Origin of the sequence: Flagellimonas baculiformis (genome assembly GCF_033441575.1) — a bacterium.
Classification (GTDB): Bacteria; Bacteroidota; Bacteroidia; order Flavobacteriales; family Flavobacteriaceae; genus Flagellimonas; species Flagellimonas baculiformis.
Map to the genome: position 1 here is coordinate 173,015 of NZ_JAUZVW010000001.1, position 57,671 is coordinate 230,685.

General features: G+C 46.5%; 50 protein-coding genes and 2 tRNA genes (2 of these 52 running past the window's edge). 25 read left to right on the forward strand and 27 right to left on the reverse strand.

The features are described from left to right. From SD450_RS00835 to SD450_RS00850, 4 genes are all read left to right on the forward strand, one after another. On the forward strand, window positions 1-878 hold the 3' portion of the coding sequence (locus SD450_RS00835) for a S10 family peptidase (protein WP_318342764.1). 622 nt of this gene lie to the left of the window's left edge; only the last 878 of its 1,500 coding nucleotides appear in the window; the start codon falls outside the window, past its left edge; its stop codon occupies window positions 876-878. Between the two features lie 8 nt (window positions 879-886). Continuing rightward, window positions 887-2,386, forward strand: a complete 1,500-nt coding sequence (locus SD450_RS00840) for a S10 family peptidase (RefSeq protein WP_318342765.1) — start codon at window positions 887-889, stop codon at window positions 2,384-2,386. A gap of 96 nt (window positions 2,387-2,482) precedes the next feature. Further along, the gene (locus SD450_RS00845; RefSeq protein ID WP_404828209.1) at window positions 2,483-4,090 is read left to right on the forward strand and encodes an amidohydrolase family protein; all 1,608 of its coding nucleotides are present in this window, start codon (window positions 2,483-2,485) and stop codon (window positions 4,088-4,090) included. Window positions 4,091-4,306: 216 nt separating this feature from the next. Next, on the forward strand, window positions 4,307-5,512 hold the full coding sequence (locus tag SD450_RS00850) for a proline dehydrogenase family protein (RefSeq protein WP_318342766.1): 1,206 nt from the start codon (window positions 4,307-4,309) through the stop codon (window positions 5,510-5,512). Window positions 5,513-5,688: 176 nt separating this feature from the next. Here SD450_RS00850 and SD450_RS00855 read toward each other — a convergent pair whose 3' ends face one another. The 6 genes from SD450_RS00855 to SD450_RS00880 all read right to left on the reverse strand — a co-directional run bounded on the left by SD450_RS00855 (window position 5,689) and on the right by SD450_RS00880 (window position 15,738). Then, window positions 5,689-7,014 (reverse strand): fibronectin type III domain-containing protein, encoded by a 1,326-nt coding sequence (locus SD450_RS00855; protein ID WP_318342767.1) that lies wholly within the window; start codon window positions 7,012-7,014, stop codon window positions 5,689-5,691. Between the two features lies 1 nt (window position 7,015). After that, on the reverse strand, window positions 7,016-8,566 hold the full coding sequence (locus tag SD450_RS00860; protein ID WP_318342768.1) for an N-acyl-D-amino-acid deacylase family protein: 1,551 nt from the start codon (window positions 8,564-8,566) through the stop codon (window positions 7,016-7,018). Window positions 8,567-8,628: 62 nt separating this feature from the next. Further along, window positions 8,629-9,789 (reverse strand): hypothetical protein, encoded by a 1,161-nt coding sequence (locus SD450_RS00865; protein WP_318342769.1) that lies wholly within the window; start codon window positions 9,787-9,789, stop codon window positions 8,629-8,631. Window positions 9,790-9,804: 15 nt separating this feature from the next. After that, on the reverse strand, window positions 9,805-11,406 hold the full coding sequence (locus SD450_RS00870) for a SusD/RagB family nutrient-binding outer membrane lipoprotein (protein WP_318342770.1): 1,602 nt from the start codon (window positions 11,404-11,406) through the stop codon (window positions 9,805-9,807). A gap of 20 nt (window positions 11,407-11,426) precedes the next feature. Continuing rightward, window positions 11,427-14,492: a SusC/RagA family TonB-linked outer membrane protein gene (locus tag SD450_RS00875; protein WP_318342771.1), complete on the reverse strand. Its 3,066-nt coding sequence runs from the start codon at window positions 14,490-14,492 to the stop codon at window positions 11,427-11,429. A 22-nt stretch (window positions 14,493-14,514) separates the two neighbouring features. Continuing rightward, the gene (locus SD450_RS00880) at window positions 14,515-15,738 is read right to left on the reverse strand and encodes a M14 family metallopeptidase (protein WP_318342772.1); all 1,224 of its coding nucleotides are present in this window, start codon (window positions 15,736-15,738) and stop codon (window positions 14,515-14,517) included. 162 nt (window positions 15,739-15,900) lie between these two features. Here SD450_RS00880 and pdxR point away from each other — a divergent pair, with 162 nt between their 5' ends. Beyond that, on the forward strand, window positions 15,901-17,343 hold the full coding sequence (gene pdxR / locus SD450_RS00885; RefSeq protein WP_318342773.1) for a MocR-like pyridoxine biosynthesis transcription factor PdxR: 1,443 nt from the start codon (window positions 15,901-15,903) through the stop codon (window positions 17,341-17,343). Window positions 17,344-17,350: 7 nt separating this feature from the next. Here pdxR and SD450_RS00890 read toward each other — a convergent pair whose 3' ends face one another. The 7 genes from SD450_RS00890 to SD450_RS00920 form a co-directional block, all read right to left on the reverse strand. Further along, on the reverse strand, window positions 17,351-17,947 hold the full coding sequence (locus SD450_RS00890) for a hypothetical protein (RefSeq protein ID WP_318342774.1): 597 nt from the start codon (window positions 17,945-17,947) through the stop codon (window positions 17,351-17,353). Window positions 17,948-18,148: 201 nt separating this feature from the next. After that, window positions 18,149-18,424 (reverse strand): ATP-dependent Clp protease adaptor ClpS, encoded by a 276-nt coding sequence (locus SD450_RS00895; RefSeq protein ID WP_072877158.1) that lies wholly within the window; start codon window positions 18,422-18,424, stop codon window positions 18,149-18,151. A gap of 22 nt (window positions 18,425-18,446) precedes the next feature. Next, window positions 18,447-19,280, reverse strand: coding sequence for a 50S ribosomal protein L11 methyltransferase (gene prmA, locus SD450_RS00900; RefSeq protein ID WP_318342775.1), 834 nt, complete (start codon window positions 19,278-19,280; stop codon window positions 18,447-18,449). Window positions 19,281-19,289: 9 nt separating this feature from the next. Continuing rightward, entirely contained in the window at window positions 19,290-20,039 is a 750-nt protein-coding gene (gene tpiA, locus SD450_RS00905) for a triose-phosphate isomerase (RefSeq protein WP_318342776.1), read from the reverse strand. A gap of 121 nt (window positions 20,040-20,160) precedes the next feature. Beyond that, window positions 20,161-21,255, reverse strand: coding sequence for a BT_3928 family protein (locus SD450_RS00910; RefSeq protein WP_318342777.1), 1,095 nt, complete (start codon window positions 21,253-21,255; stop codon window positions 20,161-20,163). A gap of 54 nt (window positions 21,256-21,309) precedes the next feature. After that, on the reverse strand, window positions 21,310-21,663 hold the full coding sequence (locus tag SD450_RS00915; protein ID WP_318342778.1) for a four helix bundle protein: 354 nt from the start codon (window positions 21,661-21,663) through the stop codon (window positions 21,310-21,312). A gap of 10 nt (window positions 21,664-21,673) precedes the next feature. Then, complete coding sequence (locus SD450_RS00920) at window positions 21,674-22,240, reverse strand: DUF1599 domain-containing protein (protein WP_318342779.1); 567 nt, start codon at window positions 22,238-22,240, stop codon at window positions 21,674-21,676. A gap of 212 nt (window positions 22,241-22,452) precedes the next feature. On the opposite strand from SD450_RS00920, the gene folP reads away from it, so the two are divergent. From folP to SD450_RS00935, 3 genes are read left to right on the forward strand one after another with little or no spacing between them, the layout of a single operon-like run. Beyond that, window positions 22,453-23,286, forward strand: coding sequence for a dihydropteroate synthase (folP, locus tag SD450_RS00925; protein ID WP_318342780.1), 834 nt, complete (start codon window positions 22,453-22,455; stop codon window positions 23,284-23,286). A gap of 44 nt (window positions 23,287-23,330) precedes the next feature. Further along, the gene (cdaA, locus tag SD450_RS00930; RefSeq protein ID WP_318342781.1) at window positions 23,331-24,116 is read left to right on the forward strand and encodes a diadenylate cyclase CdaA; all 786 of its coding nucleotides are present in this window, start codon (window positions 23,331-23,333) and stop codon (window positions 24,114-24,116) included. 2 nt (window positions 24,117-24,118) lie between these two features. Beyond that, window positions 24,119-24,898, forward strand: a complete 780-nt coding sequence (locus SD450_RS00935; protein WP_318342782.1) for a DUF3667 domain-containing protein — start codon at window positions 24,119-24,121, stop codon at window positions 24,896-24,898. Here SD450_RS00935 and SD450_RS00940 read toward each other — a convergent pair. Continuing rightward, on the reverse strand, window positions 24,895-26,667 hold the full coding sequence (locus tag SD450_RS00940) for an ABC transporter ATP-binding protein (RefSeq protein ID WP_318342783.1): 1,773 nt from the start codon (window positions 26,665-26,667) through the stop codon (window positions 24,895-24,897). The two genes, SD450_RS00935 and SD450_RS00940, sit on opposite strands and share 4 nt — an antisense overlap. After that, window positions 26,654-27,406, reverse strand: a complete 753-nt coding sequence (gene truA / locus SD450_RS00945) for a tRNA pseudouridine(38-40) synthase TruA (RefSeq protein ID WP_318342784.1) — start codon at window positions 27,404-27,406, stop codon at window positions 26,654-26,656. Before truA ends, SD450_RS00940 begins: the two co-directional genes overlap by 14 nt. An 88-nt stretch (window positions 27,407-27,494) precedes the next feature. Here truA and SD450_RS00950 point away from each other — a divergent pair, with 88 nt between their 5' ends. After that, window positions 27,495-27,989 carry a metallophosphoesterase family protein gene (locus tag SD450_RS00950; RefSeq protein WP_318342785.1) on the forward strand — a complete coding sequence of 165 codons (495 nt, stop codon included), beginning with the start codon at window positions 27,495-27,497 and terminating at the stop codon, window positions 27,987-27,989. A 66-nt stretch (window positions 27,990-28,055) separates the two neighbouring features. On the opposite strand, the gene SD450_RS00955 is transcribed toward SD450_RS00950, so the two are convergent. Next, window positions 28,056-28,466 (reverse strand): DUF4293 domain-containing protein, encoded by a 411-nt coding sequence (locus SD450_RS00955; protein WP_318342786.1) that lies wholly within the window; start codon window positions 28,464-28,466, stop codon window positions 28,056-28,058. 193 nt (window positions 28,467-28,659) lie between these two features. Here SD450_RS00955 and rho point away from each other — a divergent pair, with 193 nt between their 5' ends. The 4 genes from rho to SD450_RS00975 all read left to right on the forward strand — a co-directional run bounded on the left by rho (window position 28,660) and on the right by SD450_RS00975 (window position 32,589). After that, window positions 28,660-30,261 carry a transcription termination factor Rho gene (gene rho, locus SD450_RS00960; protein WP_318342787.1) on the forward strand — a complete coding sequence of 534 codons (1,602 nt, stop codon included), beginning with the start codon at window positions 28,660-28,662 and terminating at the stop codon, window positions 30,259-30,261. A 137-nt stretch (window positions 30,262-30,398) separates the two neighbouring features. After that, window positions 30,399-31,079 carry a hypothetical protein gene (locus tag SD450_RS00965; protein ID WP_318342788.1) on the forward strand — a complete coding sequence of 227 codons (681 nt, stop codon included), beginning with the start codon at window positions 30,399-30,401 and terminating at the stop codon, window positions 31,077-31,079. 128 nt (window positions 31,080-31,207) lie between these two features. Further along, window positions 31,208-31,774 carry a hypothetical protein gene (locus SD450_RS00970; RefSeq protein WP_318342789.1) on the forward strand — a complete coding sequence of 189 codons (567 nt, stop codon included), beginning with the start codon at window positions 31,208-31,210 and terminating at the stop codon, window positions 31,772-31,774. Window positions 31,775-31,899: 125 nt separating this feature from the next. After that, window positions 31,900-32,589 carry a hypothetical protein gene (locus SD450_RS00975; RefSeq protein WP_318342790.1) on the forward strand — a complete coding sequence of 230 codons (690 nt, stop codon included), beginning with the start codon at window positions 31,900-31,902 and terminating at the stop codon, window positions 32,587-32,589. Between the two features lie 60 nt (window positions 32,590-32,649). On the opposite strand, the gene rpsT is transcribed toward SD450_RS00975, so the two are convergent. From rpsT to proS, 4 genes are all read right to left on the reverse strand, one after another. Continuing rightward, window positions 32,650-32,901 carry a 30S ribosomal protein S20 gene (gene rpsT / locus SD450_RS00980; RefSeq protein WP_108423333.1) on the reverse strand — a complete coding sequence of 84 codons (252 nt, stop codon included), beginning with the start codon at window positions 32,899-32,901 and terminating at the stop codon, window positions 32,650-32,652. 33 nt (window positions 32,902-32,934) lie between these two features. Further along, a tRNA-Glu gene (locus SD450_RS00985) sits at window positions 32,935-33,006 on the reverse strand. A 58-nt stretch (window positions 33,007-33,064) separates the two neighbouring features. Next, a tRNA-Glu gene (locus SD450_RS00990) sits at window positions 33,065-33,136 on the reverse strand. An 81-nt stretch (window positions 33,137-33,217) separates the two neighbouring features. Then, window positions 33,218-34,693, reverse strand: a complete 1,476-nt coding sequence (gene proS, locus SD450_RS00995; protein ID WP_318342791.1) for a proline--tRNA ligase — start codon at window positions 34,691-34,693, stop codon at window positions 33,218-33,220. Window positions 34,694-34,787: 94 nt separating this feature from the next. On the opposite strand from proS, the gene SD450_RS01000 reads away from it, so the two are divergent. Together SD450_RS01000 and SD450_RS01005 are read left to right on the forward strand one after the other, a co-directional pair. Next, the gene (locus SD450_RS01000) at window positions 34,788-36,026 is read left to right on the forward strand and encodes a hypothetical protein (RefSeq protein ID WP_318342792.1); all 1,239 of its coding nucleotides are present in this window, start codon (window positions 34,788-34,790) and stop codon (window positions 36,024-36,026) included. Between the two features lie 39 nt (window positions 36,027-36,065). Beyond that, complete coding sequence (locus SD450_RS01005) at window positions 36,066-37,565, forward strand: OmpP1/FadL family transporter (RefSeq protein ID WP_318342793.1); 1,500 nt, start codon at window positions 36,066-36,068, stop codon at window positions 37,563-37,565. Between the two features lie 51 nt (window positions 37,566-37,616). Here the strand turns inward: SD450_RS01005 and SD450_RS01010 are convergent, their stop codons facing one another. After that, window positions 37,617-39,062: a T9SS type B sorting domain-containing protein gene (locus tag SD450_RS01010; RefSeq protein WP_318342794.1), complete on the reverse strand. Its 1,446-nt coding sequence runs from the start codon at window positions 39,060-39,062 to the stop codon at window positions 37,617-37,619. Window positions 39,063-39,176: 114 nt separating this feature from the next. Further along, window positions 39,177-40,979, reverse strand: a complete 1,803-nt coding sequence (locus tag SD450_RS01015; RefSeq protein ID WP_318342795.1) for a T9SS type B sorting domain-containing protein — start codon at window positions 40,977-40,979, stop codon at window positions 39,177-39,179. Window positions 40,980-41,180: 201 nt separating this feature from the next. Between SD450_RS01015 and folE the strand changes: the two genes are divergently transcribed. Together folE and cysS are read left to right on the forward strand one after the other, a co-directional pair. Then, entirely contained in the window at window positions 41,181-41,861 is a 681-nt protein-coding gene (gene folE, locus SD450_RS01020) for a GTP cyclohydrolase I FolE (protein ID WP_318342796.1), read from the forward strand. A 13-nt stretch (window positions 41,862-41,874) separates the two neighbouring features. Beyond that, window positions 41,875-43,356, forward strand: coding sequence for a cysteine--tRNA ligase (cysS, locus tag SD450_RS01025; protein WP_318342797.1), 1,482 nt, complete (start codon window positions 41,875-41,877; stop codon window positions 43,354-43,356). Window positions 43,357-43,358: 2 nt separating this feature from the next. On the opposite strand, the gene SD450_RS01030 is transcribed toward cysS, so the two are convergent. Continuing rightward, the gene (locus SD450_RS01030; protein WP_318342798.1) at window positions 43,359-44,228 is read right to left on the reverse strand and encodes an AraC family transcriptional regulator; all 870 of its coding nucleotides are present in this window, start codon (window positions 44,226-44,228) and stop codon (window positions 43,359-43,361) included. Window positions 44,229-44,484: 256 nt separating this feature from the next. On the opposite strand from SD450_RS01030, the gene exaC reads away from it, so the two are divergent. The 7 genes from exaC to SD450_RS01065 all read left to right on the forward strand — a co-directional run bounded on the left by exaC (window position 44,485) and on the right by SD450_RS01065 (window position 50,055). Beyond that, window positions 44,485-46,008 carry an acetaldehyde dehydrogenase ExaC gene (gene exaC / locus SD450_RS01035; protein WP_318342799.1) on the forward strand — a complete coding sequence of 508 codons (1,524 nt, stop codon included), beginning with the start codon at window positions 44,485-44,487 and terminating at the stop codon, window positions 46,006-46,008. A 1-nt stretch (window position 46,009) separates the two neighbouring features. Further along, a complete protein-coding gene (locus tag SD450_RS01040) occupies window positions 46,010-46,399 on the forward strand; it encodes a DUF779 domain-containing protein (protein WP_108423324.1) in 390 nt (129 codons plus the stop codon). Between the two features lie 57 nt (window positions 46,400-46,456). After that, entirely contained in the window at window positions 46,457-46,678 is a 222-nt protein-coding gene (gene yidD, locus SD450_RS01045) for a membrane protein insertion efficiency factor YidD (protein ID WP_318342800.1), read from the forward strand. Between the two features lie 116 nt (window positions 46,679-46,794). Continuing rightward, window positions 46,795-47,763 (forward strand): prolipoprotein diacylglyceryl transferase, encoded by a 969-nt coding sequence (gene lgt, locus SD450_RS01050; RefSeq protein ID WP_318342801.1) that lies wholly within the window; start codon window positions 46,795-46,797, stop codon window positions 47,761-47,763. Between the two features lie 4 nt (window positions 47,764-47,767). Next, window positions 47,768-48,250: a DUF192 domain-containing protein gene (locus SD450_RS01055; protein ID WP_318342802.1), complete on the forward strand. Its 483-nt coding sequence runs from the start codon at window positions 47,768-47,770 to the stop codon at window positions 48,248-48,250. Beyond that, window positions 48,250-48,774 (forward strand): GNAT family N-acetyltransferase, encoded by a 525-nt coding sequence (locus SD450_RS01060; RefSeq protein WP_318342803.1) that lies wholly within the window; start codon window positions 48,250-48,252, stop codon window positions 48,772-48,774. The genes SD450_RS01055 and SD450_RS01060 overlap by 1 nt, the downstream gene beginning before the upstream one ends. A gap of 30 nt (window positions 48,775-48,804) precedes the next feature. Further along, window positions 48,805-50,055: an ATP-binding cassette domain-containing protein gene (locus SD450_RS01065; RefSeq protein ID WP_318342804.1), complete on the forward strand. Its 1,251-nt coding sequence runs from the start codon at window positions 48,805-48,807 to the stop codon at window positions 50,053-50,055. A 67-nt stretch (window positions 50,056-50,122) separates the two neighbouring features. On the opposite strand, the gene secDF is transcribed toward SD450_RS01065, so the two are convergent. Continuing rightward, window positions 50,123-53,089, reverse strand: coding sequence for a protein translocase subunit SecDF (gene secDF, locus SD450_RS01070; RefSeq protein ID WP_318342805.1), 2,967 nt, complete (start codon window positions 53,087-53,089; stop codon window positions 50,123-50,125). Window positions 53,090-53,309: 220 nt separating this feature from the next. Then, window positions 53,310-54,236: a malate dehydrogenase gene (mdh, locus tag SD450_RS01075; protein WP_318342806.1), complete on the reverse strand. Its 927-nt coding sequence runs from the start codon at window positions 54,234-54,236 to the stop codon at window positions 53,310-53,312. A gap of 242 nt (window positions 54,237-54,478) precedes the next feature. Between mdh and SD450_RS01080 the strand changes: the two genes are divergently transcribed. Next, a complete protein-coding gene (locus tag SD450_RS01080) occupies window positions 54,479-54,850 on the forward strand; it encodes a hypothetical protein (RefSeq protein ID WP_318342807.1) in 372 nt (123 codons plus the stop codon). An 82-nt stretch (window positions 54,851-54,932) separates the two neighbouring features. Here SD450_RS01080 and SD450_RS01085 read toward each other — a convergent pair whose 3' ends face one another. Both SD450_RS01085 and gyrB read right to left on the reverse strand, forming a co-directional pair. After that, entirely contained in the window at window positions 54,933-55,943 is a 1,011-nt protein-coding gene (locus SD450_RS01085; RefSeq protein WP_318342808.1) for a DUF6588 family protein, read from the reverse strand. Window positions 55,944-56,016: 73 nt separating this feature from the next. Then, window positions 56,017-57,671: the 3' portion of a DNA topoisomerase (ATP-hydrolyzing) subunit B gene (gene gyrB, locus SD450_RS01090; protein ID WP_318342809.1), read on the reverse strand. 286 nt of this gene lie beyond the right edge of the window; only the last 1,655 of its 1,941 coding nucleotides appear in the window; the start codon falls outside the window, past its right edge — the gene reads right to left on this strand; the stop codon is at window positions 56,017-56,019.

Here is a 57,671-nt window from a genome sequence, read left to right on the forward strand (position 1 = left end):
TGCAAAACTCCCATTGGATGTATCTGAACGGGGTCATCCTGGTATCGCCGACAGGTCTCGGGATTGAAAGAGGCACTGCCGTGGAAGCCGCCAATCTTTTGCCCTATTATGCCGCAGCTGCCTGGTTCCACAAAAAATTGCCATCGGATCTACAATCCAAAGACCTCGACAACGTATTGCCCGAAGTGGAACGATATACCTTGAACCAACTGATCCCCATCATGGCCAAGGGAGGTTCCATCACAGATGCGGAACGAAAAGAAGCGGCCAAAAATATTTCCCGATATTCAGGATTGTCCGAAAAGGTCATCTTGGAACACAACCTGAGGATTCCCGAACAATTTTTCTGGAAAGAACTGCTTCGCGATGAAGGATTCACCATTGGCCGGCTCGATTCCAGATATTTGGGCATCGACAAAAATGATTCTGGCGAGCGACCCGATTATGCGGCGGAAATTCGTTCTTGGCAACACTCGTTCACCCCGGCCATTAATTATTATTTCAAAAATTTCCTGAACTATAACACCGATCTGGATTATTACATCGGGGGGCACACCCGCCCGTGGGACAGGAGCGGCAACACCACGGGGGACGACCTTCGTCAGGCCATGTCGCAGAATCCTTATCTTCACGTAATGGTACAGTCAGGCTATTATGATGGGGCAACGGACTATTTCAATTCCAAATATAACCTCTGGCAAATGGACCTGAGCGGAAAGTTGAAGGACAGGATGAGCTGGAAGGGCTACCGTAGCGGACATATGATGTACCTACGCACCGAGGACCTGGAGTCTTCCAACGAGCATATCCGTGAATTCATCAAGTTGTCCACTCCAAAAGATGGACAACCGGCACAATATCTACGAAAAACCAAATGATCAACCTTATGAAATTGTACAGATTTTTTGCAATTGCCATCGTATGGATTGCTTTTAGCCATCCGATACAGGCACAACAATTGAACACCGACATGGATTCCACGGTCACCACCTCAGGGCAGGTGACCATCAAGGGGGTCCCCGTAAAATATACTGCTACCACTGGGAAATTGCCCGTCTGGGATGAAAAAGGAAAAATAATCGCAGGGCTCTTTTTTACGTACTATGAAAGAACCGGAATTGCCGATAGATCCAAAAGGCCACTGGTCATTTCCTTCAATGGAGGACCTGGTTCCGCATCGGTCTGGATGCACATTGCCTACACCGGCCCCAAGATCTTGGCGATTGACGATGAAGGTTATCCCGTTCAGCCCTATGGCATCAAGGACAACCCTAACTCGATTCTGGACGTGGCCGATATTGTCTATGTAAACCCGGTGAACACTGGCTATTCCAGGGCCATCGATGAAATGGACGACAAGACGAAGGCGAAAAACTTTTTTGGGGTCAAACAGGACATTGAGTACTTAGCCACATGGATCAATACCTTTGTGACACGCTACGACCGTTGGACCTCACCCAAGTTCCTCATAGGAGAGAGTTATGGTACGCCAAGGGTATCCGGCCTCTCGCTCGAGCTTCAAAACTCCCACTGGATGTACTTGAACGGGGTAATACTGGTATCGCCTACCGACTTGGGAATAGAAAGGGGGACCGTGCCAGAAGCAGCAAACTTTTTGCCCTACTATACCGCCGCGGCCTGGTTCCACAAAAAATTGCCTTCCGATCTGCAATCCAAAGATTTGGTCGATGTGCTTCCCGAAGTGGAGAAATATACCATAGACGAACTTACCCCGGCCATATCCAAGGGAGGATTTCTTCCCGAAGCAGAAAGGAAAGAAGTTGCTGCGAGAATAGCAAGGTACACCGGGCTATCCGAAAAAGTGATCTTGGAACACAACCTGCGCATTCCCAAAACCTTTTTCTGGAAAGAGTTGCTAAGGGATGAGGGCTTCAATATCGGTAGATTGGATTCCAGATACTTGGGAATTGATAAGGAAACTACTGGGAGCCGACCAGATTATGCCGCGGAGCTTACCAGTTGGTTGCACTCCTTCACCCCTGCCATGAATTTCTATGCCAAAAACCATCTGAAATACGAAACCGACCTCAAATACAATATGTTCGGCCCGGTGCGTCCATGGGACAGGAGCAACAACACCACGGGCTACGACCTGAGGCAGGCCATGGCACAGAATCCCTATCTGAATGTTCTGGTGCAGGCCGGGTATTACGATGGAGGGACGGATTACTTCAATTCCAAGTACAATCTCTGGCAAATGGACCCCAGTGGAAAATTACGTGATCGAATGGACTGGAAAGGATACAGAAGCGGACACATGATGTACCTCAGGAAGGAAGACCTGAAAACTGCCAATGACGACCTTCGGGAGTTTATCAGCAAATCGCTTCCTGCCGAAGGGGTGCCAGCACAGTATAAGAGATAGAAAATAGATCAAACCAACCTTGACCAGTGGGCCTGTCCCCAAAGTAAAATGGCCCACTGGTCTAAAAAATAACTCAAATACTCAAGAATGATGACAATGAAAACTTTAAAACTCGGTCTCCTGCTGGGCTTTTGCTTCCTGATGTTCCAGAACGGATTTGCTCAAATAGAAAAAGCCCCTGCAAGAAGCGAAGGTGAAGGTCCTTGGAGCCAATTGATCATTAGAGGTGCCACCATGATCAACGGTACTTTGGCCCCACCACAAGGTCCTGTGGACATCGTGGTCGAGAACAACATCATAACCCAGGTAAGCGTGGTAGGATATCCGGGGGTGCCCATCAACCCCAATAGACGTCCGGCCCTAAAACCCGGAGGCAAGGAACTGAATGCCGAGGGAATGTACATCATGCCCGGATTTGTGGACACCCACGCCCATATCGGTGGCACAGCGCAGGGAACTCCTGCCGAATATGTGTTCAAACTCTGGATGGGCCATGGAGTGACCACCATTGCAGATCCAGCTTCGGGCAATGGGATAGATTGGACCTTGGAACATAAACGAAAAAGCACAAAAAATGAAATAACGGCCCCAAGGATAATGGCCTATACCGCTTTTGGCAGCAAACTGAACGGCGGTATGGGAAGGGAAGACCTATCCACACCGGAGCAGGCAGTGGAATGGGTGCGCCAAAATGCCAAAAAGGGGGCGGATGGCATCAAATTTTTTGGTGCTGAACCAGAAGTCATGGCAGCGGCCATCAAAGAAAACAAAAATTTAGGCCTACGGTCCAAAATGCACCATGCCCAGGTCTATGTGGGCAGATGGAACGTGCTCCACAGTGCCAGGGCCGGCCTTACTGCCATGGAACATTGGTATGGGTTGCCGGAAGCCTTGTTCGATGACAGGACCGTCCAAGATTATTCCTTGGACTACAATTACCAAAACGAGCAAGACCGGTTTGGTGAAGCGGGACAATTATGGGCACAGGCCGCAAAACCCTATTCCGATAAATGGAACGAGGTGATGAACGAACTGCTCGAACTGGATTTCACCCTTTCGCCCACCATGGTCATCTATGAAGCAAACAGGGACCTTGCCCGTGCTCGTCGCGCCGAATGGCATGAGGAATATACCCTCCCCTCCCTTTGGGAGTTCTACTCCCCAAGCAGGCAATCGCATGGGTCCTATTGGCATTATTGGGGCACCGAACACGAGATTGATTGGAAAAAGAACTATAAGCTATGGATGACCTTCATCAACGAATACAAAAACCGTGGTGGCAGGGTTACCGTGGGCACAGATGCCGGGTTCATCTATGAACTCTATGGTTTTTCATACCCCCGTGAAATGGAACTTTTGAGAGAGGCCGGGTTCCACCCACTGGAAATCATCAAGGCTGCTACGTTGAACGGTGCCGAATCTTTGGGTATGGACGATAAAATTGGAACAATCGCCGTTGGCAAACTGGCCGATTTTGTGATCACGGAAGAAAATCCGTTGGTCAACCTAAAGACACTTTATGGAACAGGAGCCATCAAACTGATGGAGGACAATACCATCCAAAGGGTGGGTGGCGTCAAATACACCATCAAAGATGGGATCATCTATGATGCCAAACAGCTCTTGGAAGATGTCAAGGAAATGGTGAGAAAAGAAAAGGAAAAGACCAATTACAAAATTTTACAACCAGGAATAAAGGGCTAAAATAGATTGTGAAAACATGAGTTGTTTTTATAGTAAAATAGGTTAGTGTAAGCCCTTTTATGTATCGTGGCGACGTACCCATCGCCACGATACTTTCTTCTTTCAGAATTGCCTGGACCAAGGCAAGTCAACTAAACATTTTTAGGAATCCGTGCACCCATGTTGGGTTTTTCCTCTATGCGCATGCCATAGGGCCAAATCCAAAATCAATGGGGTGTGGAGAAACGTGCAATCATTATGTCGGACACTATAAATTTCAATAACACGGAAATCGCCTTTGGCACCAAGACCAAAAAAGAGCTGTTGCGGGCAAAATTCCTTTTTGGGATGCTGGAATATGGTTGGCTCACGCGAATGGCAAAACCTTTACTGAACATCGCTTTCAAAAGTCGGCTGCCCATTGACCCCATCATCAAAAAAACCATCTTTTCCCAGTTCTGTGGCGGGGAGAGTCTCATGGAATGTAAAGCCAGGATAGATGCACTTTACAATGGCGGAGCCATTATGTCAATTTTGGACTATTCGGTGGAAGGGGCAAAAAACGAAGCAAGCTTTGACCAAACCTTGGAAACCTTGCTGAAAATCTGCCAGTTCTCAGAATTCCAGAAACAGGTGCCCTTTTTGGTATTCAAACCTTCAGGCATTGGAAAACTCGAACTCTTTCAAAAAATTTCGGAAGGCACTCCCTTGGGCATATCGGAAATGGAAGAATGGAACAAGGTAAAGAACCGGTTTGAGCTGATCTGTCAATCCGTGGTGAAGATGGATAATCTCAAGATCATGGTCGATGCGGAAGAATCGTGGGGCCACGCTGCCATTGACGGACTCACCGAAGAGATGATGATCAAATACAACACCCAACGAACGGTCGTATTCACCACCGTACAGCTCTATTTGAGCAAAAAACTCGATTATCTGAAAAAGCTGAAGGCCCTTGGGGAACAACACCACATTAAGGTCGGGGTAAAATTGGTGCGGGGCGCCTATATGGAAAAAGAGCGTGACAGGGCCCTAGAGCATGGCTACGAAAGTCCCATCTGCGAAGATAAATCCAGCACCGACCAAAATTTCAACAATGGATGTAGCTATGTCCTGGAAAACCTCTATGTGTTCGACCTGTTCCTGGGCACCCATAATGAGTTGAGCTGCCTTCAATTGGTAAAAAAACTCAAGGAGAAGGGCATTTCCAATTCAGATAAACGCATTTGGTTCGGACAGCTCTATGGTATGAGCGACAATATCAGCTACAATCTGGCCGAACAGGGTTATAACGTGGCAAAGTATGTTCCTTTTGGTCCTGTTCGGGATGTGATGCCCTATCTGATCAGGCGTGCAGAGGAAAATTCCTCTGTCGGCTCCCAATCGTCAAGGGAAATGGAGCTGATCAAAAAAGAGTTGCTCAGAAGAAAGAATTCAAAATGACCCAACTTTCCCCAAAAAAAGAGGTTGTTCAAAAAACAATAAAATTTTGAATTTGTCAGGTTGAGCGCAGTTGAAACCCATTGATTATCAACATATTTGAGATTCTCGACTGCGCTCGAACTGACAGATAATGAGCCTTTTGGACATTCATTTTTCATCGTAAATGATGACATCCATCAAAATAACTTTTCAAGGGCATTGCTCACCTTGGCCCATCCTGTTTCGTTGGCCCGCAGTTTGGCCCTTTCCTGTTCAATATGGACAAACCTGCCCGTGGTGTTGGTAGCCGAAACACTGCAAGGATTGGGTGAACCGTTGATATAGCGTCCCTGGGTATTGTCGAACGCCGCATAGCGGGTCCAATTCACATCGATATGGGGTATTTTGAAAGTCAAACTGTTATCTTCTTGCAGCAGAGCATCCCGGAGCATGGCCACATAATCTGTCTGCGGGGTCTTGTTTGTCCCATTGCTTATGATCAGGGAAGGGTCGGACGCTTCCTTGTCAAACCCATGCAATTGTACAAACACACTGTTGGGCAGCGCATCGTACATCATTTCCGTGGTCTTCTGGAACATGGAATTCACACTATGCGGCACATCTGAAATGCGATATGCCTGGGAATTGGTACTGCAGGCACTTGTGGTCCCGGAACAGGGAGCGGGCTCTTCCCTATTGCAGCGATGTGCGCCACTGATAAAAAGGGCTTTGGGTACATTCTGCCTAAAGACATAGGCCGCTTGGTAACCCGTGTTCTGGTCATGGATAACGTGTGGGGCCGCCAGTACAAGATTTTCCCTTTTTGGGGTCTTGCTGAACACGAAGGTGCCCCAATAGTTGGTCCGTATAGAAAATTCCTTGAGGACATAAAAGACTTGGTTGGGGCTGGAAAACGTATCCGTGAATTCCACAATCTGATAGTTTACATAAACGGCTTGCTCCACCGCTTCGGGTATGTTATCGTCCAGAAGGGCATCGATGATCAATTCCCATTGTTTCATGTCGTTCTCTGTCGGCACTTTATAGTTATTGCCCAAAAATCCAGCTACATTATCGACAAAACCTCTCAAATAGGTTTCGATGTTCCCGGAATCGAACTGGAGTTCTGCTTCAAGTTTATCCAAGGTCGATACCATCAAGGGCTCACTGAGCTCTGAGGAGTTGCCGGCCGCATCATTGGCCTGAATCTGGAATGAGTACATTTTCCCAGGTTCCAAATTGGCCAGTGCATAGGAAGTTTTGCCCGAACCCACCAAAAACTCGCCGTTTAGGTACAAGGAGTAGTTCTTCACCTTTACATTGTCGGTAGCGGGCTCCCAATACAGGTAGAGGGAATTCTGGGTGACCTCCTCGGCCACCAATCCTGTGGGCTTGGATGGGGCTTGCGCATCGGGTGCCGGTGTTTCTTCACCTTCGCTCCCCGACGAACAGGCTATAGCGGCAACCAACACGAGGAGGGCCGCTGTTCTTTGTAGGCAGATGTTGTAAGATTTGGTTTTCATATCATTCTTTTTTTAATGTTTTTCCATTCAGTTGTCCGTTAAATGTTCCTTTTTCCACCGATAGTTTTCCATTGATGATGCTATATCGTAAGCCTTCTGAAAGTTGAAAAGGGTCTTGGTAATCCGCTTTGTCACCAAAAGTCTCTAGGTCAAAAATGATGATATCGGCATGGTATCCTTCCTGGATTTTACCTCTTTGAACAATTCCAAAGATGTCTGCGGTGCGCGAGGTGCTTCCGTTGATGAAATCAGCTAAATTGATTACCTTATTTTTCACATACTCCTTGTACTTCCTTGGAAAGGTGCCATATTTTCTTGGGTGGCCCGTGTTGCCATCCGAGCTCGTCACGACCCAATCCTGCTGCATGAAATTTTTGATGTCATAAGGTGACATACTGAACGAAGCCACCCGTGCATGGCCCTTGGCAAAGATCTCAAAAACAGCTTCATTGGCTTCCAACCCCATGTCCTTTGCTATTTCCTGAACTGTCTTTCCTTCAAATTCCTTATGGTCTGAATCGACAATCAACAGTTTATCAGCGCCCCCTCGTAGGACGATGTTCTCTGCCACTTCGTGCAGGATCTGGGGTTTCAACCTGGCATCCGCATACCGGATGAACAGGGAATCCTTGCCCCCACTTTCGGCCCAGCGTGGCACAACGGCCGATTTTAGGCCCGTGGCCGATGCCTCGTAGGGGTACTGATTGGCCGTCACCTTCACTCCTCTTTTCTGGGCTTCCTCAATAATCGTGATCAATGAATCGCTCTGCTCCCAAACCTGTTTTCCCAAACATTTGATGTGCGATATGTGAATGGGCAGATCCGCTTTTTCCCCAATTTCGATGGCTTCTTGCACAGCGGCCACCAAACCGATGGAATAGGCTCCTTCGTCCCGCAGGTGCGTGTCATAAATTCCACCGTTCTGTCTCACAACCTTTGCCAAGGCAATCACTTCATCGGTGCTCGCATAACTTCCTGGCGCGTAGAACAATCCTGTGGACATGCCAAATGCACCAGCATCCATTTCCTGTTGCACCAGTTCCATCATTTTTAGGATTTCGACATCGGTGGCCTCCCTATCACTTAGGCCCATCACTTTTTCCCTGATGGTTCCCTGTCCCACCAAAAAGGTCACATTGGTGCCGATGCCATTCTTTTTGTACAACTGTTCATATTCGGCCAAGGGGTAATCACTGCTCCCATCGTTTCCCACAACCACTGTAGTGACTCCTTGGAACAAAAAAGGTTTGTTATGCGATTCCTCAGGATTTTTCAAATCCCTGTCGGCATGGGTATGTGGGTCAATGAATCCCGGAGACACGATCAAACCCTCGGCATCGATAGTCTTTTTTGAGGAAAAATCAATCCGCTTCCCGTTGCCGACATAGGCAATCCTGTCGCCAACGACCCCAATGGTCAGCATGGTGGGAATGGAATCGACCCCATTGTAAACCGCTCCGTTCTCGATGAGGATATCCACTTCCATCCTGTCCTTTTTACAGGCACCTAAACCCAACAACAGGGTCAAAAGAATGATGATCTTGTGCTTCATGGTCATTGTAAATTTTTGATATTCATAAATTTACTTCATTTCAAGGGTTGTTATTGGACTTTTTAATCTTCTTCGGGCTCATAAACAATGATGTTGTCGAGGTCAAAGAATTCAGGGGTGGCCCCAGACTGTATCTGGATGACCAATTGATAGGACCGTATCCCCTTGAGAAATCCACTATTCACCTCTTGCCATCTTCCTGCCAAGGTTTCCACATCATTATTATAGGCGCTGATCAATTCCAACACCTCATTGCCTTCATCCGTGGTGATATTGGCATAGGCATGGATGCCATCCAATTCTTCCCAGGTAGTATCCCCAAAGAAAACCTGAAAGGAAATGCCTGAATTGTTCTGTCCCTCGGGAACCTCAACGGTATCAAAAGTGATTTTGATCGCACCGTCGGCATCCTCGGAATGAAATCCTTGGACACCATCCGGATAGGATTCAAAACTTTCCAACAAAGCAGTGACTCCTATTCGCTCTTCGGAAAATCCCAGACTGCTCTCACTGATATTGGTAATGGCAACGTACTCGGAATCGAACCCAATTTCATCATCCGTTCCCGTGCCCTTCGCCACATAATCCACATATGGTGGATCAGCCCCATTGACAAGATCGAGTGTCTCGTCATTGGCCCCGTTCCTAACATACACGGCATCATCGGGACCAACAGATACTTCCTCAAAAGAGGTACCCCGTATTTTTCTTCCGGGGGGTTGGTAAAAACTAAAAGAAAATTCCATCGCATTGTGCTGCCCGGGATATTTCAATCGGTCGGTGGTGTCCCCGCCCTGGTTGATGTTGTTAAAATCATAATCGGGGGAACGACCATCAAAGACACCATCCGGGGTAGTGACCTTGGCCACAAAAGTGATCCTATCCGCAAGACCGATATCATCCGTCGTCAAATTGAACATTTCCAGAATTTCCGCAATGCTGAACTCCAAAGTGGCGGGAAAAGTGGTCGTCTGGAACACATTTTCCACCTCAACATCGTCATATATCACAGTCAAGGTATAGCCGGTCGCATTTTCATTGGGGTCGAACAAGGTTGCATTAAAAACTTCGGTGTCCAGTTTCAAAATATTGAAGCTCAGGTTGGGTTCTTCCGTAAAAACAATATAGCCACCTCGTTCGGTGATGTCCTGAAATGTGTTGTACTCGTTGGTACAGCCAAACATTAACAGTAGTCCGGTCAAAAATCTTATACTTCTTCTCATGACGCTCCTTTTATATTATTTGATGAATCCCTGAGGATTGGTGTCCCAGAACACCCGTTCGGAATTCTGTTTCTGCTTGATGAATCGGTTGATTTCCACCGCATTGGAGGAATACGGAAAGCTTCTGGGAAAGCTGGTGTCCCCGTTGATGGGTTCTTGTATATTGGAAGGGTATCCTGTCCTTCGGTAGGCATTGTAAGCTTCCACGGAATTGCCATAAGCCGCCAAATAGTATTCGGTTATGATGATATCCAATCTTTCTTCATCAGTGGCAGCATTTCCATAATTGGTCATGACCTCGGCCACATAGTCATCCACATCGGTATCCGTGGCCTCATATTCGGAGCTGACATTGCCAAATCCAAGTACTTTTTCCATGGAGTCCCTGATGGCTTCTTCCAGCAAAACCGCTGGGTCACCATTGGTTTCAAGGACAAGGGCCGCTTCGGCCATCAGAAATTTCACAAAGGACGATGTGAGCAAAGGCAAGATGCCGGCCCCTTCCAAATGGGAAGAGGTCGTGGATGCCCTAAGAAACTGGTCCTCATCAAAAGTGCCCCCACCTGGATAGATGCCATATACCGCCCTTTTGCTATTATCCCCAAATCCTGTTCGGTTCTCGCCATGGTCCAGCCCCCTGTAGTAGTCCCCCACATAACAATAATCCACATTCGACTCGTTTTGGCACGTTGAATAGGGCGGGATACTAAAAGGATCTTCATCGGCCTGGCGGTAGAGGTAGTAGCGAAGTCGGGGATCCTGAATGCTTTTGGAGTCCTTCAGCATGAACATAAAGTAATTGCCCATGTATTGGCCAAAATCGCTTACGTAGCCTCTTTGAAAATAGCGATGTCGGCTTTCCGGTTCGACCACTGTGGAATAGTTATATTGGAAGTCCTCCGCAGCGGTATCGATCAAATCCTCTTCCAAGAGCTTGTTGATCTCTGTTGCCACATTCGCAATGCCCAATGGTGAGCTGGCCAATCTGGTCTGCACCAATATGCGCAACTTAAGGGTATTGGCAAAGGCTTTCCATTTTTCCTTATCGCTATTGTAAAAAAGATCTGTGGAGAAATTGAAATTGGAAGCCTCGATATCCAATATCGCCTGATCGATATCCGCCAATACACTTCGGTAGATGTCATCCCCATCATCCAACCTTGGGTTGGGATATTCGGAGGGGTTGACCGCCTCCGTATAGGGTATCTTCCCCACAAAGTCCACCATGGTGATGGTGAGATAGCCCATGAGCAATTTGTTAATGGCATTGTGGAACAATAAGCTCTCATCTTCCGCAGCCAATGCCTCTATCGTTCTGGAATTGTTCAGGGCCTCAAAATAGCTTTCCCACTCTGTATCAAGAACATCCACGGACACCACATCCCTGTAGTTATCGGTCAAGGCTTCGTAGCGCATCACATCATCCGTGTTCAGGATCATCAAACCCATAAAGTACTGGAACTGGTACTGCATCTCGTTCAGTAAGTATTCGGGGTCGGCACTTTCCGGGGTAAGGAAATTGGGGTTCTCCTGCAGGTCAAAATTTGAAATTTCACAGCCCAAAAAAAGCAGGGAGGCCGATACCATGACACCAAAGCGTTTTATTGTTCTTTGCATTTTTGATACTTTTTGATTCGTTAAAATGTTACCGATACCCCAAAAGCGAACCTCTTGGTCGAGGGGACCGTGCTGTCTCCCTCAAGACCATCACTTTCTGGATCGTAGTTCACATACTTCGGAAAATTGGGGGCACGGTACCACAGGTTTCTGCCCGAAAGGGTAAAATCGATCCTTTGGAAAGGCAGCCGTTCGCCCTTTTTAGGGCTGAGGGTATATCCGAGGGCAATTTCCCTCAATCGGAATATGGAAGTGTCCCACATGGCCAAATCATTGGCATTGTAATAGTTGGAAAAACCGACCCTTCCGCTGTTGATCTGAATGGTGTTGGGAATCTGGTCACCATTGGCATCCAGCAATAGCTCGCCTGTATCATCATCTGCCAAATAACCTGGAATGATAAAGGAGCCTTCCCTATCCTCCGTCTCCTTGGCCACACCGCGCTGCAACATATTTGCCACACTGCTGGAATAGATTTCCCCACCATGGGTGTATTCCAACTGTGCGGATATGGAAAATTTTTTGATTCCGATGGTGTTTATGGTCGTCAACCGCCAATCGGGGTTGGGGTCACCGATTACCTTGGTCTCCAGACCTATATCGCTGCTTGTGATCACTTCCCCGACCCGGGTTGCCGAACCGTTTCCACTGATCAACAGGTTGCCATTTTCATCCCGAAGGGCATAATCCCCTTTGATCACCCCAAAGGGTTGGCCTTCCACCGCGAACCGATCTTCGGTGATGTTGATGTCTGCCCGTGTGGGCGTGGTCTCCACCACGAGCGATTCATCCGCGGTAAATATGTTCCTGAGGTTCCAACTAAAATTGTCCCCTCTGAAAATATCGATCCCCAGATCCACCTCCACTCCTTCGTTATCTATCCGCCCAAGATTGATAAACTGGTCATCATAGCCTGTGGAGGGAGCCAAGGGGGATTCCACAATCTGGTCCTTGGAGACCCGTATGTAGGCCGATGCTTCCAGGGTGATCCTATTATGCAACAGCTTAGCCTCCATCCCCACTTCCACTTCCTTGTGGAGCTCTGGCCTGAGGTTCAAGTTGGCATATCGGGTGCTGTACCTGTTGGTGACCGGGTATGTTCCATCTGCTGCGGCAAACCGTAACAGGTCTATGATCAAGGTGCTCCTGGTCCTGTAAGGGGCCGGATAGCCTGATGAAGTGGCATAGGCATATCTGAATTTCAAGTAATTGATCGCGTTTCCTCCAAAGTTGAAGGCGGAAGTGGGAATGAACGAGAATGAAGCTCCGGGGTAGAACAAAGACCGATTGTCCAGTTCCACGGTACTCCCCCAATCGTTCCTACCAGAAAATGTGGCATAGAGATAATTTTTATAGGCAAATTGGAGTTGGGCAAAGGCTCCCGCCAGATTTTCATCCGTTCGGGTGTAACTGGCCTCCGTGGTGGTAAAGTTGCTCGGTCTGAGGAATCCGTACACAATCTGTCCGTCCGAATTGGTCGAATTGCTAAAGAAACGGGTCAATTGGGAATTGAAGCCCAATTGGCCTTCTAGGTTGAAATTTTTGAACAAATCCTTGTTATAACCGAGTAGAGCCGTTTGGTTGATGATGACCTCCTTGCTGTCCCCAATGTTCAAATAGCCCAATCTATAGCTATCATCACTATATCCTCCTTTGTTGGAATAATCAAAACCCATATAGGTCTCACTGTCAAAACCAACTCGATAGGTCAGGTTTAGGCCATCTGCAATCTGATAGTCGGCGGCAACGTTGCCGAAGACCCTTACCTTATCATCATAGTTCCCCGAGTTGTGGAGTATCCAAAGGGGATTGGTATCATTCCTATAATAGACCGATTCGCCTGTCAATGGATTCTGGTAGGGCAGTTCGGTAAGGTCGATCCATCGGGGAAGGTGATAGACCACACTAAAAATGCTCTCGTCATTGATAAGGTTCACCTTTCGGGTGGAGTAACCGATATTGGCCGACACATTGAGTTTGTCGGTGAGTTGGGCCTTTCCTCCCACGCTCAGGTTGAAGCGCTTGAGATCGTTGTGGTCTATGATTCCCTGTTCATCGGCATAGCCAGCGGATAGATTGAAACCTACTTTTTCTTTTGACGCTGCAAAGGTGAAGGAATGGGTGGTTCCGATACCCATCCTGAAAATGTTCCGTACATTGTCCGGCTTTGCCGCTATTTGAATCGTGGCATCTTGATATTCCGGAAAAATGTCTCCCAAGGCTGCATACGGATGGGCCACTTCCCCCAAAGTGGAAAAGGCAGGTCCAAAGTTGGATAAAATTGTGGAATCGAACTGCACCCCTTCCAATCCATTTGAATAGGTATTCTGGAATTCAGGGAGTTGGGACACCGTATTGGTATAAACCGTCGTGGAGTAGGATGCGGTTGTCCGAACCTCTCCTGTTCGTGCCGACCCACTCTTGGTCTGGATCAAGATGACCCCGTTCCGCCCCTCGCTTCCATAGAGCACCGATGCATTGAAACCTTTCAAAATACTGATACTTTCGATATCATTGGGGTCGATATCACGTAGCAATCCGTTGAAGGGTACATTGTTCACTACGATCAATGGAGCGTTTGTTCCGGTCAAAGAGACATTTCCCCGTATCCTGATTTCGGAAGAAGAACCCGTTTGTCCATCCGCCGGAGTGATGCTAACCCCCGCTACTTTTCCTTGCAGGGCCCTGGCCATATCGGCTTCGGGTCGTTTTTCGACTTCATCTGGTCTCACGTTGGCAATGGCATACCCCAACGCTTTTTTCGACTTTTTTATCCCCTGTGCGGTGACCACCACTTCTTGAAGTGCTTCGGCATTTTCTTCCAAGGTGACGTTTACGACAGTCTGCGCGCCCACTTGTATTTCCTTGGTGAGATAGCCCACATAACTGAACTGTAACACATCCTGTCCATCCCGTAGTGTTAGGGTATAGTTCCCGTCGAAGTCCGTGGTAGTGCCCACTGTGGTTCCTTTGAGGACTACACTGGCCCCCGGGAGTGGCCCATTGGCATCTGTGACGGTACCGGTTATCTGCTTTTGTGCGTGTACCATTCCTCCAAAAAACAGCAGGATGCATAAACATATCATCTGGGTTTTGGCCATAATCAAGCTAGTTTAAGTTAGTATTAGAGCGTAAGATTTTCATCATTTCCTGGGCAGATACCCTGCCTATGGTCCTTATCCTGTCCCTTGGGGTGTTGTCCCCTATTTCGTAGGTGATTCCAACGGCCCCATGCCGTTTTAAAAACCAGCCTTTTGAAACTGGTTTGGTACTGTTTCCCGAAGATTCGTTGACCTTGTAGCCTGGTATGTTTTCCTCCAAAGCGGAGAACCATTCCTTTTCAAAATGGGGAAGTGTGCTACCTTCTTGGGAGGTGTTGGTGTAAAAAACATCTTTATGGGTGGAATGGAAATCAAGTCCCAAAAGCATTCTTGCCCCATCATTTTTTAATTGCTCCTCAATAAATTCCACAGTTTGACGGATCTCTGGCTGACGGTACTTGGACCAATCCCTGTTGGTATCCACCCCACCTGCATTGTGTCGCCAATGGCCAAGGTCCACCCCATCTGGGTTCAACATGGGAAAAGCCAGTACTCGATGGGTCTCCAAGAATGCTTTGGACAATGCTGAATCATCCAAAATGGTTTCCAAAAAGGCCTTGAATGCAAAGAATCCAGTGACTTCCGGGGGGTGTTGACGCGTTAGGAGTACTATGATGGGTTTGTTCGTCTTCCCGCCATGATATATGTCCAAAACAGGAAGTTCCCTACCCATTTTGGAAGTTCCATAAATGTATGATCTCACATATTCCTTTCCCGAAGACAGGCCATGGTACCAATCCTTTACCTGTTCCCAGGTTTGCAGTTCCTGGGCCGCAATAATGATTGGTTGTTCCTCCAAGAAAAGTTCGAGTGTGACCAAGGAATCTATCCTAAAAATCTTTGTGGAATCCAAAATTTTCCAATCTTCGGTCGGTTTCTTCACCTTTGGAACATAGCGGTGTACATGGCCCTTCGGATACTCCAGGGACACATATATTTTTTGGGGATGATGGGATGCTATTTTAAAAGCATAGTACGGACTGCTGTTGATGGGTTCGTTTTCCGGTCGGATGATGGCCTTGATAGTACTGTCGTTCAATCTTTCAATCCCGTTCAGCCGAGCACCATCAAACGTATTGTCCACAACAAGACCAAGGTCTTCCTGTAAATAAACTTGCCTTTCCTGAAATGTGATCTGCTTGTCGAAGGTATCGACCGGGGTTTCAAAATCAACTGTACGAACACCTGAACAACTGATCAGCAATCCTGCACTACAAAAGAAAATCGGCAAAGTTCTAATGATAGGATTTGGGACTTTCATTGTGAACTTTCTGTTAAAAACCAGAAAATTAAAGGATAAACTTCTACCTTCCACCTACCAATTCTTATCGGATAGGGCATACCAATTATGCATTTCAATATTAAAGGCATTTTAATACGAAATGGCTTAAGCTTGAATGTCAACCTCCAACCTCAAATTTATATCAGTCTATACGACGCGCTCAAGAAAGCCATCCTTACGAGGTCTTTGGAACCAGGTTCCAAGCTACCTCCCTCCCGGATTTTGGCAAAGGACCTTGCCATTTCCCGCAGTACGGTCCTGAAGGCCATGGATTTATTGCTGGTGGAACGCTACATCGAGTCTGTCAAAGGTTCTGGTTACTACATTCTATCTCCAAAGGACAAGAAGTTGAGGCTCAATTTTACACTGGCGGACAAAAAAGGGAACTACCCCTCCCTTTCCCATAAGGGAAAAGCATTCGCGCAACATACGGATTGGTCGGGGGAAAGTGCTGAAAAAGGGGTCGCCTTCAGGCCTGGACTCCCACCTTTGGACATATTTCCGGTACAGTTGTGGAAAAAACTGATCAGTGATTATTGGAGGCGTGTAACGCCTTCGGAGCTTTCCTACTCCAATACGATCGGCCTGCACTGCCTACGGGAAAACCTGGCCAAATATCTGAGGGTGTATCGGGACATCGACTGTAATCCCAATCAGATCATTGTCACCACAGGGTCGCTGCACTCCCTCTACCTTGTTTCCAACGTATTGCTGGAAGCCCATGACGAGGTAGTGGTGGAAAACCCAACCTATCCCATGGCGCATGCCCTTTTTAAAAGTCTGGGGGCCAACATATGTGCCACCGATGTGGACGACCAAGGCCTACGTATCCAGCATACCTGCTGCCAATCCCCAAAATTTGTCTATACCACCCCCTCCAGCCAGTATCCCACTGGCATAAAGATGAGCATGGAACGGCGGAAGGAACTTCTGAAATGGGCTTCGGAAAAAGAGACCTTCATTGTGGAGGATGACTATAACCACGAGTTCAGCAATTGGGAAAGACCGATCGGTTCCCTGTTCGGGATGGACCAGCAGGAACGGGTCATCTACCTAGGTACGTTCAATAAACTGATACACCCTTCCATGCGACTTGGGTACATGATTGTTCCCCAATACCTGTTTGATGCGGTGGTTGCGCTCTACCAGCAATCGAGCCGATTTGTGTCCATACAGAACCAAAAGGCGATGAGCACCTTTATTGAAAAAGACCATCTGAACAAACATTTAAGGAACGTGATAGACGTCTCCAATGAAAGAAAAGAGGTGTTTGTACATCATTTCAGAAAGGTCTTGGGTCGTTATTTTTATTTGGACACCTCAAATCCGGGGCTACACCTCATAGCCCATATCACCAAAGAAGGTCTGAGCGATGTGCAGTTGGAAAAGGTTCTTTTGGAACACAACATCCTGGTGCATGCCCTCAGCAAATATTATGTGCACTGCAAAGGGGAAAACGGATTGGTGATGGGCTTTTGTTGCGTCAACCCTAAACAGATCAAGGAAAGTATCACTAAAATGGAATGGGTCATCTCCCGTTTTGTGGGCCGATAGGTTTTATTTATTTGCCCATAGAATCCAATACCCGTTGTGCTTGTTCCAACTGTGATTGAAGACGGCTGTTTTCCTGCAGATACTGTTCCTGTAGCAGTTCCATTTTTCGTTCGAACTCGTCCGCGGGCACATATTCAGGTTTCAGGAAGGTTTCGTTGAAAATGCTGATCACCGTGAAGAGGAAGCTCACAGCTATGGCCGAGATAAGGACCAAGAGCATGGTTTTTTCCTTTTTCAAGCTAGGTGCCTTGAACAGTTTGTTCTGCGCGTTCGACGGTTTTCGCGTGCTGGACAATTGTTCCAAGAACACATCCCACTTTTCCTCTTCCTTTACATACATGTCCATGAACCCGCCATCTTCCAAAAAATCCCCGGTGGTTGAAGTGGAGGCCAGCATAAAAATGTCCATGCCGTTGCCGCTCATCACATCCAAAAGGTTAGGGTCATATTCCAGTATCTCCCCCACCAATCTTTCCACATACTGCAAGCTGTAGTTGGGCCGGAGAAATTCATCGTAAAGGGTCTGTATCTCGAAATAATCGCTACGATCCAAGGCATACTCCAAAAAACGGTCTTTCAGTTCTGCCTTAAAAAATTCGCTCATGTTTCACGAAGGGAGGTTAGTGGTTTTTGTTTTTCTTGGTTGTTGGTAAATGTACAATATACAAGCGTTTCCCATCTTTGATTTTTGTGAGGAATCCCTATTTTTTGACATTTTATATTCAGCCATCAAAAAGATTGCCCGCAATCATCACATGACACATAAAGGCAAGTTCAAAAAAGGGATTTGGGGGGATGTGAAGGGCTATACGATCTCTGCGCTCAGCCCTGCCTCCAGAAGTTGGGTGCATTTGGGCTTCAGATAGGAATACTCTCCGGTCTTTACCGTGCATTTTCCGTTGTAGTGCACAATCAGGGAGCATTGCTCGGCTTGTTCGGGGGTATGCTCGCATACGTTGATCAAGGTCTCTATGACGTGGTCAAACGTATTGACATTATCATTGAAAAGTACAATCTCGTTCTGGTTTACCGTCTCTTCCTCTAGAAGGACATCCTCAAGCTGTTTTTCCCTTGTGCCCATGTTCTGTGGAGTTTATGCCTTTCTAATTTACATATTTTACTGCAATCCAGTTGTCCTTCTCCAGTTTTTTTTCAAATTCCAAACCATGTGCCTTACATTTTGATGAAATGGCATCCAAATCCTCCAAATAGAAGCCACTCAGAAAAAGGGTGCCTCCTTTTTGAAGGCATTGCGCATAAATGGGGATGTCTTCCAATAGAATGTTCCTGTTGATATTGGCCAGGATAATATCGTATTTCCTTCCGTCCAGCAGGGCACTATCGCCTTGAAAAACCTGGATATCCGCACAATTGTTCCTTTCCACGTTCTCCTTGCTGTTCAAAAAGCACCACTCATCAATATCAATGGCATCCACGGGGCCTGCGCCGCGCTTTTTGGCGAGAATGGCCAACACACCGGTGCCACAGCCCATGTCCAGAACGGATTTTCCTTCAAAATCGGCATCCAGGATATGCTGCAACATCATATAGGTGGTCTGATGGTGCCCGGTGCCAAAGCTCATTTTGGGTTCGATTACAATATCGTACTCCACTGCCTCGGCCTGATGAAAAGGGGCACGGACCATGCACCTGTCCCCCACCTTGATGGGATGGAAATTCTTTTCCCACTCGGCGTTCCAGTTTTTCTGTTCAATTTCCGTGCTGGTCCATGAAATATCGAAATCGGGGTGCTGCAATATGAAAAAGTCGTCCAAAAGACCTTCTTTCCATTCCGATTTGAGGATATAGGCCAACAATCCAGTCTCGTTTTCCACAAAACTCTCAAAACCCACTTCACCCAACTCGGCAATCAGGATATCGGTTGCCGGTTGAGCTGGGTTTACCTTAAAATCGTATTCAATATAGATCAATGCCATGCAGAAGAATTAGATGGCCTCGATGATAGCCACAAAGTCCGATGCCACCAAAGATGCTCCTCCAATCAGTCCACCGTCCACATCGGGCTTGGAGAAAATCTCAGCGGCGTTCCCCGGTTTCACACTGCCCCCATAAAGGATGGAGACCTCATCGGCCACGGCCGAACCAAAGGCATCCGAAATGGTCTTTCTGATAAAGGCATGCATTTCCTGAGCCTGTTCCGGGCTGGCCGTTTCCCCTGTCCCTATGGCCCAAACTGGTTCATAGGCCAAGATGATATTCTTCCATGCGCTGGCATCCAAATTGAACAGGGCATTTTTCAATTGGCTTTCCACTACGGAAAAATGCTTGTCCGCTTTTCTGTCCTCCAATTCTTCTCCGAAGCAGAAAATGACCTTCAATCCTTTGTCCACGGCGGTCTTCACTTTTTTGGCCAAAAGCGCATCGTCTTCACCAAAATAGGCACGTCTTTCCGAATGACCCAGAATAACGATATCCACATCGATGCCAAGGAGCATATCCGCAGAAATTTCGCCAGTGTACGCACCGCTCTCCGCAAAATGCATGTTCTGCGCAGCCACTTTTATGGTAGATGATTGAAGTGCAGCATTTGCCGCCGCTAAGTTCACAAATGTTGGGGCCACAATCACTTCGGCTTTGGTATCCGGCAATTTGGCCGAAAGCTCGGTAAGCAAAGCTTCGGTCTCTTTGAGGTTATTGTTCATTTTCCAGTTGCCTGCCACAATTTTTGTTCTCATGTGTTGTATTATTATGTTACTCTGTTATTATGTTCAATGTTTATGGTTTCAAGTTTTTGGTTTTTGGTGCTTGATGTTCGGTATTTCCCTGATACGAATTGCCCCTCGATTTCAATAAACCCTAAAACTCAAGCTCATCAATATCGTTATAATGCACCTTTTGTTGGATAGTTCCTCTCTTGAGCACCAATAGGGCCGGGTTGGAACGCACAATGGTCTTCAAGGTCGTTTCATCGGTAAAGTAAAAATCGAATTCCAGACCGTATTGGCTCTTTATCCTGTTCGCCAAATCTGCACTGGAGGCCGACATCCCAATTACCCTGTATCCGTTTTCCTTGGCCTTTTTTGTCACTTTTGCCACTTCCGCAAAGGCATCATAGTTGCTTTTGGCCAAGTCGTACGCAATCACCATCACCAGTTTTTCCTCATTCAAAAGTTCGGCCGCAAAATCCTCCCCATCCTTTTCTATGGTGAAGTCGTGCACGGGCGGTTCATAGCCTTTTTGGATCATGGTCGTTTCCACATCGACAAATTCCCCATCCACTGACGGGTAATCCCCATTGGTCACCACGATTTTATCCTCGCCTCCCACCTTGAAACGCCATGCATATTCATAAATGGGCTCCGGGGCTCCTTCGGGAACCGTCATCCCTTCTTCAATGTTCGCCCCTATCTTGTAGGGCCGAAAATCCACGGAAGGCAAGTGATTGAGCACATGGTTGGCAAAGAGGATACAGGCCACCAAGGCCACTCCGCCCACAATCCAATTGGTCTTTGTGTTGAACAGTGGTGTGATATATTTTCTTCCGAAGAACAACACCAAGATCAACACGAGCAAGATCACATCTTTGGTGAAGGATTCCCAAGGGGTCAACTTTACGGCATCTCCAAAACATCCGCAATCGGTCACCTTGTTGAAATAGGCAGAGTAAAAGGTGAGGAACGTGAAGAACACGATCATCAACAAAAGGCTCCAAACCGTAAACTTGGGGTTAAAACCGATCAGCAACAACACGCCCAAAATCACTTCCACGATGACCACAAAAATGGAAATGCCCAATGCCATTGGCATCAGGAAAGGTAAATTCAATACGCCAGTGCTAAAATATTCCTCCAATTTGAACGAAAATCCCATAGGATCGTTCAGCTTGATCAGACCACTGATAATAAAAAGCACCCCAACGATGATTCTTGAAATCCAAACTAAATACTTCATACTTTAAATTAAAAATTCCAAATCCCAAAATCCAAATCCCAAATTACCAAGCTCTTAACACTTGACTTTATTGAGGATTGATGATAAAATCTTTCTCAATTCGAAAGATTCTTTTATTAAACCCTCTACCTGTTCATTTTTGGGATTCATCTCCTTTAACAATCGCAGCCAATATCCAGATTCTTTTGCTTCTTTTCTGGCAATTCTCAGTCTAAATTGAAAATCTTTTTCTCCCAACTTCTCGTTTGCCTCAATATAATTGGCTCCTACAGAACCCGATGAGCGTATCAGTTGCTTTCCATCTTCCAGATTACCTATGGAAGCATTTAACGATTTCACGTACTTTCTGCAATCCTTCGCAAATCTAAATGTCCTTTCTTCCAAATCGTAATTCTTGTCGGAGAGCATAAAATCCTTCTTATCTGGAATTTGGAATTTGTGATTTGGAATTTTCTCCAAGATGGATCAATGCAAAAACAGCGTAGTTGACCATATCCTGATAGTTCGCATCCACGCCCTCGCTCACCAAAGTGTTGCCCTTATTGTCCTCAATTTGCTTCACCCGTAGCACTTTCTGTAAAATCAGATCTGTCAATGAACTCACGCGCATGTCCCGCCACGCCTCTCCATAGTCATGGTTTTTGTCCTCCATCAGTTTTTTGGTGATGGCCACCTCCTTATCATACAGTTCAATGGCCTCCTTAGCTGAAAGATCGGGTTGCTCCACCACTCCCTTTTTGATCTGGATAAGTGCCATAAGGGAATAATTGATGATCCCGATAAATTCAGACCTTTCGTCCTCATCTACCTTCCGCACCGCGTTCTGCTGAAGGCTTCGGATGCGCTGTGCCTTTATAAAGATCTGATCGGTAAGGGAAGGGAGCCGCAAAATCCGCCAAGCGGTGCCATAATCTTGGGCCTTTTTCAGGAACAATTCTCTACAGGTATGTATCACTGCATCGTATTGTTGGGAAGTCTGCTGCATGTATTGTTGCTAATTTGCGTAAATTTCGTCCAATTGTAATGCGGATGCCCAAAAAGCCGGTTTTCGTCAACCTGAACTTGATTCAGGTTCCCACAATATATTGTTTATCAATAGGATGGGATTCAGAAATAAATTCAGAATGACGACTTTCAATATTTTTTGGACAACCTCCTTGCCAAAGATAATGAAACCCAACAAAGCAGGTATTTTTTATGACCATAAACTGCAAAGGTGAATTGATGGACCTTACCGTGCCCAAGGCAATGGGCATCCTTAACCTTACCCCGGATTCCTTTTTTGATGGTGGGAGATACAAAGATGGTCCCTCCATCCTCAAACGGGTGGAGGAAATGCTTCACGAAGGTGCCAGTTTCATCGATATCGGGGCCTACAGTTCCAGACCGGGTGCCGACCATGTCCCGGAGGATGAGGAACTGAAACGGATTATCCCGATTGTTGACCTGATCTTGGAACATTTCCCCAAAACATTGATTTCCATTGACACGTTCAGAAGTAAAGTTGCCTCGGAAAGTATCGATCACGGTGCTGCCATGATCAACGACATTGCTGCGGGAAACTTGGATCCAGAAATGTTTTCAACGGTGGCCAAACATCAGGTGCCCTATATCATGATGCATATGAAGGGTACGCCCCAGTCCATGCAAAAGGAGGCCATCTATGATGACCTCATCAAAGACCTACGATTCTATTTCTCCGAGAAAGTGCAACAGGCCACATCGCTAAAAATCAACGACATCATCATAGATCCCGGTTTTGGTTTTGCCAAGACCACAGGGCAGAACTACACCCTCCTGAACCATCTGGACCAGTTCCAGACCTTTGGTCTGCCCATTTTGATCGGTCTGAGCCGAAAATCCATGATCTATAAGATTTTGGAAAGCACGCCCCAAGAGGCGCTGAACGGCACCACGGCCCTCCATACCATTGCCCTGCTGAAAGGGGCCAACATTATCAGGGCACACGATGTAAAAGAAACCGTGGAATGTATTAAACTTGTGGAAGCCTTAAAAGCGAATGCGCTCTGATTTATGGTTCTTCTATTTTTGCTAATTTTACAAAAACACTGCGGTTGGATTTTCTAAATTTTCTCGATTTCAAAATCACGGATATTATCGACATTGTCCTCGTGGCCGCATTGCTCTACTACATCTACAAGCTGGTCAAGGGCACCGTGGCCATCAATATTTTTATCGGCATTGTGATTGTTTGGGCCTTGTGGAAACTGACCGAGTTGCTCCAGATGAAAATGATCAGCAGCATGGTGGGCGGTTTCATGAACATAGGTCTGATCGCGCTCATCATCGTGTTCCAGCAAGAGATCCGCAAATTTTTGCTAATGGTCGGCTCCACCAACTTTGCGACCAAGCGCAATTTCCTCAAACACTTTAAGTTCTTGAAACAGGACGCCATTTCCTCCAGTACCGATGTGGATGCCATCATAGGTGCTTGTGAACGCATGGCAAGTACAAAGACAGGTGCCTTGATCGTTATCGAGCGGAACAATTCCCTGGATTTCATCAAATCTTCCGGTGATGCCATGAGCATAAAGGTCACCCAGCCCATTTTGGAGAGTATTTTTTTCAAGAACAGCCCGTTGCACGATGGGGCCATTGTGATCCAGGACAATTTCATAACGGCCACAAGGGTCATCCTTCCCGTTTCCAACGATCGGAACATTCCGCTCCGTTTTGGACTGAGGCACAGGGCCGCTGTGGGGATCACGGAGAAGACGGATGCTGTCTGTCTGGTGGTCAGTGAAGAAACGGGATCTATCTCCTATATCAAAAATGGAGAGTTTGTTCCCTTCAAAGGGGCGGAAGAACTCATCAAGCTCATCAAAAAGGACCTGGACTAAGCATGAAATGTAAAAATTGTGATGACACGCTGAGGACCGACTACCTCTACTGTCCGAATTGTGGTGGAAAAGTGATCCGCAACAGGATCACCATCAAAAACCTTTGGGTGGATATCATGGACAGGTATTTCAATTTGGACAATACCTTCATCAAAACTTTTGTGCATCTTTTCACCAAACCTGAAAACGTCATCGAAGGTTACCTACAGGGCCAACGGAGGAAATACCTGAACCCGATCAGTTATTTGGGGATTGCCATTACCCTTTCCGGGTTCATTGTTTATATGATGACCCGATCTTGGGGAAATATGGATTTTGACTTTCTCGACACAGGGGCACAGACCGTCTATCAAGAAAAAATGATGGGTTTTATTATGGATTTCCAAGCGTTGATCTTCATCCTCTTCATTCCACTGATGGCCGTTGCCGGTTGGTTGTGCTTTGATCAGAAAAAATACAATTTCGCCGAAAGGACCACTATTTTCATGTACACGTTGGCCCATTTCAGCCTGTTCAGCTTTATTCCTTCCCTTTTGGTCCTAGCTTTTGGGCCACAATTTTATCTTTCCTATTCCTTGATCGGCTCATTGTCCATGTTGGTCTATGCCGGATATGTAGTGAAGCGGATTTCCATGTCAAAAGGCATAGCATTGGTGGCCCGAATCATATTGTTCTTTTTCTTGACAGGGATACTTTATTTTATGCTGTCCGCCTTGTTTCCCATAATCATGTTGCTCACTGGGGAGTTGACTTTGGAAGATTTTCGGCCCATAAAAAGCTAAGCCACCTCCTCGGCCATGAACTGTGCCATGTACAGGTCGTTATAATACCCTCCATTTTTTAGGAGTTCTTGGTGCGTTCCTACCTCCACGATCTCGCCGCCATCCATCACAATAATCTTGTCCGCCTTTTTGATGGTGGCCAAACGGTGCGCAATGATGATGGAAGTCCGACCCTCCGTGATCTTGTCCGTGGCCTGTTGGATCAACTGCTCGGAATAGGTGTCCACAGAAGATGTGGCCTCATCCAAGATCAAGATACTGGGGTTGCTCACGTAGGCCCGCAAAAAGGCAATCAACTGTCGCTGTCCACTGGAAAGCATGGTGCCGCGCTCCTTCACATTGTACTGATATCCGCCGGGAAGGCTCGATATAAACTCATGCACCCCAATTTGCTTGGCAGCGGCCTCAATATCGGCAGTGGTAACGTTCCCATCGCGAAGCGAAATGTTATTCGCAATGGTATCCGCGAAAAGGAACACATCCTGCAACACAATGGCGATGTGCGACCGCAAGGACCGCAGTGTATATTCCCTAACATTGATCCCATCCACCAATATTTGTCCCGAATCAATTTCATAAAAACGATTGAGCAGATTGATGATGGTAGATTTTCCGGCTCCCGTGGCTCCCACAATGGCAACCGTTTCGCCAGCTTTCACCTGGAACGAGATGCCGTGGAGCACCTCTTCGTCCTTGACATAGCTGAACCGGACATCCTTGAACTCGATATCTCCCCTGACCTGCTCCTTTTCCAGTGTTCCCTCATCGGCAATGTGGCTGTTGGTGTCCAAAATCTTGAATACCCTGTTGGCGGCCACCATGCCCATTTGCAAGGTGTTGAACTTATCCGCAATCTGGCGCAATGGACGGAACAAAAGATCCATCAAGAAAAAGAAGGCGATAATGGCACCTTTGTTGTCCAACCCAACATTCTGGATGTTCTGGATCAGTCCAAAATAGACCACCAGACCGATACCAATGGAGTTCGCGATTTCCGCGATGGGAAAAAATATGGAGTTGTACCACACGGTCTTCAACCAAGCGTCCTGATGTTTTTCGTTGATGACCCTGAATTTTTCCTTCTCGATTTCCTCACGGTTGAACAACTGGACGATCTTCATTCCTGCAATTCGCTCTTGTACAAACGAATTGAGATTGGCCACTTGGGCGCGCACTTCGATAAAGGCGACCTTCATGGCCTGCTGGAACAGTCGCGTAGCGATAAGGATGACCGGCATAATGGCAAATACGATCAATGCCAATTTCCAATTGATAACCACCATAATGATGGCCGCGGACAACATTTTTAGGGCATCGGCCACGATCATAAAAAAGCCCTGGCTGAATATTTCCCCAATACGTTGCATATCCGCAACGGCCCTGGTGACCAAAACCCCGATGGACGAATTGTCAAAATAGGTCATCTTGAAATTGGTCATCTTCTCAAAGAGTTTGATGCGAATATCCTTGATGACCGCCTCCCCCAAAAGGTTCGCGTAGTAGTTGAACAACAACTGGGTGATCACCTGCCCCAACAGAACGGCCACCCAAAAAAGGATGGCGGTGAGCAATTGCTGCCCATCCTTGCTCTCCAGCGATTGGTTGATGATGTCCTTCACCAAAATTGGGATCCCTGCCGCGAAACCGGCCGACAGAATGGCGACTATGGCGACTAGCCAAAAAATACCGCTATAGGGCCTGGTATATGCAAAAATCCGTTTGAACAACCTGAAATCAAACGCTTTGCCTGCTTCTTCACTTTTGCTCATCAAATAGTTCTTTTGGATATAAAACCTTGGTCAAATATAAACCTTTTGCGGGGACGGAGACACCTGCCTCCCCCCTATCCTTGCTTGCCAATATGGCATCGACGTCCCCAAGGGCCGTTTTTCCCATGCCCACGTCCAATAGAGTACCCACAATGGCCCGGACCATGTTCCTCAAAAATCGATCGGCCGTGATGGTAAAGACCCACTTATCTTCCTTCACCTCCCAAACCGCATGGCGAACGTCACATTGGAACGTTTTCACATCGGTATTGGACTTGGAAAAACATTCAAAATCCGTATGTTCCAGCAACTTTAGGGCAGCTTGGTTCATGACGTCCATATCCAAAGGATATGTTACCGCGTGGGCATGGTCAACATAGAAAGGGTTCTTTTCCCGTACCAACCAATACTCATAAGAACGCTCCACGGCATCGAACCGGGCATGGGCCCCGGGAACCATCCGGTGGATATCCTGGACCGCGATGTCCTCTGGAAGGAAGGCATTCAAACGGTACACCAATTGTGACGTATCTTCAATAGGATCAAAATCGAAATGGGCGAACATTTCCTTGGCGTGCACCCCGGTATCGGTCCTTCCCGCCCCTACGACCTCCACTTTTTGGCGCAGAAGGGTGGACAGGGCTTTTTCCAATACCTCTTGCACGGTTATGGCATTGGGTTGGTTCTGCCATCCGTGGTATGCTTTCCCGAAATAGGAAAATTGGATAAAATATCTCAATGGAATCCCTTACTTTTAAGTTGTTAAAGATAGTCCAAACCTTTCCAACACAAATCCCGCCTTCTTTTTTTAGCATATTTTTAGCGTTATGACCAAGATTTTACTGCTTTCCGATACCCATGGCCACATGGACAAGTCCATCTTAAAATATGCCGTCCAGGCCGATGAGATCTGGCATGCCGGGGACATTGGCAACCTTGCGGTGATGGATGCCCTGATGGCCGTAAAGCCATTACGGGCCGTACACGGGAACATCGATGACCATATCATCCAAAAGGAATATCCGGAGAACAATAGGTTCATGTGCGAAGGGGTCGATGTTTGGATCACGCATATTGGGGGTTATCCCGGCAGCTACAATGTTCGGGTAAGGGATGAGATCAGACAGCATCCACCAAAACTCTTCATTTGTGGTCACTCCCATATCCTGAAGGTGATGTACGACAAAAAACTGGGGCTGCTCCACATGAACCCTGGCGCCTGTGGCAAAAATGGGTTCCATCAGGTACGGACCATGCTACGTTTTGTGATCGATGGGGACAAGATTTCGGACTTGGAAGTGATAGAGCTGGGAAAACGTTAGCCAAAAACATAAAAACCCCGGCCGAAGCCAGGGTTTTCTCGCACTAATACTACTAAGATGTTAGGTTCAACGTAAGCGATCAACAGATTTTACAAGATCTTCATCCTTTTTGATAGCCCTGTTGGCCAGGACCAGAAAAACGATAGAAAATACAGGAATCAGCATCCCAATACCCTTCTCAGAAGCCACAGCTTCTCCGGATAAGCTTAGCGATCGATAAACGAAAAATCCTAGTAAAAAAAGGTTCAATATGATGTTCAATCTGTTCACCACAAATTGATTTTGTCTTTTCTTGTACAGCAAAATGGCAATCACGGCCAAAACCGCCGAAGCATAGAAAGCCACACTCAGCATAACTTCATTCTGGGCATACACCTCTTTGCCATCCACTTCGACCCAAAGGTTCAGAAAAAAGGGAAGCACACCTGCTATGAGGGCCACTATCACCAAATAAAACGTCTGAATCCGTTGAATCATTGCACAAATCGATTTCGAAACGCAAAAATAACTGTCTTTTTGACAAATGGGCATTTATTCTTGAAAAATAATTTGTATTATTGTGTCGTTATTAGCGAAGTACTTACCTAGGAAATCTTTCCTCCAGTAGCACCCAAATAACTTTTACTTCAATTTTATTCAGATTAGACACGTTTAACTTATTCTTTACTTAATGTTCGAGATTTCAGATCTAAAAGCTAAAAAGCTTCCTGAACTGCAAGAAATTGCAAAGGATCTTAATGTTCCTAAATTCAAAACCCTAAAAAAGCTGGATCTTGTATATCAGATACTTGATGTCCAGGCATCCAACCCCAAAGCAGTGGCAGAGAACACTGCCGCCCCCCAAGAAAGGCCTGCCCCTAAACCCAAACGTGAAAGGACCCCCAGACCCAAAATGACCGAGCCAAAAGAACCTAAGGCAGAAAGCACCGACAAAGCTCCTGAAACCGAAGCAAAGGACAGAAAGGACGATGCCAAGGCACAACCCCAAAAAAAGGAGAACAAACAGAACAATGCCCCAAAAGGCCAGGGCAATACAAAAAGGACGAACCAGCACCCGCAACAACACCAGAAGAACACCCACCACGAAAAGCACGACAAAAAGAACAACAATTTTGACAAGGATCTCAAGAACAGGTACAAAGAGCCTGAATTTGAATTCGACAGCATCATTGAAAGTGAAGGTGTTCTGGACATTATGCAGGATGGATATGGATTCTTGAGGTCTTCCGACTACAACTATCTATCTTCCCCTGACGATATTTATGTATCCCAATCCCAGATCCGATTGTTCGGTCTGAAATCTGGGGATACTGTTTTGGGGAACATCAGACCTCCAAAAGAAGGCGAAAAATATTTCCCTTTGATCAAGGTGAACAAAATCAACGGGCTTGATCCCCAAGTGGTGAGGGACAGGGTTTCCTTTGAACACTTGACCCCATTGTTCCCTAAGGAAAAATTTAAATTGGCAGAAAAACAGAGTACCATTTCCACTAGGATCATGGACTTGTTCTCCCCCATCGGGAAAGGACAAAGAGGCATGATCGTGTCCCAACCCAAAACGGGTAAGACCATGTTGCTGAAGGACATCGCCAATGCCATTGCGGCCAACCACCCGGAAGTTTACCAGATCATCCTTTTGATCGATGAAAGGCCGGAAGAGGTTACCGATATGCAGCGTAACGTTCGCGGTGAAGTGGTTGCCTCCACTTTCGACAAGGAAGCTTCCGAACACGTAAAAGTGGCCAACATTGTTTTGGACAAGGCCAAAAGATTGGTGGAATGCGGCCACGATGTGGTGATCCTTCTGGATTCCATCACCCGTTTGGCACGTGCCTACAACACCGTGCAGCCCGCTTCCGGGAAAGTATTGAGCGGTGGTGTGGACGCCAATGCCCTTCACAAACCCAAACGTTTCTTCGGAGCGGCCAGGAACATTGAAAACGGGGGATCACTGTCCATCATTGCAACGGCACTTACTGAAACAGGTTCTAAGATGGACGAGGTGATCTTTGAGGAATTCAAGGGTACCGGTAACATGGAACTTCAATTGGATCGCAGGATTTCCAACCGTAGGATTTTCCCTGCCATCGACCTTATTTCTTCCTCTACCCGTAGGGACGACCTGTTATTGGACGAGAACACCATTCAACGTATGTGGATCATGCGCAAGTATCTTGCGGACATGAACCCCGTGGAGGCCATGGAGTTTATGGAACAGCGCATCAAGCAGACCCGGAACAACGAGGAGTTTTTGCTCACGATGAACGAGTAGGAATCGATAAATGGCTATAAATCAATAAAATAAAAACCCTTCAAAATTTCTTGGAGGGTTTTTTATTGAACCCATTTGAAGAAAAGATTTATCTTTAAATCGGTTTCCCCTAAACTGAACTTTAAACATTTTTTTCAATGAAAAACAACAGAAAAACCGCTATTGCTTTCGTAGCATCTGTCTTGCTCTTGGCCAGCTCTTGCCAACAAGGACCAAAAAAAGATGGGACCGACCCTGAAAAGCCTGAAAAACCTCGAGACGAACAGGTTTCCCCTCCACGTGGGATCATCTCTCTGGAAGAGTCCAAGTCGCTGTACGACAATTACACAAAACACCGATGGGAATTGATCCAAAAGTATGAAATGGAGCGCAAGTCCGATGAAGAGTTTGTACCGGCCCGATTCAGTGATTTTGATTTTGCGACCATTAAACAATATATCGCCTTTATTGAACAAGAGGCCAAAGAAGCCCAAGTGGATATTTCCACACTTAGGATTTATTTTGCGAACTATCCTGACAAAGAGCGTTTTCCCGATGGGGAGAAAGTGGTGCACCCAAGACAGAATTCCATTTTTATGGTACCGACCATGAAAGTGGATGGCCAAAATTGGGGCTTCTACATAGGTGCAGATGGAAAGGCCAAGCTCATCAAAAGTGCTGTGGGAGAGAGAGAGACAGGTATCGGCAGCACATCAGGCGAAGGAGAAAGGGCGCAGGCCAGTTTGGTTCCAGCCCTATCATCCATGTACAATGACCAGAGCTTAAACTTGAATCATGGTGGTTCAGGGCCTCCTCCCCATACAGACGATTTTGATTAAAAAATATGCTCAAAGAGCTTTTCAAATATTTAATCGAACATTTCTATGTACCTCTATATTTAATCGTTTGGATTGTTGCCGTATATAGATACAGAAGGTATTTTGACACGCCGTTAAAATACCTTCCAATGATTATCATATATACTTTTTTCACAGAACTCTTAGGTGTTCTGATTAAATTCAACAACAACTTCCAGTTTTTCTCAGATGAGCGTTTTGCATGGCACAATGTCATCATCTATAATATATATCAATTGGTTTTCTTTCTTTTCTTCTTTGAAGTGTACCGGAAAATTACTAAAAACCAGTTGCTCAAAAAATGGATTTCCTATGGAAGCATTTTAAGTGTGCTCATTTATTTGGTAAATGCAATTCTTTACAACCCTTTGCACAATCAACTTACCCATGCCCATATCATTGTCTCGTTGATGCTCATTGTTGTTTTGGCAATGTATTTCAAGGAAAAACATGCAGAGGAAAGTCCTTATTCCCAAAAGCACAATCTTCTCTTTTGGGTAAGCGTGGGGTTGATGGTATTTTACACCCTGTTCCCTGTTATTTTGACCCTATTCAAACTCAAGTTGAACATCACCGTGCATATTTACCTGAGACCCATTTTATTGGGCTCGATTGTTTTTATGTACAGTTGTTTCATCATTGGCCTGTTGGTGGGGAAGCGAAAAGCATTCAGATAGGAGAGGTTTCCGTAAAACCGAAAAACAAACAACGCCTCCAACTTGGGGGCGTTTTTATTGTGTAAATTAGCTTTCAGATTGTATGCGAGTGTAAGAATCCAGACCCTTGCAGGCGAAAATTTATAATGGAGGAACTCTATAAATTCATAACAAGCCAATATTTTACCCTTCTTTATCCCATTGTCTGGTTTGTGGCCGTGCTTCGTTACAGAACTTATTTTGACACACCGCTAAAATATTTTCCCATCTATCTGATGTACACCTTCCTAACGGAGCTATTGGGCTATTTCATCAGGCATCATGACGATTTTCAGTTTTTCTCCGATGAGCGGTACAAATGGCACAATGTGATCATCTACAACATCTATGCGGTCATCACATTTTTGTTTTTTTATTACATCTACTGGCGGATGCTGAAGGTGGACAAGCATAGAAACTGGGTAAAGTATGGTGCTGTTATCAGCATATTGACCTATGCGGTCAGCCTTTTTTTCCAAAATCCATTACACATGAACCTGTACTATGCGAATTTGGTCGCATCCCTCATACTTTTGATCAACATAGCCTTTTACTTCAAAGAGAAAATGGACGAGGGCCCACATCTACATTCGATGAAACATAATCTTATGTTCTGGATCAGTTTGGGGCTGGCCGTTTTCCATGCCTTTTTTCCCTTTTTGTTCCTAATCGCCTATGAGGCCCCAAAAATATGGGCGGAATACCAACTCCGCCAAGTATTGAAAGTGCTGATCCTGTTCATGTACGGGACCTTTATGCTGGGCTTCCTCATTTCAAAACGAAAGGCATTTCGGTAGGTATCAAAAAAAGCGCTCCTGTTTGGAACGCTTTTTAATATATGTTGATTTGAATCAAGATTACATACCAGCAACCTTGCTCATCAATTTGCTCTTCAGGTTTGATGCCTTGTTGTTGTGGATAATGTTGCGCTTGGCCAACTTATCGATCATACCAACCACAGTGGGCAACAAAGCCTCGGCAGCTTTCTTGTCCTCTTCATTGCGCAATTTCTTGATTGCGTTACGCACAGTTTTGTGTTGGTACCTGTTACGCAAGCGCACGGCTTCGTTTCTTCTGATCCTCTTTAATGCTGACTTATGGTTTGCCATTATCTTATGTTCTACTTTCTAAATTTCTTTTTGTAGCCCGTAGGGGAATCGAACCCCTGTTACCAGGATGAAAACCTGGCGTCCTAACCCCTAGACGAACGGGCCGTTTTAAATGAAACCAAAGGCTAAAAACCCTTGATTTTCACTATTTCATTGAACTTCGTAGCCCGTAGGGGAATCGAACCCCTGTTACCAGGATGAAAACCTGGCGTCCTAACCCCTAGACGAACGGGCCGTTATGGTTGCACAATTGCGGATGCAAAAATACAACTATTTTTAAGTCTTGCAACAGTAAATTTTATTTTTTGCTGCCTGTTTAATAAGCCTTTGCAAACAACACCCGTTGCACGGAAGGTTTTCCCGTCACCATACACTTCCCTTCTTCCTTTTGGGCGTCCAATGGAATGCAGCGAATGGTGGCCTTGGTCTCTTCCTTGATCTTGTCCTCGGTTTCGGTGGTTCCGTCCCAATGGGCCAATACAAATCCTCCTTTTTCCTCGATCACTTTTTTGAAATCATCATAAGAATCCACTTCGGTGATGTGCTCTTTCCTAAAAGCGAGGGCTTTGTTATATATATTCTCTTGGATGTTTTCCAATAGTGAGCTCACTTTTTCCACGATCTCTTCCGCCTTCACTGATTCTTTGGTCAATGTGTCCCTTCGCGCCACTTCATAGGTGCCGTTCTCCAAATCGCGCTGCCCAACGGCCAAACGCACGGGAACACCCTTGAGTTCATATTCATTGAACTTGAAGCCCGGTTTGTGGGTATCCCTTTTATCATATTTTACGGAAATTCCATTGGAACGCAACTCCTTCACCAAGGGTTCCACTTTTTCCGAAATGGCATCCAACTGGTCCAATCCCTTGTATATGGGTACGATCACCACTTGTATGGGCGCCAATTTCGGGGGCAACACCAATCCATTGTCATCACTATGCGTCATCACCAAAGCTCCCATCAATCGGGTGGAAACACCCCAAGAAGTGGCCCAAACGTAGTCTTGGTTTCCTTCTTTCGTGGCAAATTTCACATCAAATGCCTTGGCAAAGTTCTGTCCCAAAAAGTGTGAGGTACCTGCCTGAAGAGCTTTTCCATCCTGCATCAACGCTTCAATGCAATAGGTTTCCTCGGCCCCAGCAAAGCGCTCGCTCTCGGTCTTGGTCCCTTTGATTACAGGCACTCCCATATAACTTTCGGCAAACTCGGCATACACGTGCATCATCTGTTCCGCTTCTTCCAAGGCTTCCTCCTTCGTGGCGTGGGCCGTATGCCCTTCCTGCCATAAAAACTCAGCAGTTCGCAAAAACAAACGTGTCCGCATTTCCCAACGCACCACATTCGCCCATTGGTTCACCAAAATGGGGAGATCCCTGTACGACTGTATCCATTTCCTGTAGGTATCCCAGATGATGGTTTCCGAAGTAGGACGGACGATGAGTTCTTCTTCCAATTTGGCATCCTCATCCACAACAATCCCGCTGCCATCTTCTGCATTTTTCAGCCTGTAGTGTGTCACAACGGCACATTCCTTCGCAAAACCTTCCACATGGCTGGCTTCCTTGCTCAAATAGGATTTGGGGATGAACAAGGGAAAATAGGCATTTTCATGGCCCGTTTCCTTGAACATCTTGTCCAATTGCGCCTGCATCTTTTCCCATATCGCATAGCCATAGGGTTTTATCACCATACAGCCCCTAACTCCTGAATTCTCAGCCAAATCCGACTTTACAACAAGTTCATTATACCATTTGGAATAATCCTCGGCCCGGCTTGTCAAATTTTTACCCATCTATTGTAGTTTGGCACAAAACTTGTGATTTTATTAATGAAATAATTCGGTAAAACTAATTATTTTTAGTATGTTCAACAATAAAAATTGCGCCATGTTAAAGTCTTTACCCCACAACAAAATCCATATTTTCGCCATACCCATAGTAGGCGCCCTCTTAGTGGCCTCCTGTGGATCTTACCAACAAGCATCCTATTATGATGATGGCATCTATTCCAGCGGGGACCGTGTGGTCCGTGTGGAGAAGAAAAATGCCGATGCTGTCCGAATGGAACAGCAAGAGAGCAATGTTTACGGAGATTATTTTGGACAAAAAGCGAGCGAGTACGAAGAAATTTTGGACAGTGAGATTTTTACCGATATCGATGGTTACTCCAGCCAAATGGCAAACGATACCGTTCCTTATGGAGAGCAAACCGATTATTTCGCCTATAACAATACCTATAACGGAAATCCAGGTTGGGGAGACAATCCATCCAACGTTACCATAAACGTATATGACAACAGCTGGGGCTGGGGAGGCATGTACGGCTGGGGTTGGGGATGGAACGATCCTTTCTGGGGATATGGCTGGAACTACCCTTACTACGGTTGGGGATGGGGATGGAACAGACCATGGAGATATAGCAATTGGGGTTGGGCCGGTTATTACGGCTGGGGACACCCTTGGGGCGGCTGGGGCTATGCCGGCTATTATGGTTGGGGTGGCTACTATGGCCATTGGAACAGACCTTATTATTACAACAACTATCGCAGAAACTACGCCTACATGACGGGCAGAAGAGGATATAGCAACAATTATATACCCGGCACCACCCTTCGCGGAAGGTCCAACCTTGCCTCAAGGACGAGCGGCACCAGAACTTACAGCGGTCGCTCCAATGCGGGCAGGACCTCTAGGAGTTATAGCAATGGCACCACCGCCAGAAGATCTGTAAGTGCCGATGCCATCGCACGAAACAGGGATTATAGGACCAGCAGGAGCACACGCTCCAATCCAAGTTATAGCGGAACTTCCAGGGCTTACCGTTCATACGGGACCTCCCCTTCCACGAGAAGCAATAGTTCATACAGCCGAAGCAATTCGGCCACTAGGAGTTCTTCTCCAAGCTACAGGAGTTCTGGCAGTAGCAGAAGCTATCAGTCGACGCCTAGCAGCAATTACAGATCGTCTTCAGGAACCTCAAGAAGTTCCGGCAGTTACAGGAGCAGTGGTAGCAGTTCAAGGAGTTCTGGCAGCTATAGAAGTTCCGGCGGCAGCTCTTCAAGAAGCTCTGGTGGAGCCAGTAGGTCCTCAGGATCGTCACGTTCCGGAAGAGGTGGAAGACCGTAAATTCCAAAAGCAGTATCTGTTTAAACTAAATCAAGGAAAATGAAAAGAATCTCAACTTTCATCATGGTATTGGCATGCACTTTTGCAAGCGCACAGACCATAGACGATGTCGTTCGTTATAGCACTGAAAACCTACAGGGAACCGCACGGTTCCAAGCCATGAGCGGGGCCTTTGGTGCCCTGGGAGGGGATTTGTCCTCCCTTAACGTGAACCCAGCTGGGTCGGCAGTCTTCAATTATAGCGAAGTAGGGATCACAGGATCCAACTATCACAGCAACAATGATGTCCTCTACGGCGGTACACGACGAAACACCAAGGACAATGCTCTGGAGCTGAACCAAATTGGTGGCGTCTTTGTGTTCAAATCGACGGACAGCCCATGGAAAAAAGTGGCCCTGGCCTTCAATTATGACATGGTTCAGAATTTTGACAACGAAATTTTTGCTGCCGGCAGTTCCACATCGGGCATTGACAATTACTTTTTGAACTTTGCCCAAGGCCAGCCTTTGGGACCACTGCGTGTGCAGCAAGGTGAGTTTATTGAAGAGGCCTATCTCGACATCGGTGCCAATCTTGGCTATGCCGCGCAACAGGCTTTTCTCGGGTTTCAGGCTGGGCTCATCGAACCCACCGTGGACGATGATGCCAACACCGATTATTTTTCCAATGCGGAATATGGCAGTCTGAACCAACGTTATTTGAGGAATACCTCAGGCTATAACAGCAAGTTCACCCTGAACTTTGCCACACAATATGAAGAAAACCTATACTTGGGGGCCACCGTGAACTTCCACAATGTCCTCTATGACAGGGTGACCTATTTTGATGAGGATGGATATGACCAGGCATCCCCTGTCCAGTCCACTTCTTTCGACAACTTTCTGCACACCGAGGGCTACGGTTTTTCCTTCAGTCTGGGAGCCATTGCCAAGTTGAACGAAAGTGTACGCGTGGGTGGTAGTTACCAATCCCCTACTTGGTACAGACTTACCGATGATACTTCCCAACGCATCAATTCCACATTGGCCGTATCGGACATCGATTTCATCAATTTTGGCATCGTGAACCTTTATGATGAATACAAAATCAGGACCCCCGAAAAATACACAGGTAGTGTGGCCATAGTATTCGGGCAAGATGGACTCATCAGTTTTGATTATGGCTATCAAGATATGTCAAAGGCGGAACTCAGACCCACCTCTGACCCCAACTTTGCCGCAGAGAACGATTTTATCTCCACCGAATTGGGCGCCGTGAATTCCTTCAAACTGGGCGGTGAGTACCGAATAGAGCGGGTAAGCTTGAGGGCCGGTTACCGATTTGAGGAAAGTCCATATGAGGACAGTGACTTCGTGGGCGACCTCAACGGATTTTCGGCCGGTCTTGGCTACGATTTTGGTGGAAGCAGATTGGATTTGGGCTTTAGCCGATCCGAACAGGATGTGAACACCTATCTTTTTGACAGTGGCATTGCCAATGCGGCCATGGTCAACAGGATCAACACCAATATTTCATTGGGCTATACCATGAAATTCTAAGAAACAAAAGATTAAAAAAAGATAGAAGGTCGGACACAATCCGGCCTTTTTTTATCGAACCAAGGAAAAGTGCCTACGCACAGAACGTGCAACCAACACCCCTTCATCGTCACGGTCATAATCCAATCGGAACCAATAATCCGAAGAAGGCAACTCCCTCCCATTGAAGGTACCGTCCCACCCTGTATTGAGGTCCATTTGTTTCAAGAGCTTGCCGTAACGGTCAAAGATATAGACCACAGGATTGTTCAGTTGTTCAATCCCATACACATTCCAGTTGTCATGCACACTATCGCCATTGGGCGTAAAGAACTTGGGATAGCCCACCACCAGAAACTGATAGGGATCTGAAGTGCCACAGCCATTTTTATCATTGATGACCACTTCGTTCATCCCAGGAGGGACATCATAAAAAACAGGATCGTCCTGGTATTCACCACCATTCAAGGAATATTCGTAGTTACCATCACCCAAGGGCACAATTTCCACATTGTAGGGGTCGGTCTGGTCGCTATGCACCAAGTCGTCAATGATCACCACTTCATCCAACACTGGAGTACCATAAAAAGTAATCAGGATATCGTCGGTAATGGTTGTTCCAAAAGTAGATTCGATGGTCACTCTATATCGTCCCGAGTTCGGACTGGAGACAGTCAATTCGGTCTGGTCGGCCCCCATAGCCAATACCGTTTCGTAGGTTCCATCATCATCCGCATCCAGTTCCCAAACAATGTTGGAGATGCTGGGGCCCACAGGGGAATTCAGTGCACTCAACACTATATCTGGGTCGCCCTCGCAGGCCACGATGTCCAATCCTAAAAACTCATCCCGAAGGGTACAGTCCAAAGCGGAATCTTGATCTGCATCCACGGAACTACCCGTAAAAGTCAGGATAAAGAATTCTGGATCTTCGTCAAAATTGGTGTTGTAGTTGTTGATGTAGAGGTAATAAATTTCTCCAGCGGTCACATTCAGCCATTCATCATAGGTGTTCTGGCTCTGTTTCACAAAAGGCGCACCTACCCTTCCATCCACAGGGTTCACCCCTATTCCGGTAAAGCCGGTATCGTTATATTCGTAATTGCATCGTATGGGTTGGGCGGAACCATCTCCCACAATAGTACAATAATTCTCTCCTGAAGTTTCGTCAAAGGGACCATAGAGTGCAAAATCCCATTCTGCAGTAATTGGACTTCCCGGGTTGACGGGAAGTGCTTCAATATCAAACCCTATTTGCCCATCGGTACCGGCCCTGAACACATACCAGCCCGTATTGTTTTCAATATTGGCCGAGCTGACACTGCCCTTTTCCAGACAGCCTGTTTGCGTAATGACCTCGGGGTCAAAATCATCAATATCCCCACCACCATCGGTGGTGCCCGTTATCGAGGCATCCGCACAGACAGGTATGGCCGTTCTGCAATCAGGTGAATTCTGCGCACTGGCTGCCATAGAGAAAAGGAATACACAGCATGCAGCACTAAATAGGGCTCTCATAGAATTGTGGGGCTATTGGTTATTCTATTTCCACCACTATAACTCCACAAAACGCGTTTTTAGTATGTAATCGTCGAAAAAATCTGCCGTTAATCGATGAAATCGACCGGTCGGTTATCTTCTAAGGGAAAAATGGCTCTGGAGGTATTTGGCGTAGGTGCGGTTCCCTGCATTATCCACGTAGGACAGTTTGAACCAATAATCGGTGGAAGGCAATGGTTTTCCATTAAAACTACCATCCCATCCTGGATCGAACTCGTTCATCTGCTTGATGAGCTTGCCGTATCGGTCATAAATGGTGACTATGGGCGAATTCAAAGTGGAAAGTCCTTCTATCTGCCAAGTTTCGTTGAGCACATCGCCATTTGGGGAAAATATGGCCAAAAAGCCGACCACCACGATTTCTTCCTGCACCTCGCCACAGCCATAGGGATCTCGCATGGTCACCGTATGCACGCCCGGAGCGACACCTTGGAAGACATTGCTGGACTGGAATTCACCACCATCCATACTGAATTCATACTCCCCTTGGTTTTCCGTGTGGATGGTCACCGTATTGTTCGTGCTCATATCCTCTTTTTCGACACTGGAGATGACAGGCATTGTGGATATGGAAACCACCACACTCCGGCTTGCTTCGCAGGAAGTACCGTTGGAAACATTGGTGACCGTCAATGTGTATTCACCAGCTTGGGAGACCATGATGCTAGGCGTCTGTTGCCCCGTACTCCATAGATAGGTATAATTTGGATTGGCCGTAGTCTCTCCGATTTCTACGCTCCCAATAGCCTCACAGATGACCATTTCCTCTGGAAAGGTAAGCTCTGGGGTCTCCACGGCCTCCAAAACAAAACTTTCTGAAGCATCATAGCAGTTCGGATTGGCCAAAGAAGTGGTACGGACATAGATGGTTTCCTGTCCCGTACCCATTTCATATTGTTTTTGTAATGGATTGATCCCTGCTTCAGCATCTAGTTGCGAACTATGGTAACTGACCATAAAATCGTTGGAAGCTGCCGAACCAAGGGCCTCTGCATCCTTGTTGGAAAGATTGTACACCATTCCCACAGAATGACAAAAGATTTCATCGGCCAATGGCTGCGTCACCGGAACTTCATTAAAACCTACCTGAACATCGCTCACAATACTGCCGCTGGCCGTAGTGACCACAACGCGGTACTGTCCGGAATCCAGCACTTGATAGGTGGACATTGCCGCACCCGAAATAAGTTGGTACCCACTTCCAGTATCGACATACCATTCGTAACCCATGGCACCAGTGGTTGTGGCATCCAATACTACATTATCGTTCTCACAAGCCGCAATGGGCGGTCCCAAAAGATTGTCGATAATGGAACAGTCCAGAGCGTCATTGGAATGGTTGTCCCATATGTTCCCTGTGAACTGAATGGAAAAACCAGAGTTCACATTGCTGAAATTATTGATGAAAAGATAATAGTCCTCACCGGCCTCCACTTGGAGCCACTCCTCATAATGCACCGAATCTGAAATACCCGTTGGATCTTCCCCCACTCCAATGAAACTAGCACCCTCGCTGTTGTCGAAAAAGTTGCAGCGCACCGGCTCTCCCAAATTGGAGCAATCGGATGACCGATAGAGTGCAAAATCCCAATCCTCGCCATTGTCATGTCCAATATTGAAACCCAATTGCCCCGAAGCAGCCGTCCGGAATCGGTACCATGCCGAATTGGACTCTATGGACCCCGTCGTGGTACGTTCCAAACATCCACTTGTGGCCGCACCGTTAAAGTCATCGGTCCCATAGCCGTTCGTCCCGCCATTGATCGGTGTGTTGTTACAAATAGGGACTGCACCGACACATTCTTGGGAGACCTGTGAATGCGCCAATGGGCTAAAAAGTAAGGTAATAAAAGGTAGTATGACCAATCTTATCATAAAAGACTGTAGGTTTGGACATTATAAAAGTAGTGTGGCCAGTGCCTTAACAATAATTTATGTTGTCAAACCCGCGGTACCAGATGTTAAATCATTCATTAATGTTATCTTTGCTGTCTTGAAGAAACAGCTAGGAAACAGGCCGCAATCATTGGGCTGGTACAAACCATCCGAAATGTTTGTTCAATTAAAGATGATCAGATGAAACTAGAGCAGGCTTTGGAAGAACAATATGAAGAAAGGGGCAACGATCACGTTGGTTCATCCGCAGACACCCCCATGCGAAAGGACGCCTTTGTGCTGAGCGATGAGGAAAAAATAGAACGTATCCAAAAAAACGTCAGGGAGATCATGTTGACCCTTGGCCTAGACCTTGATGACGATAGCCTTAAGGGCACCCCAAAAAGAGTGGCCAAGATGTATGTGAAGGAAATCTTTGGTGGGCTACACCCAGACAGAAGACCGACATCTTCCACCTTTGACAACAAATATAAATATGGTGAAATGTTGGTGGAAAAGAACATAGTCGTTTATTCCACCTGCGAGCACCACTTGCTGCCCATTGTGGGCCGGGCCCATATTGCCTATATCTCCAATGGCACCGTGGTCGGCCTTTCCAAGATGAACCGTATCGTGGATTACTATGCCAAAAGGCCACAGGTCCAGGAACGAATGAACATTCAGATCGTAAAGGAAATGCAGAGGGTGCTGGGCACCGAGGATGTGGCCTGTGTCATTGATGCCAAACATCTTTGTGTGAACTCAAGGGGCATTCGCGATATCGAGAGCAGCACGGTCACTGCGGAATATGGCGGTAAGTTCAAGGATGAGGCCGTAAGAAGGGAGTTTTTGGATTACATCAACCTAGATACCGAGTTTTAACCCTACCTTTTCAATGCAACTTTACAAAGACCAACCGCTACGAATCCATAATTCACTTTCAGGAAAAAAAGAGCTCTTTCAACCCATAAATGAAGGCCATATAGGCATGTATGTCTGTGGCCCCACGGTCTATAGCAATGTGCACCTTGGTAACTGCCGTACTTTCATGTCCTTTGATATGATCTTTAGGTATTTCAAGCATTTGGGCTATAAAGTGCGCTATGTCCGCAACATTACCGACGCCGGACATTTGGAAAACGATGCAGACGAAGGTGAGGACAAAATTGCCAAAAAGGCAAAATTGGAACAGATAGAACCCATGGAAGTGGTGCAACGCTATACCGTGGATTTCCATAATACGCTACAAAGATTCAACCTGTTGCCCCCCAGCATAGAACCTACGGCAACGGGGCATATCATAGAACAGATAGAGATCATCAAGGATATCCTCGAGAAAGGATTGGCCTACGAAGTGAACGGCTCCGTTTATTTTGATGTGGTCAAGTTCAATGAGGACCATGAATATGGCAAGCTCAGCGGAAGGAAACTTGAGGACATGATCGCCAATACCCGCGAACTGACCGCACAGGATGAGAAAAAGAATCCGCAGGATTTCGCCCTATGGAAAAAGGCAGAACCCCAACATATCATGCGCTGGCCCTCACCCTGGGGAGACGGTTTCCCTGGATGGCATTTGGAATGCACGGCCATGAGCACCAAATATCTAGGGGAAACTTTTGATATCCACGGAGGCGGAATGGACCTGAAATTCCCCCATCACGAGTGCGAGATCGCTCAAGCGGAGGCCAGTACCGGAAAATCACCGGTAAAATATTGGATGCACGCCAATATGCTGACCCTCAATGGAAAGAAAATGTCCAAATCCACTGGGAACAACATCTATCCTTCGGAAATTTTCAGTGGGGACAACAACATTTTGAGCAAGGTGTACTCCCCTGCCGTCGTGCGTTTTTTTATGATGCAGGCCCACTATACCAGCATTCTGGACCTTAGCGACGAGGCCCTTTTGGCATCCGAAAAAGGGTATAACCGCCTGATGGAGGCCATGACAGGCCTTAAAGACCTTAAAACTGGTACAACATCGGATTTTGATGTGGCAGCGTGGAAGCAAAAATGCTATGACGCCATGAACGACGACTTCAACACCCCTATCCTCATCGCACATCTGTTCGATGCCGTGAAGCACATCAATCTCATCAAGGAGAATCAAAAAACCATCAGCAGCGAGGACAAGGAACTGTTGGAAACTACCCTGAACGCCTTTGTATATGACGTTCTCGGCATAGAGAACCAAGCCTTGGCCAAGGATGATTCCAAGGCACTGAACGGGGTCATGGAATTATTGATCCAACTCAGGAACGATGCCAGGGCCAACAAGGATTTTGCCACTTCGGACAAGATACGGGACGAGCTCACCGCTTTGGGCATTCAACTGAAGGATGGTAAGGATGGCACTTCGTTCAGCATCAACTAAGCTTAATCCATGAACTTGGACTGATACTCCCCAGGTGATGTATTGATCTTCCGTTTGAAGAGCCGGTTAAAGTAGGATCGGTTCTCAAAACCGCATTCCAAATAAATCTCTTTGATTTTTCTATGGGGATCCTGTAGCAGGCGAACGGCCAATTTTATACGTTCGTTGTTGATGTAGTCTATGGGCGTCACCCCCAATTCATCTTTAAAGGTCTTATGAAAATGGGATTCGCTCATGCATGCCTTCTTGCTCAAATCGCCCACAGAAATGGGTTCATGCAGATGTGCGGCAATATACTCCAATGCATAGGCCAAACGATTGTTCGAGCTCAATCTAGAAGCATTCTCCGTATAGGTTTCCCTGGCATTGCCCTGCAAAATGCGTATGATGAGCTCTTGCAGCATATTGTCCACAAAAAAGTCCTTGGACGGATGGTTCTCAGTAAACAGGTATAGCAGTCGTTGGATGATATCATAGATGCTGGCATCATTCGTAAAGTGATAGTTATAGTCCATCAAGGCCCATTCCGAGCCATCGTTCTTGGGCATCCCCTCGTTCATCAATGTGATGACCTTATTGATCTTTTCTTCGGAAATGGCCATGGCCAAGCAACGGGTAGGGTTCTCGTGGTCAGCTTCAGGAAAATCGATGCACATGACTTCATTGGAAGGCAAGATCAAGGATTCACCCGGCAAAAAATCAAAGGCCTTTTTATCCCGCAAGTGCATCACCTTTTTTCCAATGAGCATGGATGCGAGTACAGGTTGATCGAACTGCAACATCACCCACTCCGCTTGAAGATGCGTCTCGAACACATGCATGGCGGCATTGTTCAAGGTGTAGGAAGTCTGGTTCTCTACCAAATGCTCCAACTTACGCTCTTTATAAAATCTATCAGAAAGCTGCATACCAATAATCAGTCCTTAAAATGTTGCATAAAAACTTATTAAATATAAAAAATATACCACTGAATATTATTAAAAATATAAAAACAAAGAGGATTGGTCACAACAATAATAGAATACGTCAGATGCTTGGATTGCAAAATCAATACTTTTAAAATCAGACACTTGGACAGACCATCGTCCAGCACACAAAATTAAACGTTAACAACTAAAAGTTTCGATCATGAGCAATGTACAAACAACAGAGCGCAACGTTCTGGAAAAACCCAAGTTCAAGGACCAGTATGAAAATTACATTGGTGGAAAATGGACCCCCCCAACCAATGGCGAATATTTTGACAACATCTCCCCCGTGGATGGAAATGCATTCACAAAAATTGCCCGATCATCGGCAGAGGACATTGAAAAAGCCTTGGATGCCGCTTGGGCCGCTGCACCACAGTGGAACAATTCATCGGCCACCTACCGAAGCAACCTCTTGCTGAAGATTGCCGACCGAATGGAACAAAATCTAGAGGTATTGGCCCGTGCCGAAACCTGGGACAACGGAAAACCATTGAGGGAAACCCGTGCGGCCGACCTGCCCTTGGCCTTGGACCATTTTAGGTATTTCGCCGGGGTGATCAGGGCCGAAGAAGGTTCGGTGAGCGAATTGGATTCCAACACGGTGTCCATGAACATCCTGGAACCGCTTGGCGTGGTGGGCCAGATCATTCCATGGAACTTTCCCCTATTGATGGCCGCTTGGAAAATAGCCCCTGCCCTTGCAGCCGGGAACTGTGTGGTATTGAAACCGGCCGAGCAGACCCCTGTGGGCATTTTGGTGTTGATGGAACTCATCGAGGATATTCTTCCCGCTGGAGTACTGAACATTGTTAATGGATTTGGAATAGAAGCAGGAAAGCCTTTGGCGTCAAATCCCAGGATCAGCAAAATCGCCTTTACCGGAGAGACCACCACAGGCCAATTGATCATGCAATATGCCTCCAAGAACATCATTCCAGTCACCTTGGAATTGGGCGGAAAATCCCCCAATATTTTCTTTGAGAGCATCATGGATGCCGATGACGAATTCTTTGACAAATGCTTGGAAGGTGCCGTTATGTTTGCCTTGAACCAAGGAGAAGTCTGTACCTGCCCCTCCAGGATCTTGGTACAGGAAAACATTTTTGACAAGTTTATGGAACGGGTGGTGGAACGCACCAAGGCCATTAAATTGGGACATCCCCTGGACCCAAACACCATGATGGGCGCACAGGCTTCCAACGACCAGTACGAGAAAATCTTGAATTACATCCAAATAGGGAAAGAAGAGGGCTGCGAAGTACTGACAGGAGGCGAGGCCGCCTACAATGAAGGACTGGAAGGTGGATACTACATCCAACCCACCATTTTGAAGGGAAACAACAAAATGAGGGTTTTCCAAGAAGAGATTTTTGGCCCAGTGGTTTGCGTGACCACCTTTAAAAATGAGGCAGAAGCCTTGGAAATCGCCAACGATACCCTTTATGGATTGGGTGCCGGGGTATGGACGCGCGACATGCACCAAGCCTATAAGATTTCGAGGCAGGTACAGGCCGGAAGGGTCTGGGTAAACTGTTACCACGCCTACCCTGCTCATGCGCCCTTCGGAGGTTATAAAAAATCGGGTATCGGTAGGGAAACGCACAAGATGATGCTGAACCACTATCGTCAGACCAAGAACATGCTCATTTCCTACGACAAGAGCAAATTGGGTTTTTTCTAAAATGGCCAGGGCAATAAAACGGGTCCTGGTTACCGATCGTGCCGAAAAGATCATCGATCAACTCCGGGAACGCCACGGCGAATTGATGTTCCACCAGAGTGGAGGATGCTGCGATGGTTCGTCGCCCATGTGTTTCCCAAAGGGTGAACTGATGCTCAACGAAACCGATATTTGGTTGGGCAACATCCATGGATGCGATTTTTTCATCAGCAAAGATCAGTTTGAATACTGGAAACACACCCAGTTGACCGTGGACATTACGACTGGGAGAGGCTCCAGTTTCAGTTTGGAAATTCCTTTGGGACTGCGTTTTGTGATAAAATCCCGCTTGTACACGGATGAGGAAGCGGAATATTTGGTACCCGTACATCCTGCATCCGAGGAAGTTTGATGAACGCCCCGACTTTGTCGGGGCTTTTTTTTACCTTGCATTTCCTCAATACAACGAATGAAACATATCCTGATCGCCCCTTTCATTCTATTGGTGAAATTTTACCAGAATTTCATCTCTCCCATGTTCCCGGCCACTTGCCGCTACTCCCCCACTTGCTCGCAATATACTTTGGAAGCATTGAGAAAACATGGCCTGTTCAAAGGGGGATGGCTCTCCTTCAAACGCATAATGAGCTGCAATCCCTGGGGTGGAAGCGGGTACGACCCCGTTCCTTAGTATGGACCGAAAAGAACGTGTCCAAATCGTTCCAAAAAGGTTATCTGTAGCCAAAAATTACATAAACATAAGTATCAACCACACAAAGTGGTTATATTAGTCCAAAATTTAACTAGATGTATTTCCTTGGAATCAATTGGAACCCGGAAGGCACCCTTTTCAAACTGGGCTTCATTCAAATAAAATACTACAACCTGCTTTGGATCGCAGCCTTTGTGGTAGGCTGGATCATCATGAAACGAATATTCCAGAACGAGAAGAAATCCATGGAAAAATTGGATTCCCTCTTCATCTACACCGTGGTTTCCATCATGTTGGGTGCCCGCCTGGGACATGTCTTTTTCTATGATTGGGACTATTACAAGGACCATTTGGTGGAAATCCTATTGCCTATTCGAGAAAATGCGGAAAGTACCTTGTTCGGCATCATAAACGGCTATGAATTCACCGGCTTTACCGGTCTGGCCAGTCATGGGGCCACCATTGCGGCCATCATCGGGGTGTGGCTCTTCTGCAGAAAATGGGGCGATATCCGGATGCTCTGGATGTTGGACCGATTGGTGATCCCTTCGGCCATTGGGGCCTGTTTTGTGCGCTTGGGCAATTTTTTCAATTCGGAGATCAATGGAAAAGTGGTCCACCAGTCCTATTTTTTGGCCACACGGTTTATAAGGGACTCCGATGATATGCCTGCCTACAAGGCCATGGCCATCACAAAGGAAGCCACAGAAAATGCCGCATACAAGGCCATCGAACACAATCCTGAATTTGCGGGCATCCTGCAGACCATTCCCTATCGTCATCCAGCGCAATTGTACGAGGCCATTTGCTATTTTTTCATTTTTCTTTTTTTACAGATCATCTATTGGAGAACGGAGAAAAAGGAAAAGGAAGGTTACATTTTTGGACTCTTCATGGTGCTTTTGTTCACCGTCCGATTTTTTGTGGAGTTCTTCAAAAAGAGCCAGGGCGGTTTTGAAGAATCGCTCGGCCTTCTTTCCACAGGGCAATGGCTGAGCATTCCCATGGTCGCCATAGGGTTCTACTTTATGTACAAACCAGCACCTTTATTCTACAGGGATTAGCAGCATGAAGCATCTAGGCATCTTTTTATCCATTCTGACCCTTTTCCTGGCCTCCTGCAAGTCCGAGACCAAGCAGGCTTTGAAAACCGAGACCGTGACGTTCACCAAGGAGGGAGAGTTGTCCATCCTGTCCACCGAAACAGATTCGTTGAAAGCAAAATTTGACATAGAGATCGCTGAAACAGATTACGAAACTGAAACAGGACTCATGTACCGTCAATCCATGGAAGAAAACCAAGGTATGCTGTTCATATTCCCCAATGTATCCTCACGTTCCTTCTATATGAAGAACACTGAATTTCCTTTGGACATCATTTATGTGAATGAAGAAATGAAAATCGTCAGTTTCCAAAAGAACGCCAAGCCTTACGATGAAAGCAGCCTGCCTTCGGACGTTCCCGCCAAATATGTCCTTGAGATAAATGCGGGATTGTCGGACAAGATGCAGCTACAGGTCGGGGACAGTATTACCTTTACCCGAAAGTAATGCCCAAATATCTTTTAGAGCATGAAGAATCGGAGCGCTTGTTGTTCCGAAAATTACAGCCTTCAGACTTCGGGGAATGGTTGCCGTTCTACCATGACCCGAGATCCACACAATATTGGGAAGGCTTGCCAACCGACCCCAAGGAAGCTTGCAAAGTCCAATTTGACAGGGTCTTTGAGCGGTATGACAACGATTTGGGCGGAATGAATGCCCTAATCCTGAAAGCATCCGGAAAACTGGTGGGGATCTGTGGGCTCTTGGTACAGGTTGTGGATGATATGGAAGAACTGGAAATCGGATATTCCATATTGCCCAAGTTCTGGTTGCAGGGCTTTGCCTTTGAGGCGGCGCAAAAATGTAAGCAGTTTGCATTCCAAGAGGGCTATTCGGACTCCTTGATTTCCATCATCCATGTGGACAATGTTCCGTCCCAAAAAGTGGCCCTGAAAAATGACATGTTCTTGGACAAAACTACCACCTACAAGGACAATCCCGTTCATATTTTTAGGGTAAACCAAGGATAATTGTAATTTTGGGTATTCATTTCCAATTGCATGAATCAACCCAAAAGCTACGCGATACTTACCAATAACACGTCCCAAACACACAGCATTATTGACCGGTTATTGGCCAATGTGCCTATTTCAGGGTTACAGCAACTCGAATCTTTGAACGGTCTTCTTTTTTCACGGTCGGAAATCGAGCGTTATATGGACGAAGAGGAACGGCACGATATCAAGATCTTGACCAGGGAAACGCAACAATCCCTCAAGACCATGAGCAGTGGGGAACAAAAAAAGGCCCTGCTGCGCCATTTGCTCCAACAGGAACCTGACTTTTTGGTCCTGGTCAATCCTTTTGACAATCTGGACGTGGCCACCCAAGCACTGCTAAAAGAACAACTCTGCACGATAGCCTCCACCAAAATTCTGGTGCAATTGGTCAGTAGGTTGGAGGATATTTTACCGGTGACCACCGTTTTTTTCAAACTTGATGGGGAACAATTGCATCCTTACGAAACAGCAAAGGCATTTTGGGAAGCCAACGAAAGAAAGAGCACTGCATTTAACGGTGCCATCCCCTCTCCGCTCCACCCTCTGGAACCGACCGACACGGAATTGGTCAAATTTGAAAAAGTCTCGGTCAGTTTTGACGGACGGCAGGTATTGGACCAAATCGATTGGATCATACAAAGAGGGGAATTCTGGCAATTGATAGGCCCCAACGGAAGTGGCAAGAGTACCTTGCTCTCCATGATCACAGGGGACAGTCATAAAGGATACGGACAAAATCTCACCCTTTTTGGACAGAAGAAAGGTAGCGGGGAAAGTGTGTGGGACCTTAAGAAAAAAATAGGGTACTTCACTCCTGCGGTCACCGACAAATTCCAAGGTTACCACAGTCTGGAACATATGGTCATCTCCGGTCTGCACGATTCCATTGGCCTCTATGTCATCCCAACGGATACCGAGAAGCGTCTGGCCCATGACTGGTTGAAACTTTTGGGACTATACGATAAAAGAGCGAATCATTTCCGTGACCTTTCCGCGGGCGAGAAAAGATTGATCATGGCGGCCAGGGCCATGATCAAGCACCCTCCCCTTCTTATTTTGGACGAACCCACGGCCGGTCTGGACGATTTTAGTGCGGCCCTGTTTGTTGACTTGGTGAACAAGATCGCATCAGAAAGCGATTCGGCCATTGTTTTTGTTTCCCACAGAAAAGAACCCGGTCTGCATCCCCAATTCAATTACATTTTGGATGTTCGGGAAACAGGTTCGGTAGGCAGCGTTGGGCTTTCATAGAAAAGTTAGGCACAAAAAAGGGCCGCTCTATGAGCGGCCCTTTTTGATATTCATCTAAAAACTTAAACTATGCAGCTGTGGCGGCTGCAATTTTTTTCTTCAAGGTATCGAACATGATCGGCGTTGCGATGAATACCGAAGAATAGGTACCCACTACCACACCAACGATCATTGCGAACATGAATCCTCGCAGGCTCTCCCCTCCAAAAATGAAGATGGCCAACAACACGATCAATGTGGTCAATGAGGTGTTCAAGGTACGGCTCAAGGTACTGTTCAAGGCGTCGTTGATGTTCTCTCCGCCTTTGAAGCCTTTGATGACCGTTATTTCACGGATACGGTCGAATACGACCACGGTATCGTTCAAGGAATACCCGATCACCGTCAAGATGGCCGCAATGAAGGCCTGATCGATCTCCATATTGAAAGGCATGAGCTTTCCGGTAAGGGAGAAGATACCCAATACGATCATTACATCATGGAAAACCGCAACAACGGCACCCAAGGAGAATTGCCATTTCCTGAATCGCAAAAGGATGTAGAGGAACACGACCGCCAATGAGCCCAAGATGGCCAAAAAGGCATTCTTTTTAATATCATCGGCAATGGTAGGCCCTACTTTTACCGATTGTAGGATGCCTATTGATTTTTCAGAAGCCCCGATGGTAAAATCTTCAAAAGAGGTACCATCTGGAAGATATTTCTGCAATGCAGTATATAGTTTGGTCTGGATCTCGTTATCCACTTCCACACCTTCCTCATCTACTTTGTAAGGAGTGGTGACCTTTATCTGGTTGGCATCCCCAAAGGTTTTCACGTTGGTTCCGCTACCGAATACCGTATTGAGCTCGGAAGCGATTTCCGAAGGGTTCACCGCTTTCTCAAAACGTATCTGATAGGAACGTCCTCCGATAAAATCAACCCCTTCTTGAAGACCCGTCGTGAACAGGGAAAACGCAGAAACTGCCACCAAGATTCCAGATAGGATATAAGCAATCTTACGCTTGGCCAAGAAATCGATGTTCATGTTGGTGAAGAGATTCTTTGTGATTCCTGTGGTGAAATCCAATCTTCTGCCCTTCTTCGCTGAATACGCATCGATCATCAATCGGGTCACGAATATGGCCGTGAACAATGATGTAACAATACCTATCAATAAGGTAGTGGCAAATCCTTTTATGGGTCCTGAACCAAAAATGAAAAGGATGATCGCGGTAAGTCCTGTAGTGATGTTGGCATCCAAGATAGAGGACAGTGCATTTCCGAAACCGTCAGCAATCGCCTGTGCCTTGCCCTTGCCTTTTGCCAATTCTTCCTTGATCCTTTCAAAGATAAGTACGTTGGCATCCACCGACATACCGATGGTCAATACGATACCGGCAATACCTGGCAATGTCAAAACAGCACCCAAGCTGGTCAATACACCAAAAATTAGCAATATATTGAATATCAATGCAATATCGGCAAACACCCCAGCTTTTCCGTAGTAAAAAATCATCCATAGCAATACAAAGACCATAGCTATGATGAAGGATGTAAATCCACTATCAATGGCTTCCTGGCCCAAAGATGGTCCAACCACTTCGGATTGGATAATATCTGCAGAAGCTGGAAGTTTACCCGCACGCAATACGTTGGCAATGTCCTTGGTCTCGTTTACGGTGAAAGTTCCAGTAATCTCGGAACGGCCACCTGAAATGGGCCCTGAAGAAACCCCAGGGGCAGTATATACTTTATTGTCCAGTACAATGGCAATACCAGTCTGGTTGTTGTAGGCGTCACCTGTCAGCTCTTCCCACTCCTTGGCACCCCGGGTGTTCATGGTCATGCTCACCGCTGGCTTGTTGAACTGGTCAAAAGTGTCCTGGGCATCGGAAACAACATCACCGCTGATCCTTGGCACACCATCCCTGTTGGATTTAAGGGCATATAGATCTACCACTTCCACATCTTGGGCTGGTCTTTCCCAGAGAAACTTGGCAAATTGGATGTCATTGGGCAGCAATCTTTTGATCTCAGGCATCCTCAAGTACTTTCCAATCTCGGCCGTATCGGACACCATGGCCCTTGCAATGGCATGGCTACCAGGGTTGGCTGGAATCAACTTGCCCAAAAGGGGATTGGTTTGAGGCGCCATGTCCAAAGAATCTTGGGAAACATCCGAAAGTAAGGAATCTATTTCTGATTCTGGCTTTGAAACTTCTTCTTGAGTAGTTTCAGGCTCCAAAATTTCTTTCAATCGCTCGTTGGCGTTCACCAAAAAGGTTCCCAAACTTGGATTGCTCTGGGGATAGGTTTCCCAGAACTCCAACTGTGCGGTACTGGAAAGCAGCTCCTGCGCACGGGCAATGTCCCTGGCACCGGGCAGCTCCACCAAAATACGTCCGGAATTGCCTTCCCTTTGGATGTTGGGCTGGGTCACACCGAAACCGTCGATACGCTCACGGAGTACTTCAAATGCAGAAACGATGGACTCGTCTATCTTTCTTCGGATGATGGGCTTTACCTCTTCATCACTCATTTGGAAATTGACATCATCGCTCAGTCCTTTGTTGGCAAAGATGTCAGGGGAGGCCAATTTGGTATCGCCCTTGATCTTGTCAAATGCCTCAAAAAATAGTTCCAAATAGGTATTGTCACTATTGGTTGATGCTACATCGGCATCGGCCAACGCCTTGTTGAAAACAGGGTTCTTGGTATTGTTCGCCAAACCTTTCAAAATGTCCTTCACGGAAATCTGTAGGGTAACGTTGATACCGCCCTTAAGGTCAAGACCTTTGTTCAACTCTTTTTTCTTGGCATCCTCATAGCTGGTAAAACCCAAAACAGAGTTGTCACTGATGGAGTCCAGATACGATGCCTCTAAAGCTTCGCGCTTTGCCACATAATCTTCCTCAGCTTCCGAAATTTGGCTAACTGCGTAAGCCTCAGCATCCTTCTCCAACTTACTTGTGATGAAGGTAAAGGATAGCTGATAGATGCTCACCAAGCCAAAAAGGATCGCGAAAAGCCTTACAAGTCCTTTATTTTGCATTGATTATTAAATTTTTAGATGTTTTCTTAAACAGCGTGCAAATATATCATTTCCGATAAGATTTGACAATAGAAATTGATTGAATTGCAAATACGCCTGAGCATTGGTTGGTAAAAACAAAATTGTCATTCCGAATCCAACAGCAATCCCTACAACCATTCGTTTGGGATTCACCGCTGTTCAAACCCGAAATGACAATCTTGTGGTCAATTTGATGGGATTATACTTGGAGCAATCCGTTGGTCTTTCTAACGCCTTCGGCACTTTCCTGCATTTTGGCCTTTTCGGCATCGGAAAGTTTGATCTCAACAATCTGCTCTATACCGTTCTTGCCCAATATCACGGGCACCCCGATACAGATGTCAGAAAGACCATACTCCCCGTCCAGCATAGTGGAACATGGGAACATTTTCTTTTGGTCGCAGGCGATGGCCTGTACCATTGACGAAACCGCTGCTCCGGGTGCATACCAGGCACTGGTGCCCAAAAGCTTGGTCAAAGTGGCACCACCTACCTTGGTCTCTTCCACTACCCATTCCATTTTCTCTTCGGAAAGGAACTCGGAAACTTTTACACTATTTCTGGTTGCATGGCCAATAAGGGGAACCATACCCACATCGCTATGGCCACCGATCACCATACCGTCAACATCGGAGATAGGGGCTCCAAGGACCTCGGCCAATCTGTATTTGAAACGGGCACTGTCCAATGCACCTCCCATACCAATGATCTTGTTCTTTGGCAGGCCAGTGGCCTTGTGCACCAAATAGGTCATGGTGTCCATAGGGTTGCTCACCACGATGATTGTGGCATTGGGCGAATGCTCCAAAAGGTTGGTGGCCACGGTTTTCACGATTCCCGCATTGATCCCGATAAGTTCTTCACGGGTCATTCCCGGCTTGCGGGGAATCCCTGAGGTGATCACTGCCACATCACTGTTGGCGGTTTTACCATAATCGTTGGTGCTCCCGGTGATCTTGGTATCAAAGCCCATAAGGGAGGCGGTCTGCATCAGATCCATCGCCTTTCCTTCGGCATATCCTTCCTTGATATCCAACAAAACCACTTCCGAGGCAAAATTTTTCATTGCTATGTATTCTGCACAGCTAGCTCCCACTGCGCCTGCTCCAACTACGGTAACTTTCATTTGTATAAGTTTAAATTTTAACGCTCAAAAATAAGGCATTTCACTTAGAAAAAAGCTGACTTACACCAGTTTTAATGGTTTCATTTTGCAAATGTCCCCGAATATTCGACCTCTTAAATGTTAAGAAAACTGTCCGTTCATCGAAGAAATCCTTTTTTCTTTATTTTTTGACGAATCCGGAGCAATAGTTCCCCACCTCCCAGCGTTCTAATAGTCCCAAAATCAATTTAACCTACTGACCTATGAAAAAGCTCTTTTCATTGTTGTCCATCATAGGCATTATTGCCGTAAGCAACTGTAGCCGCATTCCAGAGAACAACGACCCTATTTTGGGTATCTGGGCCAAAACACAATCTTCCACCATAGAAGGCAAGGGTTCTGAGACGACCCGCGAGGAATGGATCTTCAACGATGTGTATCTGGGCAGGTACCAGAGCTACTCCAATTCAAAACTAGTTTTTTATACCGATTTTAAATGGTCCGTTGAAAACGGGACCTACACCATAATATATGGCGATCCCCAAGTGACCGATGTTACGGTCAGCTTAATGAAAGCCCAAGATCCTGAAATTTTAGCCCTAGACAACGGCGCGGTCTTCGCTACTAGGGAGTGAACCTGAAGACCAACATATATGAAAATAGTGGGCCACGACGTTTGTCGTGGCCCACTTTATTTTGGGTGGTCGGTTGGTGATACTATCTGAATCCAAAGTTGAGACCAAAGGTGAAGGTGCTGAACTCGGCAATATTATATTCCGCATTGATCCTGAAGAATCCCAACTTCAACTTGGTGCCCAAATTGACATTGACCCCACTGGCTTTTTTGGAAACGGAAAAAGGATCCACGACTGTTTCGGAAAAGAACGGGCCATTGGCCTGATAGGTTCCCAATACATCGATATCCGATTTACCCGTGATATAGCCCAGACCTCCATAAAAGTTGATCACAGGAATATTTCGGGTGGAGACGACGGCACTGAAGTTCCATGTGTTGAAAGATGCTTCAATGCGCTGGTCACTACCATCGATCAAACCCGAATCCGTAAAATCGTAATCCCCATTGAGGTTGGTATAGCCAATCACTGCTGAAATGGCCACGGGCAATACTTTATCGGCCGGGAGCAACTTGGTGAAATCATATTGGACACCTGCCCCAAACAATCCTATTTTGGCATCATCATCAAATTTGATCTTGGGCAAAAAACGGGCCTTTACCTCCAATCCTTTGATCAATCCCACACTTCCTTGGAGATATCCGGAAGGTATAAAGTTGAGATTTTCGGAGGCCAACCCCGAAGGAAGTTCAAATTCTTCCCTGAAGATACCGCTTTCATCCTCCACAAAAACCTCGATTCCCTCAATGTCGCCAAGACCCGTTGAAACCAATCGTGCCTCACCTGGGTTTTGCACAAAGTCCAGATTTTCGTAATCACTGGGATCCAACAAAAAGGCTTTCTTGTCATCCTTGTTCTTAAATCCTGTCATGTTTCCTACGATGGATATCTCAAAACCACCGAGGGGTTTGGAATCCGCACTGTTGTACCATCCTGTGGAAATACTATAGATGGCCGCTTCGGAAACAGGTGCCAAATAGGCATTGGCAAAACGTTCCGCATCATCGACCCCGGAAACGAAAATGTCATTCAGGTCTTGGGCCTTACCGAAAGTTACTCCCAGCAAAGCTGTGAGCAGTATGATTTTCTTCATTTTGTAAAATTTTTCCTTAAAACTAAAAAACTCGCCTTGTTGGGGCGAGTTTTTGTTGTGAAATAACCGTTATCTATGCATCTATGTTGGCATAGACGGCATTTTTTTCGATGAATTCCCTTCTTGGCGGTACCTCATCCCCCATCAACATGGAGAAGATACGGTCCGACTCGGTGGCGTTGTCTATGCTTACTTGTCTCAGGGTACGGAACTCCGGATTCATGGTGGTGTCCCACAATTGTTCCGCGTTCATTTCCCCAAGACCTTTATAACGTTGGATGCCAGCCCCCCCGTTCATGGAGGCCACTATTTCATCACGCTCCTTATCGGTCCATGCATAGCGTTTTTTCGATCCCTTTTTCACCAAGTACAATGGTGGAGTGGCGATGTAAACGTGTCCTGCCTCTATCAACTCCCGCATGTAGCGGAAGAAGAAGGTAAGGATCAAGGTTTCAATGTGGCTACCATCGACATCCGCATCACACATGATGACCACTTTGTGGTAACGGAGTTTGTCCAAGTTCAATGCCTTGCTATCCTCTTCGGTTCCGATGGTAACTCCCAACGCCGTATAAATGTTCTTGATCTCCTCGTTTTCAAAGACCTTGTGCTGCATGGCTTTCTCAACGTTCAAAATCTTACCACGCAAGGGCAAAATGGCCTGGAAATTTCGGTCCCGTCCTTGTTTGGCGGTACCACCTGCCGAATCTCCCTCAACGAGGAACACTTCGCATTTGGTGGGATCTTGTTCGGAACAATCGGAAAGTTTACCAGGTAATCCCCCAACACTCATCGGGTTTTTACGCTGGACCATTTCACGGGCCTTGGCAGCGGCATGTCTTGCCTGTGCGGCCAATTTTACCTTTTCCACGATCTGTTTGGCATCCTCTGGGTGTTCCTCCAGATAGTCGGTCAGCATTTCGGAAACGGCCTGGCTCACGGCACTGGTGACTTCGCGGTTGCCCAGCTTGGTCTTGGTCTGACCTTCAAACTGGGGCTCGGCCACTTTTACGGAAACAATGGCGGTAAGTCCTTCGCGGAAGTCATCCCCTGAGATCTCAAACTTTAGTTTGTCCAACATACCGGAATTGTCGGCATATTTTTTCAAGGTGGTGGTCAACCCCCTCCTGAATCCGGAAAGGTGCGTACCCCCTTCGTGGGTATTGATATTGTTCACATAGGAATGGAGGTTCTCGGTATAACCTGTGTTATAGACCATGGCCACTTCCACAGGTATGCCGTTCTTCTCCCCTTCCATGGAGATGACGCTTTGGGTGAGGGGCTCTCTGTTTCCATCCAAGAATCTGATGAATTCTTTCAATCCTTCTTCGGAGTGAAAGGTTTCGGAAATAAACTCTCCCTTGTCGTCCTTGTTTCGTTTATCGGTAAGCGTAATGGTGATGCCTTTGTTCAGATACGACAGCTCCCGCATCCTGTTCGCCAAGGTCTCATAATTGTATTCTGTGGTCTGGGTAAAGATGGTGTCATCAGGAATAAAGGTAACCACGGTACCCGTTTCATCACTTTCCCCAATGCTCTTTACAGGATAGAGCGTCTTGCCCTTCTCATATTCCTGTTCCCAGATTTTTCCGTCCCTATGTACAGTCGCTTTTAGATGATTGGAAAGTGCGTTGACCACAGAAACCCCCACACCATGAAGTCCCCCGGAAACTTTATAGGAATCTTTGTCAAACTTCCCTCCAGCCCCAATCTTGGTCATGACCACTT

What these genes read in the sequence shown, in the direction of transcription:
- SD450_RS00840 (WP_318342765.1), top strand. Translation starts at nt 887, where the DNA reads ATGAAATTGTACAGATTTTTTGCAATTGCCATCGTATGGATTGCTTTT.
- SD450_RS00845 (WP_404828209.1), top strand. Translation starts at nt 2,483, where the DNA reads ATGAAAACTTTAAAACTCGGTCTCCTGCTGGGCTTTTGCTTCCTGATG.
- SD450_RS00855 (WP_318342767.1), bottom strand. Translation starts at nt 7,014, where the DNA reads ATGAAAACCAAATCTTACAACATCTGCCTACAAAGAACAGCGGCCCTC.
- SD450_RS00860 (WP_318342768.1), bottom strand. Translation starts at nt 8,566, where the DNA reads ATGAAGCACAAGATCATCATTCTTTTGACCCTGTTGTTGGGTTTAGGT.
- SD450_RS00865 (WP_318342769.1), bottom strand. Translation starts at nt 9,789, where the DNA reads ATGAGAAGAAGTATAAGATTTTTGACCGGACTACTGTTAATGTTTGGC.
- SD450_RS00870 (WP_318342770.1), bottom strand. Translation starts at nt 11,406, where the DNA reads ATGCAAAGAACAATAAAACGCTTTGGTGTCATGGTATCGGCCTCCCTG.
- SD450_RS00875 (WP_318342771.1), bottom strand. Translation starts at nt 14,492, where the DNA reads ATGATATGTTTATGCATCCTGCTGTTTTTTGGAGGAATGGTACACGCA.
- SD450_RS00890 (WP_318342774.1), bottom strand. Translation starts at nt 17,947, where the DNA reads ATGAGCGAATTTTTTAAGGCAGAACTGAAAGACCGTTTTTTGGAGTAT.
- SD450_RS00895 (WP_072877158.1), bottom strand. Translation starts at nt 18,424, where the DNA reads ATGGGCACAAGGGAAAAACAGCTTGAGGATGTCCTTCTAGAGGAAGAG.
- prmA (WP_318342775.1), bottom strand. Translation starts at nt 19,280, where the DNA reads ATGGCATTGATCTATATTGAATACGATTTTAAGGTAAACCCAGCTCAA.
- tpiA (WP_318342776.1), bottom strand. Translation starts at nt 20,039, where the DNA reads ATGAGAACAAAAATTGTGGCAGGCAACTGGAAAATGAACAATAACCTC.
- SD450_RS00910 (WP_318342777.1), bottom strand. Translation starts at nt 21,255, where the DNA reads ATGAAGTATTTAGTTTGGATTTCAAGAATCATCGTTGGGGTGCTTTTT.
- SD450_RS00915 (WP_318342778.1), bottom strand. Translation starts at nt 21,663, where the DNA reads ATGCTCTCCGACAAGAATTACGATTTGGAAGAAAGGACATTTAGATTT.
- SD450_RS00920 (WP_318342779.1), bottom strand. Translation starts at nt 22,240, where the DNA reads ATGCAGCAGACTTCCCAACAATACGATGCAGTGATACATACCTGTAGA.
- folP (WP_318342780.1), top strand. Translation starts at nt 22,453, where the DNA reads ATGACCATAAACTGCAAAGGTGAATTGATGGACCTTACCGTGCCCAAG.
- SD450_RS00935 (WP_318342782.1), top strand. Translation starts at nt 24,119, where the DNA reads ATGAAATGTAAAAATTGTGATGACACGCTGAGGACCGACTACCTCTAC.
- SD450_RS00940 (WP_318342783.1), bottom strand. Translation starts at nt 26,667, where the DNA reads ATGAGCAAAAGTGAAGAAGCAGGCAAAGCGTTTGATTTCAGGTTGTTC.
- SD450_RS00950 (WP_318342785.1), top strand. Translation starts at nt 27,495, where the DNA reads ATGACCAAGATTTTACTGCTTTCCGATACCCATGGCCACATGGACAAG.
- SD450_RS00955 (WP_318342786.1), bottom strand. Translation starts at nt 28,466, where the DNA reads ATGATTCAACGGATTCAGACGTTTTATTTGGTGATAGTGGCCCTCATA.
- rho (WP_318342787.1), top strand. Translation starts at nt 28,660, where the DNA reads ATGTTCGAGATTTCAGATCTAAAAGCTAAAAAGCTTCCTGAACTGCAA.
- SD450_RS00965 (WP_318342788.1), top strand. Translation starts at nt 30,399, where the DNA reads ATGAAAAACAACAGAAAAACCGCTATTGCTTTCGTAGCATCTGTCTTG.
- SD450_RS00970 (WP_318342789.1), top strand. Translation starts at nt 31,208, where the DNA reads ATGATTATCATATATACTTTTTTCACAGAACTCTTAGGTGTTCTGATT.
- SD450_RS00975 (WP_318342790.1), top strand. Translation starts at nt 31,900, where the DNA reads ATGGAGGAACTCTATAAATTCATAACAAGCCAATATTTTACCCTTCTT.
- rpsT (WP_108423333.1), bottom strand. Translation starts at nt 32,901, where the DNA reads ATGGCAAACCATAAGTCAGCATTAAAGAGGATCAGAAGAAACGAAGCC.
- proS (WP_318342791.1), bottom strand. Translation starts at nt 34,693, where the DNA reads ATGGGTAAAAATTTGACAAGCCGGGCCGAGGATTATTCCAAATGGTAT.
- SD450_RS01000 (WP_318342792.1), top strand. Translation starts at nt 34,788, where the DNA reads ATGTTAAAGTCTTTACCCCACAACAAAATCCATATTTTCGCCATACCC.
- SD450_RS01005 (WP_318342793.1), top strand. Translation starts at nt 36,066, where the DNA reads ATGAAAAGAATCTCAACTTTCATCATGGTATTGGCATGCACTTTTGCA.
- SD450_RS01010 (WP_318342794.1), bottom strand. Translation starts at nt 39,062, where the DNA reads ATGAGAGCCCTATTTAGTGCTGCATGCTGTGTATTCCTTTTCTCTATG.
- SD450_RS01015 (WP_318342795.1), bottom strand. Translation starts at nt 40,979, where the DNA reads ATGATAAGATTGGTCATACTACCTTTTATTACCTTACTTTTTAGCCCA.
- folE (WP_318342796.1), top strand. Translation starts at nt 41,181, where the DNA reads ATGAAACTAGAGCAGGCTTTGGAAGAACAATATGAAGAAAGGGGCAAC.
- cysS (WP_318342797.1), top strand. Translation starts at nt 41,875, where the DNA reads ATGCAACTTTACAAAGACCAACCGCTACGAATCCATAATTCACTTTCA.
- exaC (WP_318342799.1), top strand. Translation starts at nt 44,485, where the DNA reads ATGAGCAATGTACAAACAACAGAGCGCAACGTTCTGGAAAAACCCAAG.
- SD450_RS01040 (WP_108423324.1), top strand. Translation starts at nt 46,010, where the DNA reads ATGGCCAGGGCAATAAAACGGGTCCTGGTTACCGATCGTGCCGAAAAG.
- yidD (WP_318342800.1), top strand. Translation starts at nt 46,457, where the DNA reads ATGAAACATATCCTGATCGCCCCTTTCATTCTATTGGTGAAATTTTAC.
- lgt (WP_318342801.1), top strand. Translation starts at nt 46,795, where the DNA reads ATGTATTTCCTTGGAATCAATTGGAACCCGGAAGGCACCCTTTTCAAA.
- SD450_RS01055 (WP_318342802.1), top strand. Translation starts at nt 47,768, where the DNA reads ATGAAGCATCTAGGCATCTTTTTATCCATTCTGACCCTTTTCCTGGCC.
- SD450_RS01060 (WP_318342803.1), top strand. Translation starts at nt 48,250, where the DNA reads ATGCCCAAATATCTTTTAGAGCATGAAGAATCGGAGCGCTTGTTGTTC.
- SD450_RS01065 (WP_318342804.1), top strand. Translation starts at nt 48,805, where the DNA reads ATGAATCAACCCAAAAGCTACGCGATACTTACCAATAACACGTCCCAA.
- secDF (WP_318342805.1), bottom strand. Translation starts at nt 53,089, where the DNA reads ATGCAAAATAAAGGACTTGTAAGGCTTTTCGCGATCCTTTTTGGCTTG.
- mdh (WP_318342806.1), bottom strand. Translation starts at nt 54,236, where the DNA reads ATGAAAGTTACCGTAGTTGGAGCAGGCGCAGTGGGAGCTAGCTGTGCA.
- SD450_RS01080 (WP_318342807.1), top strand. Translation starts at nt 54,479, where the DNA reads ATGAAAAAGCTCTTTTCATTGTTGTCCATCATAGGCATTATTGCCGTA.
- SD450_RS01085 (WP_318342808.1), bottom strand. Translation starts at nt 55,943, where the DNA reads ATGAAGAAAATCATACTGCTCACAGCTTTGCTGGGAGTAACTTTCGGT.